Raw genomic sequence first — 48,173 nt, forward strand, 5'->3', positions numbered from 1 at the left:
CTGTAACCCTCATCAGTGTTCCCCTATCAATTGAGGCCGTGAAACTAACCTCGCCACAAGAGAGCTCATAAAGCACTGTAAAGACATTCCTGTTATTATTGCGTTTTGAACTGCCCGAATGGTATACGAGCTGATACGAGATATTCTTGCCTGGAAAAATAATGGATTCACAAAACGATCTCGTTTTTGAGCCTGTTGCTGCCTATTCTCCAGAGCCTCGCTATATTTTTTATCCGATGGATGAATCAATTCTGGCTGTTGTGTTTTTGAACTCTCTTCAAACACGCGCATTAAATTATAGCTCATTGCAGTCAGGCGCATTTGATTTTCAAGTGAGCGGGTACAGGCGCGCCATGCTACCTCACGAAATTCCGGGACTCCTGTCGCCGTAATTCGTTCACCTACGCAGCGAATAGGAGATGCTCCAGCCGCCCTGCGTCCGCCACAGACTGAGCACAAAGCAGCTCAGTCATGGCTACCACAAATGGCTCTACGGCTATTCGGGATAAAATTTTAGCCTCCCTCGCGCGCTATCGCGCACTTCGGATTGGCAAATTTCCCTGCGCCTTCTGGAGACTATCAGCCCGTCCGGGGCTGACAGCGTTGGAAGGCCAAGCTTTAGTTTCCTTGAAATTACTTTTAGTGTTATTGAATGTCTTTTCAATTGTCCATCGCTTGAAATACAGCATGGCAATGATTCCAGGGTTAATAGTCATTGGCAAGGTTGTCACAAACCGGTGAAGTTTTCCGGTTTCTGGATCACGGTAATCCACCACGTTAAATTTGATGCCCTTGTTTTCGTACACACTGTATGCTTCAACCCCTGTATTGATCTCATGGCGGGAGTCAAAAGGGATAGACTCAACCAGAGTCGCAATTGAATTTCTCTTTTAGCATTGAAATCATGTAATTAGCATGTCGTTTCTGCCGATCCCACCAGACAAAGTCGGTGACGGCTTTATCGTAGACATAGAGATGTTTCTGAGAGCTGTTATTTCCCTTGTTTTGCTTTTCAATATGATCTCGTAACACAGGTATTTCTTGATGTCTCTGAGTTCCGTTTGTCACCAGACAAAGAAATCTGAGCAACCCACTTCTGAGATTCAACGCGTAAATCCCCCCGGCCGCATAAACTTTCCCCTTGCTGTTTTTTTCAGTATGGCAGGCATGATCAATAAAATGTCCATCCGCTGCTTCTATGGTGTATTCGTCAAGTTCCGGGAATGCTTTAAGATAATCAATGCCTTGCGATAGCAGTGTTTCAGAGTGAAGATGATAGCTCTGCTGTTCAAATGCCTCAAGCATACTTGTTCGTCTATGCGACTTCAGTGATTTAAAATACGTTGAGTGGGGAAGCCGCTGGCCATAAATCTGTTCATTGGTTTGGAGGAAATGGCGACCACTATCGACTACACTGATACAGCGTAATAACCCAAGACGAATAAAGTCGATATCCTTCAACTCTGGGCATGAACGAGCCCACAAAGGATGACGCTCTGCTAACAGGGCACGTTCCATCGCTGAAAATCAGGGAAACGGAGCCTAAGCGAAGTGATGATTTTTAGTCCGCGATAGCCGTAGGGCCGTTATTTTGTCGGAGTCTGAGCGTTAGCGAAGGTGGAGACAAAATAAAAGGCCATCCGACACGGCGTCAAGTCATTTGGAGCCTATGTTCCGACCCCTTGTTGGGTCGGGACGAGGTGACGAGGACGAATCGGGGCCGCCGGAGGCATAAGTGGTCGCGTTAAGTTTTTGCTGCTTGCTTGGGCTGGGATGCCCAAAACAAGCTTTCGCAAAAATAGCGACTCCCCGACTTTATGCTGTTTTCTTTTATGTCAGGTATGGCGTTTCGTATCGCGACCTTGAAGAAATTATGGAAGAAAGAGGTGTTGAAGTGGATCATGCTACGCTCAATCGTTGGGTTATCCGTTATTCTCCTGCCATTGCTGTAACAGCTAAATCTGAGAAACGAGAAACCAATAAATCGTGGCGCATGGATGAAACGTATATCAAAGTGAAGGGTCAGTGGACCTTTTTATACCGAGCTGTTGATAGTCACGGGGATACGCTTGATTTCATGCTTTCTGAGCACCGTGATGAAGAGGCTGCAACCGCATTTTTTAAACAAACGATTAACAATAATGGCTTTCCTGATAAGGTCGTTATGGATAAAAGTGGCGCTAACTATGCAGGATTAGCCAATATTAACCTCTTGTTAATCCTAGCTGGGTTTGCCACCATGATCGACATATTACAAGTTAAATATTTGAATAACATCATCGAACAGGATCATCGCTTTATCAAAAAAATAACAAAACCGATGATGGGCTTTAAAGCGTTTCACTCCGCCCAAGCAACAATTGATGGAATTCAAACGGCACATATCATCCGAAAGGGGCAATTGTCTGAGGAAAATATTACTGCTTATAAGCAGTTTATGGCTTTAGCAGGATAGTTATGCCTGAAGACCAGGAGGTCTGTGCTTTTGATAATTATTGCGACAGAACCGTCATTGTTACTAATGCCACTTTATCACCCGTAATTGTTATTCTATGAAAGTGTAACTATTTATCACATCATAAAATCATCACATATTTAGAGTGAACACGCCAGTTTTTTGCCTACCCTTTACCCTTCATGTAAAAGTTATCCCCCTATTTTACCTACCCTAATGAATACTTGATTTCCGTTCAACCCGCATTTAACTATTACTATTAGTGAGGCTTTATTGTCTTGATAACTCACATTAAGACGTATGTATCACGCCATGCAGAGATAAATAACCCTGTGACATTACTATGTGTAAATTGTGAGCAACAATTCTTATATCGTAGTTACCCACAAGAACTGTTGATAAAAGTGTGTATTACTTTTGAGTAACTGGATTAAAGCCACGGTACATATAGGATAGGGTTATATTGTGTATTTTTTGTACAGGACATTTATTAAGCTACATTTGATTCACAGTTTCACTATGTTCCTCATCAGTGTTCCCATTGAAAGAAGAAGTACCTAAACAAAGCAGCCTATAACCTACCTGAAGGTAGCACCACTCGAATATTCCCATCTTTTTGATTTTAATTACTTATAACAGCAAATAGACACTCTGTAGGCACTGTAAAAAAACAACAAATAATTTCAAATAAAGCTTGCATTTGCCGAAAAGATTTTTCTAAAAATTTCCGTTTTAATCACCTCATAAACGGATATCACCCATGCTTAAAGACCTACCACTCTCTGAACATATTCACCAACACTGCCAGGCGCGCCATGCTACCTCACGAAATTCCGGGACTCCTGTCGCCGTAATTCGTTCACCTACGCAGCGAATAGGAGATGCTCCAGCCGCCCTGCGTCCGCCACAGACTGAGCACAAAGCAGCTCAGTCATGGCTACCACAAATGGCTCTACGGCTATTCGGGATAAAATTTTAGCCTCCCTCGCGCGCTATCGCGCACTTCGGATTGGCAAATTTCCCTGCGCCTTCTGGAGACTATCAGCCCGTCCGGGGCTGACAGCGAATGAAAGTTCGGGGAGTCGCTATTTTTGCGAAAGCTTGTTTTGGGCATCCCAGCCCAAGCAAGCAGCAAAAACTTAACGCGACCACTTATGCCTCCGGCGGCCCCGATTCGTCCTCGTCACCTCGTCCCGACCCAACAAGGGGTCGGAACATAGGCTCCAAATGACTTGACGCCGTGTCGGATGGCCTTTTATTTTGTCTCCACCTTCGCTAACGCTCAGACTCCGACAAAACAACGGCCCTACGGCTATCGCGGACTAAAAATCATCACTTCGCTTAGGCTCCGTTTCCCTGATTTTCAGCGATGGAACGTGCCCTGTTAGCAGAGCGTCATCCTTTGTGGGCTCGTTCATGCCCAGAGTTGAAGGATATCGACTTTATTCGCCTTGGGTTATTACGCTGTATCAGTGTAGTCGATAGTGGTCGCCATTTCCTCCAAACCAATGAACAGATTTATGGCCAGCTGCTTCCCCACTCAACGTATTTTAAATCACTGAAGTCGCATAGACGAACAAGTATGCTTGAGGCATTTGAACAGCAGAGCTATCATCTTCACGCTGAAACACTGCTATCGCAAGGCATTGATTATCTTAAAGCATTCCCAGAACTTGACGAATACACCATAGAAGCAGCGGATGGACATTTTATTGATCATGCCTGCCATACTGAAAAAAACAGCAAGGGGAAAGTTTATGCGGCCGGGGGGATTTACGCGTTGAATCTCAGAAGTGGGTTGCTCAGATTTCTTTGTCTGGTGACAAACGGAACTCAGAGACATCAAGAAATACCTGTGTTACGAAATCATATTGAAAAGCAAAACAAGGGAAATAACAGCTCTCAGAAACATCTCTATGTCTACGATAAAGCCGTCACCGACTTTGTCTGGTGGGATCGGCAGAAACGACATGCTAATTACATGATTTCAATGCTAAAAGAAAATTCAATTGCGACTCTGGTTGAGTCTATCCCTTTTGACTCCCGCCATGAGATCAATACAGGGGTTGAAGCATACAGTGTGTACGAAAACAAGGGCATCAAATTTAACGTGGTGGATTACCGTGATCCAGAAACCGGAAAACTTCACCGGTTTGTGACAACCTTCGCTAAAAATCATCACTTCGCTAAAGCTCCGTTTCCAGGATTTTCAGCGAAGGAAACTAAAGCTTGGTCTTCCAATACCCGCTCACTTGAAAATCAAATGCGCCTGACTGCAATGAGCTATAATTTAATGCGCGTGTTTGAATAGATTTCAAAAACACAACAGCCAGAATTGATTCATCCATCGGATAAAAAATATAGCGAGGCTAAAGAATGACATCTTTTTGAAAGTGAGTGCCTTTGAAGCTGAGCATATGATCTACCTTTTATTGAAATTGAGAATTATGATAGCAGATAACGTCGGAAAGGGAGATTTATGCGACAGAACCCATAATTCCCGTGCAGCTAAAAAATCATCTGAAAAAATCCTGAAAGCAGCAAAGAGCATTTTAAATAATCCTGCCATTGGAAAAACTCTAGATGGAAGAAATGACCGTGAGCTATTTACCTCATTTGGAAAAAATAGTTACATTTTTCGTTATCAAATCATCGATCAAAAAGTTGTGATTTTGAAAATCTGGCATGCCCGTGAAGATCGATAAAAATAAAGACTTTATTACTAAACTATTAACTTGAACCGCCCTTCCCTGATTAACCACCTATAAAATACCTATAAGGTATTTTATCAATACCCAATAATAACCTTAAACTCGATGTTCAAGTTTTTTAACTGATTGACTTTATTGGTAATTTTACTGACAAAGAAAGCATCAACATCATTGTAAATCAATCACTTATAAAACAAAGCCGGAAAAATTTACTTTTCTTAGCCCAGTTATAGCTGAAAACTTGAACATCGAGTTAAAGGTTAGATTTATAACCGCAACAAGTGCGCACGCCACTCATTCCAGAAAAGCCTTACCAACACTGAATACCTTGTTTTTCCTTTAAATAAAAACACCTTTTTGCATTGAAACATTTGGGACCTGATAGTTATGCCACTATACTTAATTCATAAGGTATCTTATAGGTTATATTAAGCACCTAATGAGTACCGTATAGATTAGATAAATAACCTATTCAATACCGAACAGGTTAGATTTATTGCAACAATTTAGAGGTGAAAATGATTATATTGATTGGTAGTCAAAAAGGAGGTTGTGGGAAGTCTACAATCGCAACAAATATGGCAGCGGCATTAGCTGTTGACGGTAAAGATGTAATGCTTGTTGATGCAGATAAGCAAGCATCAAGCTCAAATTGGTTTCTTGATAGGTCTGAAAACTCAGATTTACCACAAGTTAATTCTGTCCAGAAATATGATGATGTTCGTGCATCTATTTTGGATTTAAGTAAGCGTTATGAATACATAGTAATTGATGCAGCTGGTCGAGATTCAGCCGAATTGCGCACAAGTATGATTGTAGCCGATATATTGGTGATGGCTATCCGCCCTAGTCAATTTGACCTTGATACTGTACCTAAGATGCAAGAAATATACACAGATGCCAAGATGTTGAATGAGAAATTGAAATTTAAGGCTGTGATTACAATGGGACCCACTAACCCTATCATCAATGAGGCTGAAGAAACTCAGGTATTTCTTGAGAATTATCCTGATATTGAACTATTAGATACGATCATCAGGGAGCGCAAGGTTTATAGAGATGCGATAAAAGGTATTGGAATGGGTGTTGTTGAGATGAACAATCCAAAAGCAAAGAAAGAAATTCAAGATTTCATGAGTGAGGTTCTGAAATGAAAGCAAAAACAAATTTTAAGGTTCGAGGACAAAATAAAGTTTCTGAAGTAGTTGATGAAAATGCGGTTAAGGAGTTTGTTGGTAAGGCTGATAAAACATCCGCTGAACTGGAGGTTGTACTGTCTAAAGAAGTTGAGCTGGATAAAAACGACAAACCATTTTCAGATGATCCCAAAGCTCCGCGTAACTACAAACTAATGACAGCTCGTTTCAATAAATATGAAATAGAAATTTTGGATCAACTCGGTACAGAATTTGGCGTTGATAGAATGAATGTTCTTCGAATTGCTTATATGGCACTAGCAAAAGACAAAGGCATTATTTAATAAATAGAATACCTGTACGGTTTTACTTATCACCGTATAGGTATCTATAAGCTATGTACAGATTATGGTAGTGGGTTAAACCTGTGTTTAGCATGAGAGCAATAGAATAAGAAAGTGATTTATTGCATAATTCCCTCATGAAATATTATCAAGAAATCACCTGCCCTAACTGTACTAATTCCAACCTGATGAAATCAGGTAGTAGCGATCGTGGTGTGCAGCGATATCGTTGCCAGACCGGTTCTGTCGCATAAATCCCCCTTCCCGACGTTATCTGCTATCATAATTCTCAATTTCAATAAAAGGTGGATCACATGCTCAGCTTCAAAGGCACTCACTTTCAAAAAGATGTCATTCTTTATGCTGTTTTCTTTTATGTCAGGTATGGCGTTTCGTATCGCGACCTTGAAGAAATTATGGAAGAGGGAAATTTGCCAATCCGAAGTGCGCGATAGCGCGCGAGGGAGGCTAAAATTTTATCCCGAATAGCCGTAGAGCCATTTGTGGTAGCCATGACTGATCTGCTTTGTGCTCAGTCTGTGGCGGACGCAGGGCGGCTGGAGCATCTCCTATTCGCTGCGTAGGTGAACGAATTACGGCGACAGGAGTCCCAGAATTTCGTGAGGTAGCATGGCCGCGCCTTAGCTCCATAAATGTCGGTTATGAGCAAGCTTTAACGTTATAATAAATTCTTGCGATAGAACCAATTTAAGAAAAAGGCATTGCCAATTAAGGCTACAAAAAAAAGAAATACAGAACTTTTAGAAACCCTACAGGATAAAAGATGAAAACTAAACTAATGACAGTCGTCGTGTTGATGATTTTATTCAACAACATGGTTCAAGCGGAATGGAATTCATTCCGCCCCAGAGAAGAGGCGGAAACCCCAGTGCCTAAACCAGCCGGTGAAATTCCCAATTTAACCGCAGAGGAAGTGGAGAAGGCTAAGAATGAGGAAGATAGAAAACGGTTTGAAGAAGCCGCGAAACGCTTAGAGGAAGAAACGAAACGAATCGCGGAGGAAGAAGCACAGCGTCAGGCAGAAGAGGAGAAAGAACGGAAAGCCGCAGAAGCCGCAGAAGCCGCAGAAGCCGCAGAAGCAGCGAAACTATTAGAGGCAGAAATGAAACTAATCGCGGAGGAAGAAGCACAGCGTCAGGCAGAAGAGGAGGAAAAACGGAAAGCCGCAGAAGCACGCGCTAACGATTATCCTGAGCTTTCTTTGACAATGGCCAAAGTGCTTTATTTACTTAGAGATGACCCTGAGAACTCTCACCGTACGTTTTCTTTCTATCCTGAAGTATCGGGCTGGCATATCTTCCAGACATATGGACCTTCAGACACGGTTATGGAGATTTATCATAATGAACAGTCAATTGTAAATACGGGCAAGAGCGATGGGGATGATGGGCATGATAATAACGAGCTTCAACATAAGTATCTTGAAGCGGGTGAGAGATATGTAATCCAAGTATATCTACAAAGTAGATCTTGGTCAGGTAAAGCCATCTTGAATGTTAGGGCTGAAGAACCTTTTAGAGAATACGAGTCCCATCTAACCGTAGGACTTGCTAAGAAATTTTGGCTATCTACAGACGACTATGACCAGACTCACTTTACAACTACGTTTACTCCTGAGACTACAGGTCGGTATAACATAGAAACTTACAGTGCTGATGAAGATACCGTGATGGAGATATATCACCCTGATGGATACTCTATGGTCGCCTCGGGAGAGAGTGATGGAGATAGGGGGGTCGATAATGAGGAATTACAAGTCAAGACGTTTGAGGTCGGTAAGACCTACACAATCCAAGTCTACATGGAGGATTTTGACAACGACGGTTACGCATGGGTACATGTTTGGCGCAGTACTTGGGATCCGATTACTCTTGCCAATTAAGGCTACAAACAAAAGAAATACAGAACTTTTAGAAACCCTACAGGATAAAAGATGAAAACTAAACTAATGACTCACATTCGCTGAAAATCAGGGAAACGGAGCCAAAGCGAAGTGATGATTTTTAGTCCGCGATAGCCGTAGGGCCGTTATTTTGTCGGAGTCTGAGCGTTAGCGAAGGTGGAGACAAAATAAAAGGCCATCCGACACGGCGTCAAGTCATTTGGAGCCTATGTTCCGACCCCTTGTTGGGTCGGGACGAGGTGACGAGGACGAATCGGGGCCGCCGGAGGCATAAGTGGTCGCGTTAAGTTTTTGCTGCTTGCTTGGGCTGGGATGCCCAAAACAAGCTTTCGCAAAAATAGCGACTCCCCGATAGGAGAATGATTTCTTTTTCAAAATGACGCCATTTAAAACTAAGCATATGAACCTTATTTTATTCGAATTGAGACTCATAATAGCAGGTAACACGGAGAAGTGAACTTTATGCGACAGAACCTAATAAAGTCAGTTATCTATAACTGATGGTGCTGGTTATCGCGTATCTAAAACCGTCAATGACGTCATCACCCGCTATATCAATCATATAAACTTTGGCTTATCTCAAGTTGCTTTAGAAACCGATAATAACTACAGAGTAAAACGCCGATACAGTTATGGCATTGGTCGTACAGCCACATACGACTGGGACGCGGCTGAGGAAGATAAAAGTCAATACTATTTATATGACTGAAGTTTCCCAATAATTATTTATGGTAAAATTGAAACTATGCTACAACTATATGAAAAAAATAGTCTTTTCATTCGTTTCAAATGCTATTGCCTAAGGGGCAGGCGCGCCATGCTACCTCACGAAATTCCGGGACTCCTGTCGCCGTAATTCGTTCACCTACGCAGCGAATAGGAGATGCTCCAGCCGCCCTGCGTCCGCCACAGACTGAGCACAAAGCAGCTCAGTCATGGCTACCACAAATGGCTCTACGGCTATTCGGGATAAAATTTTAGCCTCCCTCGCGCGCTATCGCGCACTTCGGATTGGCAAATTTCCCTGCGCCTTCTGGAGACTATCAGCCCGTCCGGGGCTGACAGCGAATGAAGTAGGGGTTTGCTATAAACATGGCAAAACCACCTAAAATAAACCTCGATACACCAGCATTGTGTATTTCAGCTACTCAATAATTGGGAAACTTCAGTTTATATGACGCTCCAGGGCGAAACGTAACTTCTACAGAAGACCGTTTAGGTAAGACGCGTAATCGTTATAAATACGGAAGTTTTGGCGAAGAAGTTAGTAGTACGGAAGTCCACAGTAATGATTTTAAGTATGCTGGCGAGCAAGCCGAAAGCGACACTGGGTTAATTTACCTGAGAGCCCGATACTACGATCCTGAAATTGGACGTTTTATATCAAGAGACCCTTTCTCTGGCTATATGTCCGTGCCTGAGTCTCAGAATATGTATGCTTATGCGCATAATAATCCACTGAAGTTTATTGACCCTAGTGGGGAGTGCGTTGACACTCTGTGGGATGTGGCTAATGTCATCTATGATATAGGGAAAATTTCTTATGGCTATCTTAACAATAATCAACATGCTGTTTCATCAGGTTATTCCGATTTAGGTGCTGACCTATTCGCGTTAGCAATACCTGGCTTACCGGCAGGTGTTACTAAAGTTTTTAATGCCACAAAGCGTGTAAATATCCCTGCTAGAGACGCTGCAAAGGATCAGTTTCGAAAAGAAAGTAAGGGTTTAAAGTTGAAAACTATTAGAACGGGTAGGGATGGTTCTGGGAAAATTGTTGGGGTAGGTACAACGACGAGAAAAGGTCCAACGTATAGACCAAAGGGCGATGGTTCTTATAGCGTAGGAAGGCCAAAAAAGGTGAAGCACTATCGCCCTGATGGTGATGGTTATACGGTGAATAATCGATGATTGATCTATCTTCTATGCTGGAAGATTTTGAAGACGGACAAGATGTTTTGGTCAAGTTAAGAAATAATGACGAATATTTATTGTACGACTTTGAAATGGTAGATGAATCTATTTATGATTGTGATGATGTAGTCATGGCGACGATCAGTAGTGTTATTAAGAGTGATTTTTGTTACAAAAACGGAACAAAAATTGAATTGTCAATAAACGATATTGTAGAATTGAAAGACCCATGCAATGAGTTTCAATATTTTTCTGGATAGCTTTCGAAAAAGTAGGGACTCCCCCGCACCTTTTTGAAGGGTTCTGTCCAGCCAGCCCTGACGCATGAACCTTGCAATATTCCGGTGTCTTATAGCATGCAAAACTTCTTCCTCATAGATCATCTTATTGTGCTCTATGTTATTTGCGGATTTCACCAATGATGAGGGGAATCGTCTATTAAATGTGATTTGTACAAACGCAAGGCGCACTCCTCCTAAAAGGACTGTTCGCCCTCTGAAAATACAAGTACACAAAGAAATTATTCGATGTGAAATTCGGAAGGTTGCCGCAAAAACTGTGCGGCCCAATCGTTTCTAATCCACGGGCCGGTTAAGGTTCCTTTGACAAAAGAAAGAAACTCTCGAATCCCCATTTTTTTCACCCACTTCACCACGCGATGAGTGGCGAGGGTTCTGTCGCAAAAAATAAATATTTGTGTGATAATCAACTGTAACCTGTTTTTATGCAACCAATGGATAAGAAATCCTCTAGGAGAAAAACTTTCTCAGGCCATCCGATAAACTAGTGGGAAAGTCAGGTACCATATGACATTCGCGAGAATAATCACTTGAAAAGTCACACCCTTTTTAGTTGAACATGCGAACCTTCTTTGGCTGAAATTTAATCTTATGATCGTAGGTAATAGGCTGGTTTTGGGTTTTGCGACAGAACCAGAAAAGGCCATCTAGCACCTTGTAGACTATGTATTTATCTAGGGTAAAGCTGGCAATCCTAGTTCCTCGAGAAATGTATTATGCGTTTTGGTTGCTGTCAAAACCTTCTCTTCTAAGGATGTTAAATCATTGTGAACTTCTTTTAGGTCGATGATAGGCTCTGGCTTTGCCGTACTAACATAACGTGAAATATTCAGGTTGAAATCATTTTTTTCAATTTCACGCATGTTTACACGGCGAGAATATCTCACTTCTTCAGTTCTGTACTGATAGCATTCGACTATTTTTTTAATATCATTTGGCTCGCCATCTTTACCATCACGTAACCGATTCTGACGTTTGCCTTTTTCAAAATACTCGCTGGCATTAATAAACAATACATCGTCGTATTTTTTGCATTTTTTTAGCACCAAAATACACACAGGAATCCCTGTTGAGAAAAATAGGTTGGCAGGCAAACCAATAACAGTATCGATATGGCCGTCTTTGAGTAGCTTAGTACGAATGCGGCTTTCTGCACCACCACGAAATAGCACGCCGTGAGGCAATATAATGGCCATCGTACCTTCGTCACTTAAAAAGCTAAAGCCATGTAATAAAAAAGCAAAATCAGCTGCCGATTTAGGAGCTAACCCATGACTTTTGAAGCGAAAATCTTCGCTTAACGACTCATTAGGTTCCCAACGGTAACTAAAAGGAGGATTTGCTACGACAGCATCTACCTTTAGCTTTTTAGCAGGGTTCATTTCATTAAGAAGGCTCCAATCATTGATCAGTGAATCACCATGATAGATTTCAAATTCAGAATCCTTAACCCCATGCAGCAACATGTTCATACGGGCTAAGTTATACGTCGTAATGTTAGACTCTTGCCCGTATATTTTACCAATACCGTTAGCGCCTAACTTATGGCGTACGTTTAACAATAACGAACCTGAACCACAGGCAAAATCGAGCACCTTATTTAATTTTTTCTTTTTGCCTGTGGTTGGCTCTTGGCTATCAAGGGTGACGATTTCAGACAAGATATTGGATAATTGTTGCGGCGTATAAAACTCACCCGCTTTTTTTCCAGAGCCTGCCGCAAACTCACCAATCAGGTATTCATAGGCATCACCCAATACATCACTATCGGTTGAAAAATCAGCAATGCCTTCTGCAATTTTTGAAATGATATTGCAGAGTTTAGCATTCCGGTCTTCGTGATTTTTACCCAGCTTTTCAGAATTTAAATTAATCTCTGAAAACAAGCCTTGGAAATTATCTCCAAAGGATTCGTTTTCAATGTATTTAAAACCATTCTGTAGGGTAACAAGCAAGTCAGCATCTTGTGTTCTAGCTAACTCTGCGATGCTGCTCCACAGGTATTCTGACTTAATCACATAATGCACTTTACGGCGCATTTGCTTTTCAAACTCGGCAATATCCTCTGTATTTTTCTCATACCACACAGCCAAGGGGGAACGCTTATCGATTTCTTCAAGCTTAGGATAATCAGCGCCTAATTCTTTGTTGGCTGCTAACTCGTAGTTATCTGACAAATACCGTAAAAACAAAAACGACAACATATAATCCCGAAAGTCATCCGCATTCATTGCGCCACGTAATTGGTCGGCAATACCCCAAAGGGTTCTACCCAGCTCTTTGTGTTGTTCTTTTGTCATGATTAGGTTGACTCTTCTATGTTTTTATCTATTTGCTTAGGGAATAGCTCAGGATTAAACCTGTAATTAGTCATAAATCCCCTAATATTTATTTGAAATACTTTTTGTTTTTACCCTGATTAGTGCATTTGTGTAACCAGCGAGTCTAAATAGGTTGATTGATTGTTTACATATACTCCTCGTTATCGACGGGGAATAGCTGCTGCATCAGGCCTTTCTTATGATCTTTGAGTGATTCTATTTTTTTGGCTTGGGCGGTGATGAAATCGTCTATGGAAGATAGACAATCGGCGATTTTTTGTTGTTCTCCTGTTTTGGTGTAGTGGAAAATACAAAAAAAACTCTGTTTTTCCTTTAGATCTAAATTTTTGCCTTTCCATGAATTCATATCGAGATGTCTCTAGCATGTATCAGTATTTGATAACAAATAGCGACTCAAGCAGTCTTTCTTTTGTTTAATATGCTACCATCGAACCGCATACCTTCCGTTACAAACTTTAAAATGAGTTATCATCCAAAAATAATCAAGCCTATAAATCAACTTTTGATCGCTTTATTGTATTTGCTCTCATATCTTCTACGGAAAATTATTTGTGCATTCCTGATCAATCACATGGGAATAAGTTCTGAGCTAAGTACCGCTGTTCAGTAGAACTTTGGGGTGGTCATGACGTTTCCATTTAACATGAACTACTCCGATCTTCTCCTCCCACTCCCTTGCATCCCGAAACTCAGGAAAGCGAAGTTTTGGAACAGTTTCACCTTCAGCAGGGAATAGCTGCTGCATCAGGCCTTTCTTATGATCTTTGAGTGATTCTATTTTTTTGGCTTGGGCGGTGATGAGATCGTCTATGGAAGATAGGCAGTCGGCTATTTTTTGTTGTTCTGGCAGTGTTGGAATACGGAAACAGTATTTTATGAATTTTCCACCGTTTAAGAATTTCGTTGCTACCCTTAATCAAGCGAGCCACTTGCCTAACGTATGCATAGGGTATAAAAGTTTCAAAAACAAAATCACATCTTTAGCTCTTAAAATGCATGCACTGTGTTACCCAAGCCATTACCTTACATATGCAGTCCATAACGCACCACCCATTTCTGCACAAATCAAAGAATATCGTAGTTTGAAGATTAGCTCTTTAATATCATAACAAAACGTTATTTCGAAATCATCTTACCACTGACATGAATACTATAAAACCCTTTTTCCGTTACTCTTATGTCATTCGCATATATGTAGTCCTATAAAATTTTCCATAACGGCTAAGTTTAAACTCTTTTTTTCCACCCTCCCTTTGCATCCCAGAAACTCAGGAAAACCGAAGTTGGGGAACAGTTTCACCTTCAGCGGGGAGTAGCTGCTGCGTCAGGCCTTTTTTACTCTTCTTACTCATACGCCGATAACCCCGAAATTTCACGCCCTTGCGCCAGTTTATGTAAATGTGGCGCTAAGTCTTCCATTAATGCCGATTCTTTTTTTATGCGTGCTTTCCACCCCAGTTCTAACGGTGACAATAAATCACTTAAATGCTCACCATCAAAAATCATGCGCTTCATAATCGTATCAACAAATCCCTGTAGGTGTTGTGGCTGTAGGTCATATTTTATAGCTAGAATGCTTATTTCATTGGCAGCTTTATCTGCCTTAAAATCTTGGTAGCCCGCGTGGATTTGATTTTCATCTAGTTTTTCGCCAACCTTGAGGCTGTTGATATAATCAATAATATCTTCACTTTCTTCCATTAGGTTTGCCTGGCTACTAATCATGTTGATTAGTTCTTTGCGTGTCATTTTTTCTTTGTTGCTGTCTTGGGTGGATTTGGCGATTAATCCCATAATGAAATCGTAATCGATCACAGCAGAAGCAAAGATCACCAATTCAAAATCTAATTGTTGCACTTCGATCTCAATACCTTCACCATCTTTATCTTGCTTGCGCTTAAGGTCTTTGGCTATTTCTAAGTAAGCACTTTTAAAGCCTCGCAAGTTATCGATAGATAAAGCAGTCTCTATGTGTTGCTGTTCCTCATCACTAAGCTCAGTGTATTGCTCAATTTGGGTATTGAGCTTTTGCACGGTTTTAAAGTGGTTAATAAACTCAGCTTTGGCAATATCACCTTTTAGATTAGCCACTTCTGACGGGCTACAATCCAGCCCTTTTCCTTGCATAAAAGTATCTAGTGTTTCGATGGATTTTTGGTAATTTTTAACTGCTACAGGGGAAGAATCTACTAACCAGATTTCTTTAGCACGGTTTTTAGCCGCCCCTGAGAAAAGCTCGATAGCGGCGTTAACTTCAGTTTCTTGCCCACGAAAATCGAGAATATTACCCCAAGGCTTACTGTCATTAAGGACGCGATTTGTCCGCGAGAAGGCTTGAATTAAGCCGTGGTATTTTAAGTTTTTATCCACGTAAAGTGTATTAAGGAATTTAGAGTCAAACCCTGTCAGTAACATATCCACTACAATGACAATATCAATTTTATTTTTGTGGGGGAAACCGGCATTGCTGTATTTTTGGTCTTTAATGCGTTGCTGTACATCTTGGTAGTAAAGATCAAATTCGTTAATTTTATGGTTAGTGCCATATTGCTGATTATAGTTGGCAATAATTTCTTTAAGAGCTTCTTTTTTCTTTTCTGGCTCTACTTGGTTGTCCGCTTTTTCTTGCGGCAAGTCTTCTTGTAGTTGTTTAATATCTTTGCTGTTTTTATCTACATTGCTATTATCTGAGTTGGTTTTATCTTTCGCTCCCCTTTGAGCAGGCGGTGAGAATACGCATGCAATATTCAGAGGCGTAAAGTTCTGATCTTCGACTTGCTGCTGTTCTTGTTGAATTTTGAATTCTTCAACATAGTCTATCGCATGGTTAATAGAAGCGGTTGCCAGTACTGCATTAAAGCGGCGGTGATTGGTTACTGCGGCGTGCTTTGCCAATATCTCTTTTACCACGGCATCAGTCGGTAGGCTCTCACTTTTTTGTTTTTTACTATTATGTCCTTCGCCAAAATAATCAATATGAAAGCTGAGTACATTTCTATCGTCAATGGCATTGGTAATGGTGTAGGCGTGCAACTCTTTTTCAAATATATCTTTGGTCGTTTTAAAGCTAGCTTTTTCTTTTTCAAATACATCATCGGTCGTTTTAAATGATCCGTCTGTACCATCCACTTGTGTGTAGCTTGAGTTAAGATCAAAAATGGGTGTGCCAGTAAAGCCAAAAAGCTGTGATTTTGGGAAGAATTTTTTAATGGATTTATGGTTTTCACCGAATTGCGAACGGTGGCATTCGTCAAAGATAAACACAACCCGCTTGTTCCGCAGGGGAGATAAACGCTCTTTGTAGGTTTGTTTTGCCCTCTTTAAGCCTGCTTTTATTCCGTTTGCTATTTTCGTCCAGTGCTAACCCCAGTTTTTGAATGGTCGTGACAATGATCTTATCGGCGTAGTCTTCAGATAACATGCGCCGAACAAGCGTTTCAGTATTGGTATTTTCTTCTACACAACTTTCTTGAAACTTATTAAATTCTTCACGGGTTTGACGATCTAAATCCTTTCGATCAACTACAAATAAGCATTTTTCAATATTTGAATTGTCTTTGAGTAGCGTAGAGGCTTTAAAGGATGTTAGTGTTTTCCCTGATCCAGTGGTGTGCCAAATATAGCCATTTCCAACGCTGTCAGCCCCGGACGGGCTGATAGTCTCCAGAAGGCGCAGGGAAATTTGCCAATCCGAAGTGCGCGATAGCGCGCGAGGGATGCTAAAATTTTATCCCGAATAGCCGTAGAGCCATTTGTGGTAGCCATGACTGAGCTGCTTTGTGCTCAGTCTGTGGCGGACGCAGGGCGGCTGGAGCATCTCCTATTCGCTGCGTAGGTGAACGAATTACGGCGACAGGAGTCCCGGAATTTCGTGAGGTAGCATGGCGCGCCTGGGTTTTGTTGGATGCAGTCAACGATGGCTTTAACCGCATATATTTGATATGGCCGCATCATCAGTTTTCGTTCTGACTCCACAAGTACCATTCGGGGAGTCGCTATTTTTGCGAAAGCTTGTTTTGGGCATCCCAGCCCAAGCAAGCAGCAAAAACTTAACGCGACCACTTATGCCTCCGGCGGCCCCGATTCGTCCTCGTCACCTCGTCCCGACCCAACAAGGGGTCGGAACATAGGCTCCAAATGACTTGACGCCGTGTCGGATGGCCTTTTATTTTGTCTCCACCTTCGCTAACGCTCAGACTCCGACAAAATAACGGCCCTACGGCTATCGCGGACTAAAAATCATCACTTCGCTTAGGCTCCGTTTCCCTGATTTTCAGCGAATGTAGGGGAGTTCCATCTTCCCGTCGAAAATATCCTGTTTCTCGCAATGTTTTTGATGCTTTAAATACGTCCTCGGTGACAATCTCATCTCGTAGGCGAGCGAACTCAGACTCAGTGAGGCTTACACTATTTAGCACTTCGAACTTTTTACGGAAATTTTTCTCAAGTGCGAACTTGTCACAAATATCATCCCGATATGTATACTTGAGATCTACTAGCTTCCCAATTAACCTCTCTTCAATATTTTTTTCTTTTGTCATCTATATTCACTCAATTAACACAATGGATAGTGGGCAAAGTTGATATTGTTTCAATAAACGTAATCTGGACATATATGGACGAAAGTCTCTGTAACCCTAGTGGTGAACAAGTATATTACAACTTAAGATAACCGCGCCCTGTGGGCGGGGGTAAAAAAAGCTTTGCGTAAAGGTCTGCTCAAGAGTATCAATTAGTTAAGTTGTTCCCGCAATCGCTGAAAATCATGGAAACGGAGCTTAGCGAAGTGGTGATTTTTAGTCCCTGATAGGCGACAGGGCAATTCGCTGATTCGACGTGTGCTAGCAGCACGCGAGAGGAGCAAGAATTGCATTCCGAATAGCCGTCCAGCCAGTGAGGTAGTAATGACGAAGCGGCTTTTGTGCGTAGTCGTTGCGGACGCAGGGCGTTCAGGGCATCTCCCATCCGCTGCGTAGGTGAACGAATTATGGCGATAGGAGTCCCGGAATTTCGTGAGGTAGCATGGCGCGCCTGTTAACCAGGAGAAACAAATGAGCAGATTCCAAAAATTATCACATTTTGAAGATAAAACGAAAGTTCCATTATCGGCCTAATTAACTGGCTCTTGATCTTTACCCCTTTGAAAGCAAGAAAATATAGGCCGTAATCGCTTGAGGTTGCCCGCTGGTGCGTTTTTATCGCTTAAATGTACGAGATTATCAACCCTATTCAAAACCTTTTAAAATCGCTTGCTGTGCTTTTTCTTGGTAGATATTTTGATAATGTGCGATTGCTTCGGAAATTGTGAGGGCTGACAGCTCCAAGGCTTCAAGTTCTCTTTAACTGCTTGATGATGAAAAGGCGGTGCTGTGTCGATCGGGTCGGCGGTTGTTGCCTGATTACTCACTTACTGTCCAGCCAGTCGATTAAATCCATTTGCTCCATGCGCTCGGCTTTCTTTTTTTGGATATTTTGGAAACGATGATAAATACAGATTTTTAATTTTGACTTAACTTATCCACAAGGCACTTTTACAAGGTTAAATATAAAAGGTTAAATAAAGGAAAGGATAGGGGATTTTTGCAAGCAAAAAAGATGTTATATATCAATAATATAGAGTTAAAATAATTTTTTATCGGGGAGTCGCTATTTTTGCGAAAGCTTGTTTTGGGCATCCCAGCCCAAGCAAGCAGCAAAAACTTAACGCGACCACTAATGCCTCCGGCGGCCCCGATTCGTCCTCGTCACCTTGTCCCGACCCAACAAGGGGTCGGAACATAGGCTCCAAATGACTTGACGCCGTGTCGGATGGCCTTTTATTTTGTCTCCACCTTCGCTAACGCTCAGACTCCGACAAAACAACGGCCCTACGGCTATCGCGGACTAAAAATCTTCACTTCGCTAAAGCTCCGTTTCCAGGATTTTCAGCGAGTGTGCCGTGTACTGCCGGTTCTGTCGCAATAATTATCAAAAGCACAGACCTCCTGGTCTTCAGGCATAACTCCCCAAACTTCTTATAGCCTCTAAGCTCACTTTTTCAACGCATCCCTCAACCGCTTAATCCTATTCTCCGCTTGGTCATAACTTTCTCCAGGTTTAGCCAGCTTCTCAATCTCTTTTTTACTAACATGCTTAGGTAGTTGTTGAGATGCTTTGCTTTCTTTAGGTGGTTCTTTTCGTGTAAACATCACAACATCATTTTCCATTGATATGTTGTATTCAGGAAGGTGATTAGTTTCGATGATTTTTTTGATATTAAATCGAAGGGCCTTTATCTGTGAAGTAATACCAATTTTTGTTTTAAGATTTTCTAGCTTAATTTTCCAAGCTACTTGATTACCACAGTGCTTTCTAGCTAACTCATACAGTCGCCTTTCAGTTGGTTTCCTTAGCGTGAAATAGTCTTTATCAATACTTAATACTGCATTACCCAACACTGAATTATAAAACCAATCAGATAACCTTACTTCAATAGATGAAGCTCGACCTTGTTCGTTTTCTTTAACAATCTTCCAAGCATCAATCAATCCGAACTCTTCTGTAGTCTCAACTTTATTTGTCTTGATGTTTGTCTGAATAACAGTACCTTTTAAACGCTCAAGTCCTTCTTGAAGTTGATTGTACTGAAAACCACCGGTACCTTTACTTGTTGCAATTAAATAATCATATGAAGTAAATCGAACTGTTTTAGAAATCTTCTCTCCAGAATTTTTCGCATTCATCAATGAACTTGAAAGATATAGTAAAATATCTTTATCCAAAATAGTTGCTAACCCAGTATAACTAGGCTTAATAGTTATTTTTATTCCATTATGTTCATATTTTAAAACCCTATGATCAGGTTTTTTTGAAAGGCTAAAAACAGGATGCTCCATCGATGCAATATCATCTTTAAAAGAATCAAAAACATCACATATAAAAAAATCCTTATTTTCATTCTTACTAGAAAGTGATGGCAGGCTCATAAATATCGGTGTATCGAAAACTTTAAGATTGAATAATGATACACTTAATGTCGGTGTATCGAAAACTTTCTATTATTCAGTCAATACTGCTTTTTTTAGCACTCATTTTCCCATGAAATCATACCTTCTAAGCTATCGTAGAAGTCTAACCAATGTCGTAGAAGTCTAACTAAATGTCGTAGAAGTCTAACTAAATGTCGTAGAAGTCTAACTAAATGTCGTAGAAGTCTAACCACAAAAAAAATCAATCCCTTTAATATCAATGCACACAAAGCTTTTTTTCACCCTGTAACATATATTAACTATCTTTTAACTTATCTAACTTAGTTTTTATTTTTATTTCTTAAAAAAAAGAACAAACACTATGCGCTTTCAGCTAGTTTCCTATGCTCCAAACAAACCCGAATCATTAACCCATTTTGAATAGAATCTACCTTATCGGGGAGTCGCTATTTTTGCGAAAGCTTGTTTTGGGCATCCCAGCCCAAGCAAGCGGCAAAAACTTAACGCGACCACTAATGCCTTCGGCGGCCCAGACGTCCTGCGTACGTGCCACTTCGCCATTACCATCGTAAACTCGGTGCTGGCTTCGTAACACTCCCTCAAATGACTGGACGGCGTTTCGGAATGCCTTTTATTTTGTCTACACCTACGCTAGCGCTACGATTCCGACAAAACAACGGCCCTACGCCTTCTGGGGACTAAAAATCATCACTTCGCTTAGGCTACGTTTCCCTGATTTTCAGCGGAAGATCGCGCACCTTATCATGGTAGTGGTGTCGTTAAGGAATTTAAGTTAGCGAATAGAGAACGTTTAACAGTAGAACGACTTCCTGCTTTCTCGCTAGATTTTAACCCGATTGAGAAATTATGGAAAAATACGAAACGTGATTCAACACATATAAAGTACTTTAAATCTTTTGAAGATTTACATAACTCGGTTGGGTTCTGTCGCAATAATTATCAAAAGCACAGGCCTCCTGGTCTTCAGGCATAACTATCCTGCTAAAGCCATAAACTGCTTATAAGCAGGAATATTTTCCTCAGACAATTGCCCCTTTCGGATGATATGTGCCGTTTGAATTCCATCAATTGTTGCTTGGGCGGAGTGAAACGCTTTAAAGCCCATCATCGGTTTTGTTATTTTTTTGATAAAGCGATGATCCTGTTCGATGATGTTATTCAAATATTTAACTTGTAATATGTCAATCATAGTGGCAAACCCAGCGAGGATTAACAAGAGGTTAATATTGGCTAATCCTGCATAGTTAGCGCCACTTTTATCCATAACGACCTTATCAGGAAAGCCATTATTGTTAATCGTTTGTTTAAAAAATGCGGTTGCAGCCTCTTCATCACGGTGCTCAGAAAGCATGAAATCAAGCGTATCCCCGTGACTATCAACAGCTCGGTATAAATAGGTCCACTGACCCTTCACTTTGATATACGTTTCATCCATGCGCCACGATTTATTGGTTTCTCGTTTCTGATATTTAGCTCTTACAGCAATGGCAGGAGAATAACGGATAACCCAACGATTGAGCGTAGCATGATCCACTTCAACACCTCTTTCTTCCATAATTTCTTCAAGGTCGCGATACGAAACGCCATACCTGACATAAAAGAAAACAGCATAAACTCGATGTTCAAGTTTTTGATATTGAGAAGGTAAAACCAGGTATTCTGAGGTTGTTGTAATTTTATCGGTGTAAGCCCATGTTAATGAATGCCCCAGCCACCTTTATCCAAAGCTATATTGACGATTTAAATGATGCGCTCAATCAGCTAAAACCCGGAGCCGCTTTGACACGGATTCAAGCCGCTTGGTTGGGCACTTGTTTAACGGGCATACTGCTAATGAACTCTATTTGCTGGGCTAAGTTTGAGCGAGCAAGCCTTGGAGATTGCAAAGTAGCCGCATTATCCTGGGTGTTTCGTAAAGCAAGTATACCCTGGGACTGGTTGCTACGGGTGAGTGTGGTCTTAATTTTAAAACGTTATGGCATTACTGAAGGTGTGTTGGCCTTTGATGAATCAGACCGAGCACGATCTAAGTCTACAAAACGTATTTATAAGGTTTACAAGCAGAAACACAAAGGCTCCGGCGGGTATGTTAATGGACAAACGATAGTATTATTGCTGCTAGTTACCTCATCCATTACAGTGCCTGTCGGTTTTTTCTTTTATATGCCGGATCCAGCCTTAAAGCAGTGGGATAAAGAAGATAAACGGTTGAAAAAGAGCGGTATAGCAAAAAAAGATCGGCCTATTAAGCCTGAACGTGACAGTGCCTACCCGACCAAAACAGAGATTGCATTAGGCTTATTAAAAGAGTTTAAAGTTGCGCATAGCCTGATTAAAATTAAAGGCGTACTGGCTGATGCGCTGTATGGTGAAAAAGCCTTTATGGACGAAGCCGCTAAAGAATCTGGAGGCTCGCAGGTGATTAGCCAATTACGTAAAAACCAAACGCTGTCAGCCCCGGAAGGGCTGATAGTCTCCAGAAGGCGCAGGGAAATTTGCCAATCCGAAGTGCGCGATAGCGCGCGAGGGAGGCTAAAATTTTATCCCGAATAGCCGTAGAGCCATTTGTGGTAGCCATGACTGAGCTGCTTTGTGCTCAGTCTGTGGCGGACGCAGGGCGGCTGGAGCATCTCCTATTCGCTGCGTAGGTGAACGAATTACGGCGACAGGAGTCCCGGAATTTCGTGAGGTAGCATGGCGCGCCTGAGCTACTGTCGTTCCACTTCTATACTACCTAAATTCGGGTACTACTAAATATTTAAAATGATGAATTTTGATCGTTCAATGGATGATTTTTTTTATTTTCCATTAAACAAAGAAAAGAAAAGTCTAAACAACATAGGTTTGATCATTATGATGAGCCTACTATTTTTTGGCGTCATTCCAAGGGGACAGGCACACTCTTTTAATGAAATTATCTCTTTCGGAGACAGCCTAACCGATATCGGTAATGTTTCAGGTTTGACTCAAGAAGGCTCAAGCCCCGTCATTGACGGCTATTATAAAGAGACTCATTTTTGTGACAATGTCCTGTGGGTTGAAACGTGCAACAACAGCCGCCTTCGCTGAAAATCAGGGAAACGTAGCCTAAGCGAAGTGATGATTTTTAGTCCGCGATAGCCGTAGGGCCGTTGTTTTGTCGGAGTCTGAGCGTTAGCGAAGGTGGAGACAAAATAAAAGGCCATCCGACACGGCGTCAAGTCATTTGGAGCCTATGTTCCGACCCCTTGTTGGGTCGGGACGAGGTGACGAGGACGAATCGGGGCCGCCGGAGGCATAAGTGGTCGCGTTAAGTTTTTGCTGCTTGCTTGGGCTGGGATGCCCAAAACAAGCTTTCGCAAAAATAGCGACTCCCCGAAGTTTCGCCAGGCTTAGCTAAACGATTAATTTCTTCATCGGTTAATTTTTTTCTTTGCTTTGGTTGATCTTTTACACCAAATAGGAACTGAAAGTGTGTCACCGTCCTGCCAGACTTCCTTTGACCATACTTCACCCATAGATTGGAATGCTCGTTAATTTCAGCTATAGCTGGTTCAATCACACGCCTCTTTAAGTCACCTAAGCGACTATATTTATTGCTAACCTGAAATTGATTTTTAAGCCATTCAACTTCAATTTCACGTTCCCCTGTAGAACTCCATTGCACTAATAACTCATATAAACGAATAGAATAAATACTTTCAAACCTAGCAACATGTTTTAGCTTATATTTAGTGAATTCTTTAGATAGTTTAGAAATGTAAGGAATAATGCCTGAAGCAAAACTTAGAACTAACTTTCCTTCTCTAGGAATATAGTCGATACTGCTTATCCATCTGGTTTTACGTTGTGCTATCTTTGGATTTTCTGGATCAGGGTCATCAATAGTTACACTACGATCATACAACTTTTCAGCAGCCTTCTTTAAATCTCGATACGCATTTGAAAAGTTATCCAAGCCGACCAAATCAACAATTTCAGAAGCTGAAACTTCAAACTGATATTGCTCTGTTAACTCGGACATAGAATCAATTTGAGCTATACAAGCCAACAACACACGTTGCTCAGAAAGGCTCAATAGATAACTGGCCTCAATAACTTTATTGGACTTAACGACCGTTAGGTGATTTTTATTTTCCAAGATAATATAACGACAAGAAAAAGATATTGCCTGACTATACTCTGATTTAAAAATAAAACAACGACAGATAAAATACAATGTCGTTATATAGCCTCTACATGCATTAATCTACCTACTCTATAGCTCTCTTAAAAAAGAAAAAAAAGGGGCTTTGTGTATTGATACCCAGTCCTGCAGTGACCGCACAATTTAATAATGAATGCCCTGCATCATCTACACTCCCTCCAAAAGTAGCATCAAATTTAGGTGTGATATTTCCTGGTTCTGTCGCATACGCTGTCAGCCCAGGACGGGCTGATAGTCTCCAGAAGGCGCAGGGAAATTTGCCAATCCGAAGTGCGCGATAGCGCGCGAGGGAGGCTAAAATTTTATCCCGAATAGCCGTAGAGCCATTTGTGGTAGCCATGACTGATCTGCTTTGTGCTCAGTCTGTGGCGGACGCAGGGCGGCTGGAGCATCTCCTATTCGCTGCGTAGGTGAACGAATTACGGCGACAGGAGTCCCAGAATTTCGTGAGGTAGCATGGCCGCGCCTTAGCTCCATAAATGTCGGTTATGAGCAAGCTTTAACGTTATAATAAATTCTTGCGATAGAACCAATTTAAGAAAAAGGCATTGCCAATTAAGGCTACAAAAAAAAGAAATACAGAACTTTTAGAAACCCTACAGGATAAAAGATGAAAACTAAACTAATGACAGTCGTCGTGTTGATGATTTTATTCAACAACATGGTTCAAGCGGAATGGAATTCATTCCGCCCCAGAGAAGAGGCGGAAACCCCAGTGCCTAAACCAGCCGGTGAAATTCCCAATTTAACCGCAGAGGAAGTGGAGAAGGCTAAGAATGAGGAAGATAGAAAACGGTTTGAAGAAGCCGCGAAACGCTTAGAGGAAGAAACGAAACGAATCGCGGAGGAAGAAGCACAGCGTCAGGCAGAAGAGGAGAAAGAACGGAAAGCCGCAGAAGCCGCAGAAGCCGCAGAAGCCGCAGAAGCCGCAGAAGCAGCGAAACTATTAGAGGCAGAAATGAAACGAATCGCGGAGGAAGAAGCACAGCGTCAGGCAGAAGAGGAGGAAAAACGGAAAGCCGCAGAAGCACGCGCTAACGATTATCCTGAGCTTTCTTTGACAATGGCCAAAGTGCTTTATTTACTTAGAGATGACCCTGAGAACTCTCACCGTACGTTTTCTTTCTATCCTGAAGTATCGGGCTGGCATATCTTCCAGACATATGGACCTTCAGACACGGTTATGGAGATTTATCATAATGAACAGTCAATTGTAAATACGGGCAAGAGCGATGGGGATGATGGGCATGATAATAACGAGCTTCAACATAAGTATCTTGAAGCGGGTGAGAGATATGTAATCCAAGTATATCTACAAAGTAGATCTTGGTCAGGTAAAGCCATCTTGAATGTTAGGGCTGAAGAACCTTTTAGAGAATACGAGTCCCATCTAACCGTAGGACTTGCTAAGAAATTTTGGCTATCTACAGACGACTATGACCAGACTCACTTTACAACTACGTTTACTCCTGAGACTACAGGTCGGTATAACATAGAAACTTACAGTGCTGATGAAGATACCGTGATGGAGATATATCACCCTGATGGATACTCTATGGTCGCCTCGGGAGAGAGTGATGGAGATAGGGGGGTCGATAATGAGGAATTACAAGTCAAGACGTTTGAGGTCGGTAAGACCTACACAATCCAAGTCTACATGGAGGATTTTGACAACGACGGTTACGCATGGGTACATGTTTGGCGCAGTACTTGGGATCCGATTACTCTTGCCAATTAAGGCTACAAACAAAAGAAATACAGAACTTTTAGAAACCCTACAGGATAAAAGATGAAAACTAAACTAATGACTCACATTCGCTGAAAATCAGGGAAACGGAGCCAAAGCGAAGTGATGATTTTTAGTCCGTGGTAGGCGACAGGGCAATTCGCAAATCCGAAGTGTGCTAGCAGCGCGCGAGGGAGGCAAAGAATTCCATTCCGAATAGCCGTCAAGCCATGTGTGGGAGCCTTAACGGAGCAGGGTTTTCTTGCGTAGTTACCGTACTGTTCAGCGTTTTTTTGAGGAAAAACAGCAATGGGCTGAATTACGCTGGTTATTGATTAAGAGCCATATAAGTGAGAAGTGTTTGGGTACCTGGGGTCTTATTGGGGACGAAGTTGTTGTCACTAAATCAGTCAGGCTCGGCCATGCTACCTCACGAAATTCTGGGACTCCTGTCGCCGTAATTCGTTCACCTACGCAGCGAATAGGAGATGCCCCAGCCGCCCTGTGTCCGCCACAGACTGAGCACAAAGCAGCTCAGTCATTACTACCTCACTGGCTGGACGGCTATTCGGAATGCAATTCTTGCTCCTCTCGCGTGCTGCTAGCACACGTCGAATCAGCGAATTGCCCTGTCGCCTATCAGGGACTAAAAATCACCACTTCGCTAAGCTACGTTTCCCTGATTTTCAGCGTTAGATGAAGAGGGATCAAGCCGTGGCCTGATTCTGAGTCTTTTGTTTGACCATTGCCTTCTCCTTCACCCAGAGCAAATAGCCCGCATTGAAAGCAAACTACCTGCGTATACCGTAGGAAGCTTACAGCGCAAGTCTCAAGTGGATGTACTGCTTGAGTTCATCACGTCATTGCTAGAGTTTCCAGATCCTGGTGATAAGCTGAAAGAGTTAGGTGAATTAATAAAGGATGTGTTTCAGCTGATGCCATCAGGAAAACATATGATTGGCAGAGATTTAGGGCGCTTAGAGCCAACACCATCATTAAAGTATTGTTCTGCTGGGTGAAGGTAAGAGTTTGATGGCAATGGGATGGAAAAACTTGAACATCGAGTATAAGCAGTAATATTTTCCTCAGACAATTGCCCCTTTCGGATGATATGTGCCGTTTGAATTCCATCAATTGTTGCTTGGGCGGAGTGAAACGCTTTAAAGCCCATCATCGGTTTTGTTATTTTTTTGATAAAGCGATGATCCTGTTCGATGATGTTATTCAAATATTTAACTTGTAATATGTCAATCGCTGTCAGCCCCGGACGGGCTGATAGTCTCCAGAAGGCGCAGGGAAATTTGCCAATCCGAAGTGCGCGATAGCGCGCGAGGGAGGCTAAAATTTTATCCCGAATAGCCGTAGAGCCATTTGTGGTAGCCATGACTGAGCTGCTTTGTGCTCAGTCTGTGGCGGACGCAGGGCGGCTGGAGCATCTCCTATTCGCTGCGTAGGTGAACGAATTACGGCGACAGGAGTCCCGGAATTTCGTGAGGTAGCATGGCGCGCCTGCATAGTGGCAAACCCAGCGAGGATTAACAAGAGGTTAATATTGGCTAATCCTGCATAGTTAGCGCCACTTTTATCCATAACGACCTTATCAGGAAAGCCATTATTGTTAATCCTTTGTTTAAAAAATGCGGTTGCAGCCTCTTCATCACGGTGCTCAGAAAGCATGAAATCAAGCGTATCCCCGTGACTATCAACAGCTCGGTATAAATAGGTCCACTGACCCTTCACTTTGATATACGTTTCATCCATGCGCCACGATTTATTGGTTTCTCGTTTCTGAGATTTAGCTTTTACAGCAATGGCAGGAGAATAACGGATAACCCAACGATTGAGCGTAGCATGATCCACTTCAACACCTCTTTCTTCCATAATTTCTTCAAGGTCGCGATACGAAACGTCATACCTGACATAAAAGAAAACAGCATAAAGAATGACATCTTTTTGAAAGTGAGTGCCTTTGAAGCTGAGCATGTGATCCACCTTTTATTGAAATTGAGAATTATGATAGCAGATAACGTCGGGAAGGGGGATTTATGCGACAGAACCTTTACCCTTCATGTAAAAGTTATCCCCCTATTTTACCTACCCTAATGAATACTTGATTTCCGTTCAACCCGCATTTAACTATTACTATTAGTGAGGCTTTATTGTCTTGATAACTCACATTAAGACGTATGTATCACGCCATGCAGAGATAAATAACCCTGTGACATTACTATGTGTAAATTGTGAGCAACAATTCTTATATCGTAGTTACCCACAAGAACTGTTGATAAAAGTGTGTATTACTTTTGAGTAACTGGATTAAAGCCACGGTACATATAGGATAGGGTTATATTGTGTATTTTTTGTACAGGACATTCGCTGTCAGCCCCGGACGGGCTGATAGTCTCCAGAAGGCGCAGGGAAATTTGCCAATCCGAAGTGCGCGATAGCGCGCGAGGGAGGCTAAAATTTTATCCCGAATAGCCGTAGAGCCATTTGTGGTGGCCATGACTGAGCTGCTTTGTGCTCAAGTCTGTGGCGGACGCAGGGCAGCTGAAGCATCTCCTGTTCGCTGCGTAGGAGAACGAATTACGGCGACACAGGAGTCCCGGAATTTCGTGAGGTAGCATGGCGCGCCTGAAGTATGGTGTAAATAGTTTGTCTCGTAACACCAAAATGTTTTGCTATATCAGATTTCAATGCACCGCCGTTGAACATCGTTATTGCCATTTCCTTTTGTTGTTCATCAAGAGCTGAGGGCCTTCCTCCAATTCTTCCTTTTTTTCTAGCCGCCTCTAAGCCGGCTTTTACTCTATCTTTAATTAATGAGCGTTCGAATTCTGCAAGTGAGCCAAATATATTAAAAACAAGTTTGCCTGTGCTTGTAGTCGTGTCTATTGATTCAGTTAATGAAGTGAAACCGATTCCTTTATTTTCAAGATCATTTATAACTTCAAGTAAGTGTTGTAATGATCTTCCTAACCTGTCTAGTTTCCAGACAACCAGCGTATCAGCTTTCCTTAAAGACTTTAAACATTGTTCAAGTTCGGGTCTGTCTTTTTTACTTCCTGACGCTTTTTCCTTATAAATTATTTCGCAACCAGCTGCATTAAGCGCGTCTATTTGTAGTGATGTATCTTGAGAAGATGTTGAAACTCGAGCGTAACCTATTTTCATCTGTTTACTTTTTTAACATGGGTTTTATTAACTATAGCATGAGATAAGTTTTTTAACAGCCTTTTTTAACATTATTAACTATAAATAAGGTCTTGTTAATGGTGATTAGCTGTGTTTATGGCGATGTAAAAAATACACTTGTTTTTTTAACTCCCGCTATCAGCGTAAATGTTCCCCTCTAGTGAGTGTCAAATTGTAGAGTTATCAAATTGTCTAAGGAAAATACGCCTGCTTATAAGCAGTTTATCGCTTTAGCAGGATAGTTATTGCGACAGAACCTTATTTTCTCTGTCTGTCCTTGGTAGGCAGTGACTTTTTTATCTGACATCATCTTCCCTGATATTGGTTGTTTATAAGCTAAAAGTGAAGTTGTCTTTTGCGTGTTGGCTGAGTAAATCGTATATCTGAATACTATCAACCTGCATAGCATTAGCGGCATCCGGTATTAAAATGCGTTTTTTGGATTGTGGATTACTTAGTTCATGGGTAACGAGAGTGTAATCATATGCTTTGGCTGTGGCGATTAAAAAAGCATCAGCGACTTCAAAACGGGCAAATTCATTTTTGGCTTGCTGTTTGTAGTGCGTATTTGTCGTCGCCCATTGGATTAGCTGAGCGTATTCTTCCATTACTTTTGGGTCTTTAACATCATCAAGAAAAAAATCACCTGGCATGGCTTCAGCCCAAAGCCTCACTTTATCCTCAGCTTTACCATTTTTCAATTCTTTGAGTACTTTGTCGATACTGTAAATGACATCAGCCTGATTACCTTCTTGTAACCATTGCCAAAATTCCGCACAAAAATCAAAACGGTAATGAAAGTTTTTCGCTTGAATAAAAACGTTTGCATCAATCAGGTAGCCAGTCTTTTCAATCATCGTAAACTTAAACGTTTGCTGAGTTCCATCACAGTATCCGACTTAACATTTAATAAACTAGCGACTTCTCGTAGCATGGTATGACCGCTCATCGCCTGGGTGACAATTGCTTTAGTAAAACGCTTACTGTTTCTGATAGGATAATTCCTATAAGCGTCACCACCACCTGCAGTCTTGCGTGCTTTGCTCTTTTCGGCAATATCCTAGTATGTTTGCCAGTTAATTTTTCCCAAATCAAATGCGCGACGGGCAATCACTAACTGACTGACATTAAAATATTTACTCAGTTGCGTAAAATCCGGCATCTTGGTTTCATTCCAGGATTTTAAAAACTGTTTACGAGGAGTGAGTATCTCAGCAGCTATACGGTTACACAATACTTCTACTTTATTATTGTCAGGCTGCTTTTTTACAGGTATATCAGACACACCACTTTCACCTAACCAGATATGGGCAATTTCATGCGCCAAGGTAAATATCCAGGCGGCCTCACTGTCTTTACCATTAATAAAAATTAAAGGTGCTAAAGGATCAGAAATAGCAAAACCCCGAAATTCATTGACAGATAAACTTCTTCCAGTATTACTTTGTACAATGCTACTTTTAAAAACCAGAATACCGATTTTTTCCGCCTTTCTGCTGAGTAAGGAAAAGAAGTCTTTAGAATCTTTGCACTGCTTCCTCTCCTGCTCTGTTAAATCTAAGGTTTCTACAATATTAGTCGCAATGGCTTCTACCTCTAGTTGACGACTAAAGGGATATTTGCCGACAAAAGCCAGTTTTTCAGCACCTTGTTCCTGCAGGTATTCAAGATACCAATCCTGCTTACGAAGCACATCATCAAGCACGGCAAAGAAATCAGAACTTAATGGTACATGATCTGGAACTTGTCTAAGGTCGGGTAAAGTACGTTGTTCAGTATCTGGGGGCTGCTCAAGAAATAAGTAACCAAAAGGAATATGAGCCTTTTTGGCAAATTTTTCGGCATCTGTAATGGAAAATTTCCCAGCAACCAAGTCATCATGTTTTTGGGGTTTGTCTAGCAAATCAACAAGCTCATCTAGGCTCAAGCCGCTTTTATCTGCAGCCCAGTTTAGAATTCTTGGAGAGATTTGTAGAGTTTCCATGAAATATTTAGTTAAGGGGGTAGACGGTTAGCGCCACCAACAACTACATGTTGTGTTTTTTCCACTGATAACCATAAGTTATATCTGCATCAGTGACTGGTTCAGTAGCAACAGCCTGTTCAATTAGTCGGCGGAAGACTAAGCCACGGCTCGATGATGGGCTTTAAAGCGTTTCACTCCGCCCAAGCAACCATTGATGGAATTGAAACGGCACATATGATCCGAAAGGGGCAATTGTCTGAGGAAAATATTCCTGCTTATAAGCAGTTTATGGCTTTAGCAGGATAGCTATGCCTGAAGACCAGGAGGTCTTCGCTTTTGATAATTATTGCGACAGAACCCTTCGGGCAACTTACTTCTTGATAACAGGTCATAAAATCAAATTATACAGGAACCCTACAAATTCAACCCATTACCAAAATGAGTTACGATATGTTTGGCTAAATTATCATATTCAATTGACATTTCATCCATTAGATCAAGCTGATTTTGTGCCCAGCTTCCTCTGCCTCGTAAAGCCCCTGTAGGGCGGACGTTGGACAAATATCGTAAAGGGATATTTTGGTAAAGACTATCGGAAGCCATTACATTAATATCTTCAATTCCTGCCACTTGCTCTTCATCGGCAAATGAAGGTATTGGAGAGTAATAAGTAATTTTTTTCAACTCGGCAATTAACTCATCTCGCACAGCCACTTTTATTGCCTCATGATGAACAGCATCCGCTGCGACCATATTTTTTTTCCCATTTCGTCTTCTGGTGTCAAAATTATTGAATATCCATCCGCCAAACTGTGGTTTTCCTAAAGATCCAATCAGCGCATCTGTAGGGTTGCTATGGAGGTATCGAGCTTTGCCCTGTTCCCAATCTTGGATAAATAAAGGAAGCATTTCGCCAATCAGTCCTACGCAATATGATGAGAACAGATCAGGAGTACAGGGTACTAAAAAGTAATCAGAACAATACAAAGATGAACGCACTAGCGTATTAAACGATGGTGGAAGATCAATCAGAACATAGTCATACTCGATATTATTTTTTCGTTGAGATTCTTCTGTGATTAAATTAGGAAGAATGAAACGATATAAACCAGAACCAGCTATGACATCAGTACCTACATTGAGAATATCTGAGAATGAGTTTAACCAAAAATCACCAGGTACTATGTGAAGGTTACCATTTTTTGTTGATTTCTTTGGACTGACAGTATAAATATTACCAATCCTATTCTGTTGAATGTAAGGCAAAGCAAAAGCTTTTACAGTTTGGCCGTAGGGATGTTGAGTCGAAGTTTTGAGTAATGCTGAAAACTCATCACTACCTATAGCTGCAATTGAGAGGTTACACTGAGGATCAAAGTCTATAAGTAGAACTCTTTTATCCATCTCTGAGAGTGTTGCTGCGAGATTCCAAATAATGGACGTTTTACCTACACCACCTTTATTGTTAAATACTGATATTGTTTTAGCCATTTTTTTCGTCTTTTTAGTATTAAGTCCATCGCTGCCAGCCAAGGAGAGAGAAAGCGAGGGCTGGTGGTCTCCAGTAGGCGTAGAGCCGTTGTTTTGTCGGAATCTGAGCGGTTAGCGCAGGTGGAGACAAAATAAAAGGTTCACAGACACGCCGTTCAGTCATTTGAGGGAGTGCTACGTAGCCAGAGCCGAGCATACGATGGTGTGGCGAAGTGGCACGTACGCAGGACGGCTGGGGCACCGTAGGCAATAGTGGTCGCGTTAAGTTTTGCCGCTTGCTTGGGCTGGGATGCCCAAAACAAGCTTTCTCAAAAATAGCGACTCCCCGCTGATAAAGATCGATATTCAGAAGTGAAAACGGTTACGAAACCCTAAATCGGTGAAAAACAATATCGGGTAGTCCCTCTTGGATATTCCGCCAATATCTCACAAGGTTCTAGTTCGTGTCTTTGAAGCTCAAAACTTTTCTCTGCGTCATATATTTTGTAAAATTTCACCCTGTCTTTCAATACATTCACGATTATCCCAATCATAGAATAGTCACAGCGAAGCCCGAAGGTCACGTCAATTAATTTTAAAGATGACTCCTGAGAGCCTTTATTATCTAAAAGTCTCCATTCTTTCTCATATTCCCATCCTTTTGATTTTTGAAGTAAAACCTTAGAATCTAAATCATTTTTCGCGTTGATGTTATCATGGATTACTGCTTTATAAATCAGGCTTGTCAGTAATTCCCGCTTTTCTCTATAATCAACCTTATGTAGATCTGGACCTTTGTTACCGTTTAATTCCTCGGGATTGAAGAATTCATATCCAATACAAAAACCACTATGGCTATCACCATAGTGACTCCAAAGAAGATTATTATCCATGGTTGACGAGAAACAGCACACCCCTTTTGTATAATTTTTCTTAATTTCATCATCAATTTTACGGATTAACCCAGCGTATTCGGCAGTGTTTATATCAGAAAATACATTGTCTGGATTAGTAGCCATATATGCAACGTCTTTTAGGCTAAAACGTGCCCTCTCATCTCCTCGTTTTTTTGAAAAATTAATAGCTTTAATGTCATTAAGACCAACTTTACTTAATAAAGAAAGCACCTCTCTTTCTGTTCTTTCTTCAATTAGTTTTCTCAATATCAACCGCAAGTCATCAATCTCAGAATCTCCTGTTATTACAGGGCTACGTTCGAAAGTATCATTAAACTTAGAGGGGTCAGAAAAGTACAACTTATCATGAAATAATGAGTTCATTGTCACTAAGTCTATTTTTTGATAACGATATATTTTTTCAGGTCTATCAATTGGGTACATGTTTTTGTTTTCACCTATACACTTTATAAAATGTAAGCGTCAATTAAACCACACATTCTAACCCCCTTTAAAAAAGGCAAGATAATACCTCCAATGGTTCTGTCGCATAGATCCCCCTTCCCGACGTTATCTGCTATCATAATTCTCAATTTCAATAAAAGGTGGTTCATATGCTCAGCTTCAAAGGCACCCTCTTTCCATTTGAGTAGCCAGCTAGCCCAGTAACAAGATAGGTGTCCATGGAAAAAATATAAGGCTTTTTTGAGCCTAGTGGGTATAAAACCAAGGTTAGCCATCATAATTACAGTGCCAGCTAGTTTGTACATGTTATCCGTGCCAGCATTAATTATTTCTTTCTTGTCGTTAGCATTCATTTTATTAAAAGTTAAACTATGTCCTTAGTGTGTGATTTAAAAGAGGCAGGTCATTAAACCCTTATTACACCGCGCGTTGCAGGGTGGTCGCACAAGAAAAGTAGGTTCACTGTCACATCTAGGAACATTAATGGCAGGCAATAAAAAGCCCCAATGAAAAAATAAACATTGAGGCTTCTTTATATTTAGGATAAACTGTCAGGTTGGTGCGGAAATAGTTCCTACACCAAGATGCTTATTCCTTTATCAGAAGAGATAAGCGTGTTGTAACCGTAAACAAGTCCTTTCGCAGAGGACAATATTAAACATAGAGGGAAAATATTAAATTACATGTTTTAAGGTACATTATACAAACAAGGGCGTTAAGGATTCTTAAATCCTGTCCCTATAATACCTAATAAAAACGTTAATTGTCAACCCTAGTAAATATCAACACAGCCGCACGGAATCCCTTTTGGTATTCAATGGCTTGGAAATATTTAATCTAGTTTTAATGCTGTCCGTTATTGCTGTTCAGGCGCTTGTTTACATCGTTTTAAATATCAAACGAGGTAAAACTTATGAAAAATGCAGTTCAAGGGTTCTGTCGCAACAAAACAAAACCACCCATATTAGCTCTACCTACTCCTATTTCTCTAGGTGGTAGAGAAATAGGCTGGATAGGAAAGGGGTGTGAAAGATAATGGCTAAGCGTCTAAATCCCAATAATGTAAAAATCCATCGTAGTTATACAGTGAGTCAGATCACTTATTTATATTCTGTTCATAAAAACACGGTTCGTTCTTGGATTAAAGAGGGCTTAGCGACCACTGATAAAGAGCGTCCTCTGTTAATTCTTGGTAGGGATTTAAAGAGGTATCTACAAGAAAAAAGAGAGGGTAATCAAAAGAAATGCAAGTCGTCTGAAATATATTGTGTAAAGTGTCGCGCTCCTAAGATACCCGCTGAAAACATGGTTGATTATAAGCCTATAAATAAGTATCAGGTACGCTTGATCGGACTCTGCCCAACGTGTGAAAACATTATCAATAAATTCTATAGTATCTCAAGATTAGAGGAGATTAAGGGGATATTGGCAGTCCAATGAACGAGAGCATTAAAACGATTAAGCAATACTATATACCCCCCCTTAAATTGTGACTCCAATAAGGACTCTTCAACACGGATGAAATACATAAGTTAATTATGCGTTTTGGCTTGATCAGGAGACAGGATTTAAGAGTTTAAAGCAGACCCATTTTATAGAATCTTTCTCTAAATTAGAATGGAGAATACTTACAAACTTTCATAAAAAATGTAGCAGTCTCATCGGGGCTAATTTTTCAAAAGCATATCCCATTATGAGTCTCTCAAAGACTAGACTGTTATGTTTTTTATAGTTGATTTTGAAACTTTAATTTAAAGAAATTATAACCAAAAGGACATCACGATGTCAACTAACCTTAAAGGTGAGTAAAGTGAATAAAATATTCAATATTATAGCATTAGTGTCAATTTTTGCTATACCCCCCCTCAAATAGAGAGGTTAAAAAGTTATGAACCACCATCCAGATAATGAGCGTATTAAGCACAAATATTTTACATTCCTTAAAGAATGTAAGCAACAAGATGAATCATCTATAGATTCGGCAGCTGCGGCGATTAGTCGCTTTGAATCTTATACAAAATATCGGGATTTTAAGGCATTTAATTTTAACCAGGCGATAGGATTTAAGAATAATCTTGCCAAGCAAACTAATCAGCGTACAGGTAAGCCCTTAAGTAGGTCAACGCTTAACTCAACCCTGAGGCATCTTAAAACTTTTTTCCAGTGGCTGTCTAGGGAGCCTGGGTATAAGTCCCGCATTCCGTATTCGGATACCGACTATTTCAATTTATCCGAAAAAGACGTTCGTATTGCAACCGCACGGAGGGAAAAGCCCGTTCCTACAATGGAACAAATTAAGCATGTTCTTGAAACTATGCCAAATAATTCAGCTATAGAGCGGCGTAATCGTAGCCTAATAGCGTTCATACTTTTAACGGGCGCACGAGACAGTGCTATTGCATCTATGAAATTAAAGCATGTTGATATTAGTGGTCATAGTGTATTTCAGGATGCGCGAGAGGTGAATACTAAATTCAGCAAGACGTTTACCACTTTCTTTTTCCCTGTTGGGGATGATATTCAGCAAATTGTTGCTGATTGGGTGCGTTACCTTAGAGAGGAGTTGCTTTGGGGGGATGATGATCCTTTATTCCCTAAGACTAACGTGGTTAATGGCGATGATAAAATGTTTGAAGCCACAGGCTTCAAAAGAGAACATTGGAGTACAGCTTCGCCTATACGGGCTATTTTTCGTAATGCTTTTAAATCGGCTAATTTGCCGTATTTTAATCCGCATAGTTTTCGTAAGACACTGGTGACACTTGGGCAGAAGATATGCCAGTCCCCAGAAGAGTTCAAAGCATGGAGTCAAAATTTAGGGCATGAACAGGTTTTAACAACTCTGTATAGCTATGGAGAGGTGCAACAATCTAGACAAGGGGAGATTATCCAGCAATTAAGCACTCCGCGCGTTGAATCTGTTTATCCAAGTCCTGATGAGTTTCTCCAAGCTGTTATGGGACGGCTGGATGCACAAACAAGGGGGAAACTCCGCGCCTCCCGTATAAGCGTCAGTTTACAGTAAGATATAATGCCTGTTTGATAACGTCAGCATCAAGTCCTTATCCACTCAAGGCGGTGCTGGCTAATGGTTTTTTTTATAAAGCGTGGTAGTTAATTTACTGAAGTTTCTCAATTATTGAGTAGCTGAAATACACAATGCTGGTGTATCGAGGTTTATTTTAGGTGGTTTTGCCATGTTTATAGCAAACCCCTACTTAATTCCCCTTAGGCAATAGCATTTGAAACGAATGAAAATACTATTTTTTCATATAGTTGTAGCATAGTTTCAATTTTACCATAAATAATTATTGGGAAACTTCAGCTATACAATACCTTCGCCAAAATGAAAAAAACACTCATTTTTATGAATTTTACATCCTATAAGCGATTGATTTATATAGGTGTAAGATTGTCATTTTTGGCTTAAATTAAAATTGGCGAAGGTATTGCTATAATATTTTTATAGCGAACCATTGAACCGTAAACGAACCACCCCAAAGGAGGTCATAGCATGATTGAATTATCAAAGGCGCGTGTTAAGCAGCTTGAAATAAAGGACGCGGTACTAATGCCTTATTATGATACAAGCGACCCGCGATATTTTGATAAAGGGAAAAAGAAAATGGCAGAAGATGAAGAAAAACAAAGCTTTTTATCTGATAATTGCGAAACATTCGCAGATTTAGAAGCCGCATATAACAACGTAAAAGACCCAGAACTTGCAAGGCGGCTAAAAAGCTTGAGTCGTAACTATAGAAAGCCGCCTAGAAATGATAAGCAATTAGATATATTTGAACCGCCGCCATTAACAGACATTGCCACTAAAGACGATATAAGTTTAATGGATATAGCTGTTTTTGGTTTGGGTAGAAAGCCACGTTTTGAACCTATTAAACATGATTTAAAAGATGCTGAAATAGTTGTGCAAGGTGGTACTGATTGCGGCATGGCAACTATATTTGATTATGATGTTTTTCTTTATATGATTTCATATTTAACCAATGAAATGAATAAGGTTAGGGAAGAAATAAAGGGAGGCCGTGAAGGTTATTTACCCCCCAGAAAAATAAAGCCCTCTGTCGCTGAACTTCTAAAATATTGTCGCCGAGATCATGGAGGCAAAAATTACAAGTTATTAGAAAAATCATTAGAGCGATTGAGTACTACTAAAATAAAGATAAGGCATGAAGGTAAAGGGCTTCGGCGTGTTGGTATGTTTAGTTTAATAGGTGATTACACGATTAAAACACAAAAAGAAACAGGTGTAATTATGTCTGTTTCTATTGATATTCCCCAATGGGTTTATGATGGAGTTGTAAGGGTTAATAATCCCACGGTTTTAACCCTGCCAAAAGAATATTTTTTATTAGATCAGGGGAACCATAGGTTTTTACATCGTTTATGTCGTAAAGCAGCAGGGAAGGGGGAAGCTAATTATAATTTACAAACAATTTATGAGCGGAGCGGTTCAACAAGTCCCTTTAGAAGCTGGAAAGCGAAATTTAAAAAATCTATTGAAGCTTTAGAAAATGATCCATTGCCTGATTATTCTGTTACATGGGAAAAAAAGAGCGGACGAATAAATATAAAAATGGTTTTTACTGGTTAAAGACAATTAGCGGACTTAGGGTGCAAAAATAGAGCTTGTGGATAGCAGCGGACTTAGGGTGCAACCTAGCGGACTTAGGGTGCAACCTAGCGGACTTAGGGTGCAACCTAGCGGACTTAGGGTGCAAATATTGGTATAAGCGACTGAATTATAAAATGAAATCAGCCCTAAAACTAATTAAAACTCTTTAAAACTCTTTAAAACATTTTGGCTTGTGGATAACTTAACTAAAAATAAAAAAATAGGCTTTAGCATCGAGAGCAAAAAAGAATGAGTTGCCTGAGAGTATAATAACTAACAGGTCGAACCAGATTGCTGTAAAAAAAGTGTTAAACTCGATGTTCAAGTTTTCAGCTATAACTGGGCTAAGAAAAGTAAATTTTTCCGGCTTTGTTTTATAAGTGATTGATTTACAATGATGTTGATGCTTTCTTTGTCAGTAAAATTATCAATAAAATCAATCAGTTAAAAAACTTGAACATCGAGTTAAAGGGTCTTAATGTGAAGCACAATAGGAGGACTTATTTTATGCCGCCTTTAAGTAAAACTGATAGCTCAATTCATTAGAGTCAGATTCCCTTGTATTTTCTCATATAAGGGAATCTTTATGTATCGAGTATACGCTAAAAAAAGTTACTTCCTCCCTAGGGTAAAGAGTCGCCAGAATACTGTTGCTTGTTGCAATAAGCCAACCCTTTATTTTGGAATGGTTTACCGTTTAATCTTTGTTTTCTGTAACAGCTATAACAAACCACACACACAATTAGTCAATCGCTTATTGATGGGCATGTAAGCCCCTTAAAGACCCACAAAAACATTTAATGGGTGTGGTATGCAGGGGTTAGCTATTAAAGCGCCTTAAAAGCGATATAAAGCGCCTTTGGCGAAGAGCTGGCGCGCCATATTTACTGTGAGTTATCCTTTTTAGAGTACTCTGATTCAATTGTAAAAAACATCAGGCGCGTCCAAGATAGAAAATTCCAGATACGATAAAAAAAGTTACTTACCCCCTGGGCGAAGAATAAAAACAGGTTCATAACCAGGATTACACAAATACGTATCTTTTGCGACAGAACCCACTTTGCTTTTGCGTTCCATAAATCACCTGTTTATGTAGTAGTAAGCAGTAGTAATATTACTAAAAAATAGGATTGTTTTCCTATTAAGATATTTTTATTTTTTAATATCATAAAATAAAGATATTTATATATTTTACTATCGTAGTATTTTTATCTTCCTGTATTATTGTTTTACACAATTATAAAATAATGAGGTCATTATTATGGATGTTTGGTTTTTAGTTTGTTCTAAAGGGGGGTTGGAAAGTCTACAATTTCTACCAATATGGCGGTATGCGCCGCGAGAGCTGGAAAAAAGGTTTTGCTTGTCGATCTGGACGAGAAACAAAAATCCGCCGCGAATTGGTGGAAAAGACGGGAAATCGAGGACGATATAAAAGCGGTTATTGTTCCCCATGATATAGAAAAGGTAAAAGAGATTTACGGGTTTGCACAAAAACAGGGTTATGATTTAGTAATTTTCGATACTAAAGGCGCAAGCGATACCCTGCATAATGTGATTATCGGATTTGCAACACTTTGTATTGTTCCTGTTCAACCGTCTGTTTTTGATCTTGAGGCAATACCAAGCGCCGCTAATATGATTAAAAGCCTTGATAAGCCTTTTACTATTCTTGTTTCACGCTGCCCCCCAGTAGGTAATGAATTTGAAAAGTTGCGCTTAGGGCTTGCTGCTCATGGGCTTGTTTGTCCTTATTCGACCGTAGAACGCAAGGTATATCGCCACGCTGCGGGGCTTGGTCTTGGGGTTGGAGAATATGACGAAAAAGACAAAGCCGCCGAGGAAGTAAAAAATATTTATGACAGGCGCGCCATGCTACCTCACGAAATTCCGGGACTCCTGTCGCCGTAATTCGTTCACCTACGCAGCGAATAGGAGATGCTCCAGCCGCCCTGCGTCCGCCACAGACTGAGCACAAAGCAGCTCAGTCATGGCTACCACAAATGGCTCTACGGCTATTCGGGATAAAATTTTAGCCTCCCTCGCGCGCTATCGCGCACTTCGGATTGGCAAATTTCCCTGCGCCTTCTGGAGACTATCAGCCCGTCCGGGGCTGACAGCGGGCGAAGGTATTGTTAAAACATAATTAAAACAGGTATATCACCATGACAAGTACACAACAACGTAGCGAACTACAAAGCCAAATTTGGAAAATTGCGAATGAGGTTCGTGGGTCAGTCGATGGTTGGGATTTTAAGCAGTACGTATTAGGTGCTTTGTTCTATCGGTTTATAAGTGAAAACTTTGCCAGTTACATTGAAGCTGGTGATGGTAGTGTTCATTACGATGCTTTTTCCGATGATGATACACTCATTGCAGCAATCAAAGACGATGCAATTAAAACCAAAGGGTATTTCATCTACCCCAGCCAACTGTTTACCAACATAGCCGATAATGCCAATACTAACGATAACCTAAACACCGATTTAGCCACGATATTTTCCGCTATTGAAAGTTCAGCCAATGGCTACTCTTCTGAACCTGACATCAAAGGATTGTTCGCTGATTTTGACACGACCAGTAATCGTTTAGGTAATACTGTTGCCGATAAGAACAGTCGCTTAGCTGCCGTACTGAATGGTGTTAAGGGGCTAGGTTTTGGCAAGTTCCAAGACAACCAAATAGATTTATTTGGCGATGCCTATGAATTTTTAATTTCCAACTATGCCGCTAATGCAGGTAAATCAGGGGGTGAATTTTTCACGCCACAATGCGTAGCCAAGTTGATTGCTCAACTGGCGATGCACAAGCAAACAACGGTCAATAAAATTTATGACCCTGCCGCAGGTTCTGGATCCTTATTATTACAAGCAAAAAAACACTTTGATGCGCATATTATTGAAGACGGTTTTTTTGGTCAAGAAATAAACCACACCACCTATAACCTAGCGCGTATGAATATGTTCTTGCACAACATTAACTACGACAAGTTTAATATGATGTTGGGTAATACTCTAACTGAGCCGAAATTTAGTGATGACAAACCTTTTGATGCTATTGTCTCTAACCCTCCCTATTCAGTAAAATGGATTGGTAGCGGAGACCCTACGCTGATTAACGATGAACGCTTTGCGCCTGCGGGTGTATTAGCTCCGAAATCCAAAGCTGATTTTGCTTTTGTATTGCATTCCTTAAATTATTTATCCAGCAAAGGGCGTGCAGCGATTATTTGCTTCCCGGGTCTTTTTTATCGTGGTGGAGCAGAACAAAAGATCCGTAAATACCTAGTCGATAACAACTATGTAGAAACTGTTATTTCTTTAGCCCCCAACCTATTCTTTGGCACCACAATTGCGGTTAACATCTTAGTGCTTTCCAAACATAAAACTGAGAACACAACCCAGTTTATTGATGCCAGTGGATTGTTTAAAAAAGAAACCAATACTAATACGCTCACAAAAGAACATATCAAGCTTGATTGTCTTTTGTGAGCGTATTAGTATTGGTTCTTTTTTAAAACAATCCACTGGCATCAATAAACTGGGTTGTGTTCTCAGTTTTATGTTTGGAAAGCACTAAGATGTTAACCGCAATTGTGGTGCCAAAGAATAGGTTGGGGGCTAAAGAAATAACAGTTTCTACATAGTTGTTATCGACTAGGTATTTACGGATCTTTTGTTCTGCTCCACCACGATAAAAAAGACCCGGAAAGCAAACAATCGCTGCACGCCCTTTGCTGGATAAATAATTTAAGGAATGCAATACAAAAGCAAAATCAGCTTTGGATTTCGGAGCTAATACACCCGCAGGCGCAAAGCGTTCATCGTTAATCAGCGTAGGGTCTCCGCTACCAATCCATTTTACTGAATAGGGAGGGTTAGAGACAATAGCATCAAAAGGTTTGTCATCACTAAATTTCGGCTCAGTTAGAGTATTACCCAACATCATATTAAACTTGTCGTAGTTAATGTTGTGCAAGAACATATTCATACGCGCTAGGTTATAGGTGGTGTGGTTTATTTCTTGACCAAAAAAACCGTCTTCAATAATATGCGCATCAAAGTGTTTTTTTGCTTGTAATAATAAGGATCCAGAACCTGCGGCAGGGTCATAAATTTTATTGACCGTTGTTTGCTTGTGCATCGCCAGTTGAGCAATCAACTTGGCTACGCATTGTGGCGTGAAAAATTCACCCCCTGATTTACCTGCATTAGCGGCATAGTTGGAAATTAAAAATTCATAGGCATCGCCAAATAAATCTATTTGGTTGTCTTGGAACTTGCCAAAACCTAGCCCCTTAACACCATTCAGTACGGCAGCTAAGCGACTGTTCTTATCGGCAACAGTATTACCTAAACGATTACTGGTCGTGTCAAAATCAGCGAACAATCCTTTGATGTCAGGTTCAGAAGAGTAGCCATTGGCTGAACTTTCAATAGCGGAAAATATCGTGGCTAAATCGGTGTTTAGGTTATCGTTAGTATTGGCATTATCGGCTATGTTGGTAAACAGTTGGCTGGGGTAGATGAAATACCCTTTGGTTTTAATTGCATCGTCTTTGATTGCTGCAATGAGTGTATCATCATCGGAAAAAGCATCGTAATGAACACTACCATCACCAGCTTCAATGTAACTGGCAAAGTTTTCACTTATAAACCGATAGAACAAAGCACCTAATACGTACTGCTTAAAATCCCAACCATCGACTGACCCACGAACCTCATTCGCAATTTTCCAAATTTGGCTTTGTAGTTCGCTACGTTGTTGTGTACTTGTCATGGTGATATACCTGTTTTAATTATGTTTTAACAATACCTTCGCCCGCTGTCAGCCCCGGACGGGCTGATAGTCTCCAGAAGGCGCAGGGAAATTTGCCAATCCGAAGTGCGCGATAGCGCGCGAGGGAGGCTAAAATTTTATCCCGAATAGCCGTAGAGCCATTTGTGGTAGCCATGACTGAGCTGCTTTGTGCTCAGTCTGTGGCGGACGCAGGGCGGCTGGAGCATCTCCTATTCGCTGCGTAGGTGAACGAATTACGGCGACAGGAGTCCCGGAATTTCGTGAGGTAGCATGGCGCGCCTGTCATAAATATTTTTTACTTCCTCGGCGGCTTTGTCTTTTTCGTCATATTCTCCAACCCCAAGACCAAGCCCCGCAGCGTGGCGATATACCTTGCGTTCTACGGTCGAATAAGGACAAACAAGCCCATGAGCAGCAAGCCCTAAGCGCAACTTTTCAAATTCATTACCTACTGGGGGGCAGCGTGAAACAAGAATAGTAAAAGGCTTATCAAGGCTTTTAATCATATTAGCGGCGCTTGGTATTGCCTCAAGATCAAAAACAGACGGTTGAACAGGAACAATACAAAGTGTTGCAAATCCGATAATCACATTATGCAGGGTATCGCTTGCGCCTTTAGTATCGAAAATTACTAAATCATAACCCTGTTTTTGTGCAAACCCGTAAATCTCTTTTACCTTTTCTATATCATGGGGAACAATAACCGCTTTTATATCGTCCTCGATTTCCCGTCTTTTCCACCAATTCGCGGCGGATTTTTGTTTCTCGTCCAGATCGACAAGCAAAACCTTTTTTCCAGCTCTCGCGGCGCATACCGCCATATTGGTAGAAATTGTAGACTTTCCAACCCCCCTTTAGAACAAACTAAAAACCAAACATCCATAATAATGACCTCATTATTTTATAATTGTGTAAAACAATAATACAGGAAGATAAAAATACTACGATAGTAAAATATATAAATATCTTTATTTTATGATATTAAAAAATAAAAATATCTTAATAGGAAAACAATCCTATTTTTTAGTAATATTACTACTGCTTACTACTACATAAACAGGTGATTTATGGAACGCAAAAGCAAAGTGGGTTCTGTCGCAAAAGATACGTATTTGTGTAATCCTGGTTATGAACCTGTTTTTATTCTTCGCCCAGGGGGTAAGTAACTTTTTTTATCGTATCTGGAATTTTCTATCTTGGACGCGCCTGATGTTTTTTACAATTGAATCAGAGTACTCTAAAAAGGATAACTCACAGTAAATATGGCGCGCCAGCTCTTCGCCAAAGGCGCTTTATATCGCTTTTAAGGCGCTTTAATAGCTAACCCCTGCATACCACACCCATTAAATGTTTTTGTGGGTCTTTAAGGGGCTTACATGCCCATCAATAAGCGATTGACTAATTGTGTGTGTGGTTTGTTATAGCTGTTACAGAAAACAAAGATTAAACGGTAAACCATTCCAAAATAAAGGGTTGGCTTATTGCAACAAGCAACAGTATTCTGGCGACTCTTTACCCTAGGGAGGAAGTAACTTTTTTTAGCGTATACTCGATACATAAAGATTCCCTTATATGAGAAAATACAAGGGAATCTGACTCTAATGAATTGAGCTATCAGTTTTACTTAAAGGCGGCATAAAATAAGTCCTCCTATTGTGCTTCACATTAAGACCCTTTAACTCGATGTTCAAGTTTTTTAACTGATTGATTTTATTGATAATTTTACTGACAAAGAAAGCATCAACATCATTGTAAATCAATCACTTATAAAACAAAGCCGGAAAAATTTACTTTTCTTAGCCCAGTTATAGCTGAAAACTTGAACATCGAGTTTAACACTTTTTTTACAGCAATCTGGTTCGACCTGTTAGTTATTATACTCTCAGGCAACTCATTCTTTTTTGCTCTCGATGCTAAAGCCTATTTTTTTATTTTTAGTTAAGTTATCCACAAGCCAAAATGTTTTAAAGAGTTTTAATTAGTTTTAATTAGTTTTAGGGCTGATTTCATTTTATAATTCAGTCGCTTATACCAATATTTGCACCCTAAGTCCGCTAGGTTGCACCCTAAGTCCGCTAGGTTGCACCCTAAGTCCGCTAGGTTGCACCCTAAGTCCGCTGCTATCCACAAGCTCTATTTTTGCACCCTAAGTCCGCTAATTGTCTTTAACCAGTAAAAACCATTTTTATATTTATTCGTCCGCTCTTTTTTTCCCATGTAACAGAATAATCAGGCAATGGATCATTTTCTAAAGCTTCAATAGATTTTTTAAATTTCGCTTTCCAGCTTCTAAAGGGACTTGTTGAACCGCTCCGCTCATAAATTGTTTGTAAATTATAATTAGCTTCCCCCTTCCCTGCTGCTTTACGACATAAACGATGTAAAAACCTATGGTTCCCCTGATCTAATAAAAAATATTCTTTTGGCAGGGTTAAAACCGTGGGATTATTAACCCTTACAACTCCATCATAAACCCATTGGGGAATATCAATAGAAACAGACATAATTACACCTGTTTCTTTTTGTGTTTTAATCGTGTAATCACCTATTAAACTAAACATACCAACACGCCGAAGCCCTTTACCTTCATGCCTTATCTTTATTTTAGTAGTACTCAATCGCTCTAATGATTTTTCTAATAACTTGTAATTTTTGCCTCCATGATCTCGGCGACAATATTTTAGAAGTTCAGCGACAGAGGGCTTTATTTTTCTGGGGGGTAAATAACCTTCACGGCCTCCCTTTATTTCTTCCCTAACCTTATTCATTTCATTGGTTAAATATGAAATCATATAAAGAAAAACATCATAATCAAATATAGTTGCCATGCCGCAATCAGTACCACCTTGCACAACTATTTCAGCATCTTTTAAATCATGTTTAATAGGTTCAAAACGTGGCTTTCTACCCAAACCAAAAACAGCTATATCCATTAAACTTATATCGTCTTTAGTGGCAATGTCTGTTAATGGCGGCGGTTCAAATATATCTAATTGCTTATCATTTCTAGGCGGCTTTCTATAGTTACGACTCAAGCTTTTTAGCCGCCTTGCAAGTTCTGGGTCTTTTACGTTGTTATATGCGGCTTCTAAATCTGCGAATGTTTCGCAATTATCAGATAAAAAGCTTTGTTTTTCTTCATCTTCTGCCATTTTCTTTTTCCCTTTATCAAAATATCGCGGGTCGCTTGTATCATAATAAGGCATTAGTACCGCGTCCTTTATTTCAAGCTGCTTAACACGCGCCTTTGATAATTCAATCATGCTATGACCTCCTTTGGGGTGGTTCGTTTACGGTTCAATGGTTCGCTATAAAAATATTATAGCAATACCTTCGCCAATTTTAATTTAAGCCAAAAATGACAATCTTACACCTATATAAATCAATCGCTTATAGGATGTAAAATTCATAAAAATGAGTGTTTTTTTCATTTTGGCGAAGGTATTGTATAGCTGAAGTTTCCCAATAATTATTTATGGTAAAATTGAAACTATGCTACAACTATATGAAAAAATAGTCTTTTCATTCGTTTCAAATGCTATTGCCTAAGGGGAATTAAGTAGGGGTTTGCTATAAACATGGCAAAACCACCTAAAATAAACCTCGATACACCAGCATTGTGTATTTCAGCTACTCAATAATTGGGAAACTTCAGTAAATTAACTACCACGCTTTATAAAAAAAACCATTAGCCAGCACCGCCTTGAGTGGATAAGGACTTGATGCTGACGTTATCAAACAGGCATTATATCTTACTGTAAACTGACGCTTATACGGGAGGCGCGGAGTTTCCCCCTTGTTGTGCATCCAGCCGTCCCATAACAGCTTGGAGAAACTCATCAGGACTTGGATAAACAGATTCAACGCGCGGAGTGCTTAATTGCTGGATAATCTCCCCTTGCCTAGATTGTTGCACCTCTCCATAGCTATACAGAGTTGTTAAAACCTGTTCATGCCCTAAATTTTGACTCCATGCTTTGAACTCTTCTGGGGACTGGCATATCTTCTGCCCAAGTGTCACCAGTGTCTTACGAAAACTATGCGGATTAAAATACGGCAAATTAGCCGATTTAAAAGCATTACGAAAAATAGCCCGTATAGGCGAAGCTGTACTCCAATGTTCTCTTTTGAAGCCACAGGCTTCAAACATTTTATCATCGCCATTAACCACGTTAGTCTTAGGGAATAAAGGATCATCATCCCCCCAAAGCAACTCCTCTCTAAGGTAACGCACCCAATCAGCAACAATTTTGCTGAATATCATCCCCAACAGGGAAAAAGAAAGTGGTAAACGTCTTGCTGAATTTAGTATTCACCTCTCGCGCATCCTGAAATACACTATGACCACTAATATCAACATGCTTTAATTTCATAGATGCAATAGCACTGTCTCGTGCGCCCGTTAAAAGTATGAACGCTATTAGGCTACGATTACGCCGCTCTATAGCTGAATTATTTGGCATAGTTTCAAGAACATGCTTAATTTGTTCCATTGTAGGAACTGGGCTTTTCCCTCCGTGCGGTTGCAATACGAACGTCTTTTTCGGATAAATTGAAATAGTCGGTATCCGAATACGGAATGCGGGACTTATACCCAGGCTCCCTAGACAGCCACTGGAAAAAAGTTTTAAAGATGCCTCAGGGTTTGAGTTAAGCGTTGACCTACTTAGGGCTTACCTGTACGCTGATTAGTTTGCTTGGCAAGATTATTCTAATCCTATC

The 48,173-nt window shown here is 40.6% G+C and carries 57 protein-coding genes and 13 pseudogenes; 34 read left to right on the forward strand and 36 right to left on the reverse strand.

Annotated elements, in window-relative coordinates:
- Positions 1-12 precede the first annotated feature (12 nt).
- Complete coding sequence (locus K6984_RS22295) at positions 13-459, reverse strand: hypothetical protein (RefSeq protein ID WP_221897498.1); 447 nt, start codon at positions 457-459, stop codon at positions 13-15.
- Between the two features lie 12 nt (positions 460-471).
- Between K6984_RS22295 and K6984_RS22300 the strand changes: the two genes are divergently transcribed.
- Complete coding sequence (locus K6984_RS22300) at positions 472-741, forward strand: hypothetical protein (protein WP_221897499.1); 270 nt, start codon at positions 472-474, stop codon at positions 739-741.
- Positions 742-861: 120 nt separating this feature from the next.
- Here the strand turns inward: K6984_RS22300 and K6984_RS22305 are convergent, their stop codons facing one another.
- Together K6984_RS22305 and K6984_RS34535 are read right to left on the reverse strand one after the other, a co-directional pair.
- Entirely contained in the window at positions 862-1,518 is a 657-nt protein-coding gene (locus K6984_RS22305; RefSeq protein ID WP_221897500.1) for a hypothetical protein, read from the reverse strand.
- Between the two features lie 149 nt (positions 1,519-1,667).
- The gene (locus K6984_RS34535) at positions 1,668-1,796 is read right to left on the reverse strand and encodes a hypothetical protein (protein ID WP_263458596.1); all 129 of its coding nucleotides are present in this window, start codon (positions 1,794-1,796) and stop codon (positions 1,668-1,670) included.
- On the opposite strand from K6984_RS34535, the gene K6984_RS22310 reads away from it, so the two are divergent.
- Positions 1,769-2,455: an IS6 family transposase gene (locus tag K6984_RS22310; protein ID WP_221897536.1), complete on the forward strand. Its 687-nt coding sequence runs from the start codon at positions 1,769-1,771 to the stop codon at positions 2,453-2,455. The genes K6984_RS34535 and K6984_RS22310 overlap by 28 nt on opposite strands.
- A 792-nt stretch (positions 2,456-3,247) precedes the next feature.
- Here K6984_RS22310 and K6984_RS34540 read toward each other — a convergent pair.
- Positions 3,248-3,376 (reverse strand): hypothetical protein, encoded by a 129-nt coding sequence (locus K6984_RS34540; protein WP_263458839.1) that lies wholly within the window; start codon positions 3,374-3,376, stop codon positions 3,248-3,250.
- 12 nt (positions 3,377-3,388) lie between these two features.
- Between K6984_RS34540 and K6984_RS22315 the strand changes: the two genes are divergently transcribed.
- From K6984_RS22315 to K6984_RS36500, 8 genes and pseudogenes are all read left to right on the forward strand, one after another.
- Positions 3,389-3,598 (forward strand): hypothetical protein, encoded by a 210-nt coding sequence (locus K6984_RS22315; protein WP_221897501.1) that lies wholly within the window; start codon positions 3,389-3,391, stop codon positions 3,596-3,598.
- Positions 3,547-3,675: a hypothetical protein gene (locus K6984_RS34545; protein ID WP_263458596.1), complete on the forward strand. Its 129-nt coding sequence runs from the start codon at positions 3,547-3,549 to the stop codon at positions 3,673-3,675. The genes K6984_RS22315 and K6984_RS34545 overlap by 52 nt, the downstream gene beginning before the upstream one ends.
- 27 nt (positions 3,676-3,702) lie before the next feature.
- Positions 3,703-3,843, forward strand: a complete 141-nt coding sequence (locus K6984_RS22320) for a hypothetical protein (RefSeq protein ID WP_221897502.1) — start codon at positions 3,703-3,705, stop codon at positions 3,841-3,843.
- On the forward strand, positions 3,825-4,766 hold the full coding sequence (locus K6984_RS22325) for a hypothetical protein (RefSeq protein WP_221897503.1): 942 nt from the start codon (positions 3,825-3,827) through the stop codon (positions 4,764-4,766). Before K6984_RS22320 ends, K6984_RS22325 begins: the two co-directional genes overlap by 19 nt.
- An 82-nt stretch (positions 4,767-4,848) precedes the next feature.
- Positions 4,849-5,160 carry a type II toxin-antitoxin system RelE/ParE family toxin gene (locus tag K6984_RS22330; RefSeq protein WP_230988249.1) on the forward strand — a complete coding sequence of 104 codons (312 nt, stop codon included), beginning with the start codon at positions 4,849-4,851 and terminating at the stop codon, positions 5,158-5,160.
- A gap of 524 nt (positions 5,161-5,684) precedes the next feature.
- On the forward strand, positions 5,685-6,320 hold the full coding sequence (locus K6984_RS22335) for a division plane positioning ATPase MipZ (protein ID WP_221897505.1): 636 nt from the start codon (positions 5,685-5,687) through the stop codon (positions 6,318-6,320).
- Positions 6,317-6,646 (forward strand): hypothetical protein, encoded by a 330-nt coding sequence (locus tag K6984_RS22340; RefSeq protein ID WP_087869903.1) that lies wholly within the window; start codon positions 6,317-6,319, stop codon positions 6,644-6,646. Before K6984_RS22335 ends, K6984_RS22340 begins: the two co-directional genes overlap by 4 nt.
- Positions 6,647-6,783: 137 nt before the next feature.
- Positions 6,784-6,885, forward strand: a pseudogene (locus K6984_RS36500) (IS1/IS1595 family N-terminal zinc-binding domain-containing protein); the annotation flags it as partial.
- Between the two features lie 134 nt (positions 6,886-7,019).
- Here K6984_RS36500 and K6984_RS36965 read toward each other — a convergent pair.
- Complete coding sequence (locus K6984_RS36965) at positions 7,020-7,160, reverse strand: hypothetical protein (protein WP_221897506.1); 141 nt, start codon at positions 7,158-7,160, stop codon at positions 7,020-7,022.
- A gap of 12 nt (positions 7,161-7,172) precedes the next feature.
- Here K6984_RS36965 and K6984_RS22355 point away from each other — a divergent pair, with 12 nt between their 5' ends.
- Together K6984_RS22355 and K6984_RS22360 are read left to right on the forward strand one after the other, a co-directional pair.
- Complete coding sequence (locus K6984_RS22355) at positions 7,173-7,331, forward strand: hypothetical protein (protein ID WP_221897507.1); 159 nt, start codon at positions 7,173-7,175, stop codon at positions 7,329-7,331.
- A gap of 99 nt (positions 7,332-7,430) precedes the next feature.
- A complete protein-coding gene (locus K6984_RS22360) occupies positions 7,431-8,549 on the forward strand; it encodes a hypothetical protein (protein ID WP_221897508.1) in 1,119 nt (372 codons plus the stop codon).
- A gap of 227 nt (positions 8,550-8,776) precedes the next feature.
- Here the strand turns inward: K6984_RS22360 and K6984_RS34550 are convergent, their stop codons facing one another.
- Positions 8,777-8,905 (reverse strand): hypothetical protein, encoded by a 129-nt coding sequence (locus K6984_RS34550; RefSeq protein WP_263458596.1) that lies wholly within the window; start codon positions 8,903-8,905, stop codon positions 8,777-8,779.
- A 450-nt stretch (positions 8,906-9,355) separates the two neighbouring features.
- On the reverse strand, positions 9,356-9,493 hold the full coding sequence (locus K6984_RS22365) for a hypothetical protein (protein WP_221897509.1): 138 nt from the start codon (positions 9,491-9,493) through the stop codon (positions 9,356-9,358).
- Positions 9,494-9,505: 12 nt separating this feature from the next.
- On the opposite strand from K6984_RS22365, the gene K6984_RS22370 reads away from it, so the two are divergent.
- From K6984_RS22370 to K6984_RS22380, 3 genes are read left to right on the forward strand one after another with little or no spacing between them, the layout of a single operon-like run.
- Positions 9,506-9,679 (forward strand): hypothetical protein, encoded by a 174-nt coding sequence (locus K6984_RS22370; RefSeq protein WP_221897510.1) that lies wholly within the window; start codon positions 9,506-9,508, stop codon positions 9,677-9,679.
- A 46-nt stretch (positions 9,680-9,725) separates the two neighbouring features.
- Positions 9,726-10,481, forward strand: coding sequence for an RHS repeat-associated core domain-containing protein (locus K6984_RS22375; protein ID WP_221897511.1), 756 nt, complete (start codon positions 9,726-9,728; stop codon positions 10,479-10,481).
- A gap of 14 nt (positions 10,482-10,495) precedes the next feature.
- On the forward strand, positions 10,496-10,744 hold the full coding sequence (locus tag K6984_RS22380) for a hypothetical protein (protein WP_221897512.1): 249 nt from the start codon (positions 10,496-10,498) through the stop codon (positions 10,742-10,744).
- A 260-nt stretch (positions 10,745-11,004) separates the two neighbouring features.
- Here the strand turns inward: K6984_RS22380 and K6984_RS22385 are convergent, their stop codons facing one another.
- The 6 genes and pseudogenes from K6984_RS22385 to K6984_RS31555 all read right to left on the reverse strand — a co-directional run bounded on the left by K6984_RS22385 (position 11,005) and on the right by K6984_RS31555 (position 16,890).
- Positions 11,005-11,193: a hypothetical protein gene (locus tag K6984_RS22385; RefSeq protein ID WP_221897513.1), complete on the reverse strand. Its 189-nt coding sequence runs from the start codon at positions 11,191-11,193 to the stop codon at positions 11,005-11,007.
- Positions 11,194-11,457: 264 nt separating this feature from the next.
- A complete protein-coding gene (locus K6984_RS22390) occupies positions 11,458-13,083 on the reverse strand; it encodes a type I restriction-modification system subunit M (protein WP_221897514.1) in 1,626 nt (541 codons plus the stop codon).
- 166 nt (positions 13,084-13,249) lie between these two features.
- Positions 13,250-13,393 (reverse strand): annotated as a pseudogene (locus tag K6984_RS22395) (restriction endonuclease subunit S); the annotation flags it as partial.
- 393 nt (positions 13,394-13,786) lie between these two features.
- Positions 13,787-13,981, reverse strand: a pseudogene (locus K6984_RS22400) (restriction endonuclease subunit S); the annotation flags it as partial.
- A 488-nt stretch (positions 13,982-14,469) separates the two neighbouring features.
- A pseudogene (locus K6984_RS22405) lies at positions 14,470-16,756 on the reverse strand (type I restriction endonuclease subunit R, EcoR124 family); the annotation flags it as partial.
- A complete protein-coding gene (locus K6984_RS31555) occupies positions 16,711-16,890 on the reverse strand; it encodes a hypothetical protein (protein WP_230988245.1) in 180 nt (59 codons plus the stop codon). The gene K6984_RS31555 and the pseudogene K6984_RS22405, both read right to left, overlap by 46 nt.
- 12 nt (positions 16,891-16,902) lie before the next feature.
- On the opposite strand from K6984_RS31555, the gene K6984_RS22410 reads away from it, so the two are divergent.
- Together K6984_RS22410 and K6984_RS34555 are read left to right on the forward strand one after the other, a co-directional pair.
- The gene (locus K6984_RS22410; RefSeq protein ID WP_221897515.1) at positions 16,903-17,094 is read left to right on the forward strand and encodes a hypothetical protein; all 192 of its coding nucleotides are present in this window, start codon (positions 16,903-16,905) and stop codon (positions 17,092-17,094) included.
- Between the two features lie 32 nt (positions 17,095-17,126).
- Positions 17,127-17,255 carry a hypothetical protein gene (locus tag K6984_RS34555; RefSeq protein WP_263458596.1) on the forward strand — a complete coding sequence of 43 codons (129 nt, stop codon included), beginning with the start codon at positions 17,127-17,129 and terminating at the stop codon, positions 17,253-17,255.
- A gap of 150 nt (positions 17,256-17,405) precedes the next feature.
- Here K6984_RS34555 and K6984_RS22415 read toward each other — a convergent pair.
- Both K6984_RS22415 and K6984_RS22420 read right to left on the reverse strand, forming a co-directional pair.
- A pseudogene (locus K6984_RS22415) lies at positions 17,406-17,666 on the reverse strand (hypothetical protein); the annotation flags it as partial.
- Positions 17,667-17,853: 187 nt separating this feature from the next.
- A complete protein-coding gene (locus tag K6984_RS22420; protein ID WP_221897516.1) occupies positions 17,854-18,090 on the reverse strand; it encodes a hypothetical protein in 237 nt (78 codons plus the stop codon).
- Between the two features lie 687 nt (positions 18,091-18,777).
- Between K6984_RS22420 and K6984_RS34560 the strand changes: the two genes are divergently transcribed.
- Both K6984_RS34560 and K6984_RS22425 read left to right on the forward strand, forming a co-directional pair.
- Positions 18,778-18,906, forward strand: a complete 129-nt coding sequence (locus tag K6984_RS34560) for a hypothetical protein (protein ID WP_263458596.1) — start codon at positions 18,778-18,780, stop codon at positions 18,904-18,906.
- Positions 18,907-18,933: 27 nt separating this feature from the next.
- Complete coding sequence (locus K6984_RS22425) at positions 18,934-19,089, forward strand: hypothetical protein (protein ID WP_221897517.1); 156 nt, start codon at positions 18,934-18,936, stop codon at positions 19,087-19,089.
- 65 nt (positions 19,090-19,154) lie between these two features.
- Here the strand turns inward: K6984_RS22425 and K6984_RS22430 are convergent, their stop codons facing one another.
- A complete protein-coding gene (locus K6984_RS22430) occupies positions 19,155-20,090 on the reverse strand; it encodes a replication initiator protein A (protein WP_221897518.1) in 936 nt (311 codons plus the stop codon).
- 763 nt (positions 20,091-20,853) lie between these two features.
- On the opposite strand from K6984_RS22430, the pseudogene K6984_RS36505 reads away from it, so the two are divergent.
- Positions 20,854-21,087 (forward strand): annotated as a pseudogene (locus tag K6984_RS36505) (transposase); the annotation flags it as partial.
- Here K6984_RS36505 and K6984_RS22440 read toward each other — a convergent pair.
- Positions 21,088-21,768, reverse strand: coding sequence for an IS6 family transposase (locus K6984_RS22440; protein ID WP_221897538.1), 681 nt, complete (start codon positions 21,766-21,768; stop codon positions 21,088-21,090).
- Between the two features lie 38 nt (positions 21,769-21,806).
- Between K6984_RS22440 and K6984_RS22445 the strand changes: the two genes are divergently transcribed.
- Complete coding sequence (locus K6984_RS22445) at positions 21,807-22,667, forward strand: transposase (protein WP_221897519.1); 861 nt, start codon at positions 21,807-21,809, stop codon at positions 22,665-22,667.
- A 458-nt stretch (positions 22,668-23,125) separates the two neighbouring features.
- Here the strand turns inward: K6984_RS22445 and K6984_RS22450 are convergent, their stop codons facing one another.
- Genes K6984_RS22450 through K6984_RS22460 form a run of 4 tightly spaced genes read right to left on the reverse strand, consistent with a single transcriptional unit; the run spans position 23,126 to position 24,640 of the window.
- Positions 23,126-23,299 carry a hypothetical protein gene (locus K6984_RS22450; RefSeq protein ID WP_221897520.1) on the reverse strand — a complete coding sequence of 58 codons (174 nt, stop codon included), beginning with the start codon at positions 23,297-23,299 and terminating at the stop codon, positions 23,126-23,128.
- Between the two features lie 27 nt (positions 23,300-23,326).
- Positions 23,327-23,455: a hypothetical protein gene (locus K6984_RS34565; RefSeq protein WP_263458596.1), complete on the reverse strand. Its 129-nt coding sequence runs from the start codon at positions 23,453-23,455 to the stop codon at positions 23,327-23,329.
- A complete protein-coding gene (locus tag K6984_RS22455) occupies positions 23,404-24,312 on the reverse strand; it encodes a RepB family plasmid replication initiator protein (RefSeq protein ID WP_221897521.1) in 909 nt (302 codons plus the stop codon). The genes K6984_RS34565 and K6984_RS22455 overlap by 52 nt, the downstream gene beginning before the upstream one ends.
- 34 nt (positions 24,313-24,346) lie before the next feature.
- Positions 24,347-24,640 carry a hypothetical protein gene (locus K6984_RS22460; RefSeq protein ID WP_221897522.1) on the reverse strand — a complete coding sequence of 98 codons (294 nt, stop codon included), beginning with the start codon at positions 24,638-24,640 and terminating at the stop codon, positions 24,347-24,349.
- Between the two features lie 12 nt (positions 24,641-24,652).
- Between K6984_RS22460 and K6984_RS22465 the strand changes: the two genes are divergently transcribed.
- Entirely contained in the window at positions 24,653-24,811 is a 159-nt protein-coding gene (locus K6984_RS22465; protein WP_221897507.1) for a hypothetical protein, read from the forward strand.
- Positions 24,812-24,910: 99 nt separating this feature from the next.
- On the forward strand, positions 24,911-26,038 hold the full coding sequence (locus K6984_RS22470) for a hypothetical protein (protein ID WP_221897523.1): 1,128 nt from the start codon (positions 24,911-24,913) through the stop codon (positions 26,036-26,038).
- Between the two features lie 71 nt (positions 26,039-26,109).
- Here the strand turns inward: K6984_RS22470 and K6984_RS22475 are convergent, their stop codons facing one another.
- Positions 26,110-26,253: a hypothetical protein gene (locus K6984_RS22475; protein ID WP_221897524.1), complete on the reverse strand. Its 144-nt coding sequence runs from the start codon at positions 26,251-26,253 to the stop codon at positions 26,110-26,112.
- Positions 26,254-26,288: 35 nt separating this feature from the next.
- On the opposite strand from K6984_RS22475, the gene K6984_RS22480 reads away from it, so the two are divergent.
- Both K6984_RS22480 and K6984_RS22485 read left to right on the forward strand, forming a co-directional pair.
- Positions 26,289-26,726 (forward strand): hypothetical protein, encoded by a 438-nt coding sequence (locus K6984_RS22480; RefSeq protein ID WP_221897525.1) that lies wholly within the window; start codon positions 26,289-26,291, stop codon positions 26,724-26,726.
- A gap of 34 nt (positions 26,727-26,760) precedes the next feature.
- Positions 26,761-27,045 (forward strand): hypothetical protein, encoded by a 285-nt coding sequence (locus tag K6984_RS22485; protein ID WP_221897526.1) that lies wholly within the window; start codon positions 26,761-26,763, stop codon positions 27,043-27,045.
- Positions 27,046-27,095: 50 nt separating this feature from the next.
- Here K6984_RS22485 and K6984_RS34570 read toward each other — a convergent pair.
- The 3 genes and pseudogenes from K6984_RS34570 to K6984_RS22500 all read right to left on the reverse strand — a co-directional run.
- Positions 27,096-27,373: pseudogene (locus K6984_RS34570) on the reverse strand (DDE-type integrase/transposase/recombinase); the annotation flags it as partial.
- A 177-nt stretch (positions 27,374-27,550) separates the two neighbouring features.
- Positions 27,551-28,009 (reverse strand): annotated as a pseudogene (locus tag K6984_RS22495) (IS6 family transposase); the annotation flags it as partial.
- 361 nt (positions 28,010-28,370) lie between these two features.
- On the reverse strand, positions 28,371-28,532 hold the full coding sequence (locus K6984_RS22500) for a hypothetical protein (protein WP_221897527.1): 162 nt from the start codon (positions 28,530-28,532) through the stop codon (positions 28,371-28,373).
- Here K6984_RS22500 and K6984_RS34575 point away from each other — a divergent pair.
- Positions 28,522-28,650: a hypothetical protein gene (locus K6984_RS34575; RefSeq protein WP_263458840.1), complete on the forward strand. Its 129-nt coding sequence runs from the start codon at positions 28,522-28,524 to the stop codon at positions 28,648-28,650. The two genes, K6984_RS22500 and K6984_RS34575, sit on opposite strands and share 11 nt — an antisense overlap.
- On the opposite strand, the gene K6984_RS22505 is transcribed toward K6984_RS34575, so the two are convergent.
- From K6984_RS22505 to K6984_RS22515, 3 genes are all read right to left on the reverse strand, one after another.
- Positions 28,613-29,200, reverse strand: coding sequence for a recombinase family protein (locus K6984_RS22505; RefSeq protein WP_221897528.1), 588 nt, complete (start codon positions 29,198-29,200; stop codon positions 28,613-28,615). The two genes, K6984_RS34575 and K6984_RS22505, sit on opposite strands and share 38 nt — an antisense overlap.
- Before the next feature lie 350 nt (positions 29,201-29,550).
- Positions 29,551-30,078, reverse strand: a complete 528-nt coding sequence (locus K6984_RS22510; protein ID WP_221897529.1) for a DUF4411 family protein — start codon at positions 30,076-30,078, stop codon at positions 29,551-29,553.
- A gap of 203 nt (positions 30,079-30,281) precedes the next feature.
- A complete protein-coding gene (locus tag K6984_RS22515; RefSeq protein ID WP_221897530.1) occupies positions 30,282-31,148 on the reverse strand; it encodes an ImmA/IrrE family metallo-endopeptidase in 867 nt (288 codons plus the stop codon).
- A 210-nt stretch (positions 31,149-31,358) separates the two neighbouring features.
- Between K6984_RS22515 and K6984_RS22520 the strand changes: the two are divergent.
- Positions 31,359-31,493 (forward strand): annotated as a pseudogene (locus K6984_RS22520) (IS6 family transposase); the annotation flags it as partial.
- Positions 31,494-31,601: 108 nt separating this feature from the next.
- On the opposite strand, the gene K6984_RS22525 reads toward K6984_RS22520, so the two are convergent.
- Both K6984_RS22525 and K6984_RS22530 read right to left on the reverse strand, forming a co-directional pair.
- Positions 31,602-32,720, reverse strand: coding sequence for a ParA family protein (locus K6984_RS22525; RefSeq protein ID WP_338024563.1), 1,119 nt, complete (start codon positions 32,718-32,720; stop codon positions 31,602-31,604).
- A gap of 329 nt (positions 32,721-33,049) precedes the next feature.
- Positions 33,050-33,997, reverse strand: coding sequence for a DUF2971 domain-containing protein (locus tag K6984_RS22530; protein WP_221897531.1), 948 nt, complete (start codon positions 33,995-33,997; stop codon positions 33,050-33,052).
- Between the two features lie 1,056 nt (positions 33,998-35,053).
- Here K6984_RS22530 and K6984_RS22535 point away from each other — a divergent pair.
- From K6984_RS22535 to K6984_RS36510, 4 genes and pseudogenes are all read left to right on the forward strand, one after another.
- Positions 35,054-35,458: a helix-turn-helix domain-containing protein gene (locus K6984_RS22535; protein ID WP_230988246.1), complete on the forward strand. Its 405-nt coding sequence runs from the start codon at positions 35,054-35,056 to the stop codon at positions 35,456-35,458.
- 448 nt (positions 35,459-35,906) lie between these two features.
- On the forward strand, positions 35,907-37,043 hold the full coding sequence (locus tag K6984_RS22540; protein ID WP_221897532.1) for a tyrosine-type recombinase/integrase: 1,137 nt from the start codon (positions 35,907-35,909) through the stop codon (positions 37,041-37,043).
- Positions 37,044-37,532: 489 nt separating this feature from the next.
- Positions 37,533-38,630, forward strand: coding sequence for a replication initiator protein A (locus K6984_RS22545; protein WP_221897533.1), 1,098 nt, complete (start codon positions 37,533-37,535; stop codon positions 38,628-38,630).
- Between the two features lie 1,326 nt (positions 38,631-39,956).
- A pseudogene (locus K6984_RS36510) lies at positions 39,957-40,262 on the forward strand (division plane positioning ATPase MipZ); the annotation flags it as partial.
- A 55-nt stretch (positions 40,263-40,317) separates the two neighbouring features.
- On the opposite strand, the gene K6984_RS31560 reads toward K6984_RS36510, so the two are convergent.
- Complete coding sequence (locus K6984_RS31560; protein ID WP_230988247.1) at positions 40,318-40,629, reverse strand: hypothetical protein; 312 nt, start codon at positions 40,627-40,629, stop codon at positions 40,318-40,320.
- A 12-nt stretch (positions 40,630-40,641) separates the two neighbouring features.
- Here K6984_RS31560 and K6984_RS22555 point away from each other — a divergent pair, with 12 nt between their 5' ends.
- Positions 40,642-40,797: a hypothetical protein gene (locus K6984_RS22555; protein ID WP_221897535.1), complete on the forward strand. Its 156-nt coding sequence runs from the start codon at positions 40,642-40,644 to the stop codon at positions 40,795-40,797.
- A gap of 19 nt (positions 40,798-40,816) precedes the next feature.
- Positions 40,817-42,124: pseudogene (locus tag K6984_RS22560) on the forward strand (type I restriction-modification system subunit M); the annotation flags it as partial.
- Between the two features lie 43 nt (positions 42,125-42,167).
- Here K6984_RS22560 and K6984_RS22565 read toward each other — a convergent pair.
- Positions 42,168-43,430 (reverse strand): annotated as a pseudogene (locus tag K6984_RS22565) (type I restriction-modification system subunit M); the annotation flags it as partial.
- Positions 43,431-43,449: 19 nt separating this feature from the next.
- Complete coding sequence (locus tag K6984_RS22570) at positions 43,450-43,605, reverse strand: hypothetical protein (RefSeq protein ID WP_221897535.1); 156 nt, start codon at positions 43,603-43,605, stop codon at positions 43,450-43,452.
- A 12-nt stretch (positions 43,606-43,617) separates the two neighbouring features.
- Between K6984_RS22570 and K6984_RS31565 the strand changes: the two genes are divergently transcribed.
- Positions 43,618-43,929: a hypothetical protein gene (locus K6984_RS31565; protein WP_230988247.1), complete on the forward strand. Its 312-nt coding sequence runs from the start codon at positions 43,618-43,620 to the stop codon at positions 43,927-43,929.
- A 55-nt stretch (positions 43,930-43,984) separates the two neighbouring features.
- Here the strand turns inward: K6984_RS31565 and K6984_RS36515 are convergent.
- The 3 genes and pseudogenes from K6984_RS36515 to K6984_RS35835 form a co-directional block, all read right to left on the reverse strand.
- Positions 43,985-44,290: pseudogene (locus K6984_RS36515) on the reverse strand (division plane positioning ATPase MipZ); the annotation flags it as partial.
- A 1,326-nt stretch (positions 44,291-45,616) separates the two neighbouring features.
- Positions 45,617-46,714 carry a replication initiator protein A gene (locus K6984_RS22580; RefSeq protein ID WP_221897533.1) on the reverse strand — a complete coding sequence of 366 codons (1,098 nt, stop codon included), beginning with the start codon at positions 46,712-46,714 and terminating at the stop codon, positions 45,617-45,619.
- A 506-nt stretch (positions 46,715-47,220) separates the two neighbouring features.
- The gene (locus K6984_RS35835; protein ID WP_338024564.1) at positions 47,221-47,715 is read right to left on the reverse strand and encodes a hypothetical protein; all 495 of its coding nucleotides are present in this window, start codon (positions 47,713-47,715) and stop codon (positions 47,221-47,223) included.
- Positions 47,716-48,173: the final 458 nt, after the last annotated feature.

The organism is Bathymodiolus japonicus methanotrophic gill symbiont (genome assembly GCF_019721995.1).
GTDB lineage: Bacteria > Pseudomonadota > Gammaproteobacteria > Methylococcales > Methylomonadaceae > Methyloprofundus.

Bases quoted from the DNA above. Each gene is read 5' to 3' on its own strand.
- K6984_RS22300 (WP_221897499.1), top strand. From the start codon at position 472: ATGGCTACCACAAATGGCTCTACGGCTATTCGGGATAAAATTTTAGCC.
- K6984_RS22305 (WP_221897500.1), bottom strand. From the start codon at position 1,518: ATGGAACGTGCCCTGTTAGCAGAGCGTCATCCTTTGTGGGCTCGTTCA.
- K6984_RS22315 (WP_221897501.1), top strand. From the start codon at position 3,389: ATGGCTACCACAAATGGCTCTACGGCTATTCGGGATAAAATTTTAGCC.
- K6984_RS22320 (WP_221897502.1), top strand. From the start codon at position 3,703: ATGGCCTTTTATTTTGTCTCCACCTTCGCTAACGCTCAGACTCCGACA.
- K6984_RS22325 (WP_221897503.1), top strand. From the start codon at position 3,825: ATGGAACGTGCCCTGTTAGCAGAGCGTCATCCTTTGTGGGCTCGTTCA.
- K6984_RS22335 (WP_221897505.1), top strand. From the start codon at position 5,685: ATGATTATATTGATTGGTAGTCAAAAAGGAGGTTGTGGGAAGTCTACA.
- K6984_RS22340 (WP_087869903.1), top strand. From the start codon at position 6,317: ATGAAAGCAAAAACAAATTTTAAGGTTCGAGGACAAAATAAAGTTTCT.
- K6984_RS36965 (WP_221897506.1), bottom strand. From the start codon at position 7,160: ATGGCTACCACAAATGGCTCTACGGCTATTCGGGATAAAATTTTAGCC.
- K6984_RS22360 (WP_221897508.1), top strand. From the start codon at position 7,431: ATGAAAACTAAACTAATGACAGTCGTCGTGTTGATGATTTTATTCAAC.
- K6984_RS22370 (WP_221897510.1), top strand. From the start codon at position 9,506: ATGGCTACCACAAATGGCTCTACGGCTATTCGGGATAAAATTTTAGCC.
- K6984_RS22380 (WP_221897512.1), top strand. From the start codon at position 10,496: ATGCTGGAAGATTTTGAAGACGGACAAGATGTTTTGGTCAAGTTAAGA.
- K6984_RS22390 (WP_221897514.1), bottom strand. From the start codon at position 13,083: ATGACAAAAGAACAACACAAAGAGCTGGGTAGAACCCTTTGGGGTATT.
- K6984_RS31555 (WP_230988245.1), bottom strand. From the start codon at position 16,890: ATGGCTACCACAAATGGCTCTACGGCTATTCGGGATAAAATTTTAGCA.
- K6984_RS22420 (WP_221897516.1), bottom strand. From the start codon at position 18,090: ATGGGAGATGCCCTGAACGCCCTGCGTCCGCAACGACTACGCACAAAA.
- K6984_RS22425 (WP_221897517.1), top strand. From the start codon at position 18,934: ATGGCCTTTTATTTTGTCTCCACCTTCGCTAACGCTCAGACTCCGACA.
- K6984_RS22430 (WP_221897518.1), bottom strand. From the start codon at position 20,090: ATGAGCCTGCCATCACTTTCTAGTAAGAATGAAAATAAGGATTTTTTT.
- K6984_RS22445 (WP_221897519.1), top strand. From the start codon at position 21,807: ATGTTAATGAATGCCCCAGCCACCTTTATCCAAAGCTATATTGACGAT.
- K6984_RS22450 (WP_221897520.1), bottom strand. From the start codon at position 23,299: ATGGCCTTTTATTTTGTCTCCACCTTCGCTAACGCTCAGACTCCGACA.
- K6984_RS22460 (WP_221897522.1), bottom strand. From the start codon at position 24,640: ATGGCTACCACAAATGGCTCTACGGCTATTCGGGATAAAATTTTAGCC.
- K6984_RS22470 (WP_221897523.1), top strand. From the start codon at position 24,911: ATGAAAACTAAACTAATGACAGTCGTCGTGTTGATGATTTTATTCAAC.
- K6984_RS22500 (WP_221897527.1), bottom strand. From the start codon at position 28,532: ATGGCCACCACAAATGGCTCTACGGCTATTCGGGATAAAATTTTAGCC.
- K6984_RS22505 (WP_221897528.1), bottom strand. From the start codon at position 29,200: ATGAAAATAGGTTACGCTCGAGTTTCAACATCTTCTCAAGATACATCA.
- K6984_RS22510 (WP_221897529.1), bottom strand. From the start codon at position 30,078: ATGATTGAAAAGACTGGCTACCTGATTGATGCAAACGTTTTTATTCAA.
- K6984_RS22530 (WP_221897531.1), bottom strand. From the start codon at position 33,997: ATGTACCCAATTGATAGACCTGAAAAAATATATCGTTATCAAAAAATA.
- K6984_RS22535 (WP_230988246.1), top strand. From the start codon at position 35,054: ATGGCTAAGCGTCTAAATCCCAATAATGTAAAAATCCATCGTAGTTAT.
- K6984_RS22540 (WP_221897532.1), top strand. From the start codon at position 35,907: ATGAACCACCATCCAGATAATGAGCGTATTAAGCACAAATATTTTACA.
- K6984_RS22545 (WP_221897533.1), top strand. From the start codon at position 37,533: ATGATTGAATTATCAAAGGCGCGTGTTAAGCAGCTTGAAATAAAGGAC.
- K6984_RS22555 (WP_221897535.1), top strand. From the start codon at position 40,642: ATGGCTACCACAAATGGCTCTACGGCTATTCGGGATAAAATTTTAGCC.
- K6984_RS22570 (WP_221897535.1), bottom strand. From the start codon at position 43,605: ATGGCTACCACAAATGGCTCTACGGCTATTCGGGATAAAATTTTAGCC.
- K6984_RS22580 (WP_221897533.1), bottom strand. From the start codon at position 46,714: ATGATTGAATTATCAAAGGCGCGTGTTAAGCAGCTTGAAATAAAGGAC.
- K6984_RS35835 (WP_338024564.1), bottom strand. From the start codon at position 47,715: ATGATATTCAGCAAAATTGTTGCTGATTGGGTGCGTTACCTTAGAGAG.